At 52.6% G+C, this 57,671-nt stretch carries 55 protein-coding genes, 1 tRNA gene and 1 pseudogene (2 of these 57 running past the window's edge); 45 read left to right on the forward strand and 12 right to left on the reverse strand.

The annotated features are described in order from the left end of the window. The 3 genes in view from AC27KL_RS10270 to AC27KL_RS10280 are tightly spaced (at most 52 nt apart) and all read right to left on the reverse strand, a layout consistent with a single transcriptional unit that may run on beyond the window. A protein-coding gene (locus tag AC27KL_RS10270; protein ID WP_487169591.1) for a YtpI family protein crosses the window boundary here: on the reverse strand, positions 1–50 show its start. 259 nt of this gene lie to the left of the window's left edge; only the first 50 of its 309 coding nucleotides appear in the window; its start codon is at positions 48–50; the stop codon falls past the left edge of the window. Positions 51–102: 52 nt separating this feature from the next. Continuing rightward, entirely contained in the window at positions 103–597 is a 495-nt protein-coding gene (locus AC27KL_RS10275; protein ID WP_036707845.1) for a sporulation membrane protein YtrI, read from the reverse strand. 2 nt (positions 598–599) lie between these two features. After that, a complete protein-coding gene (locus AC27KL_RS10280) occupies positions 600–926 on the reverse strand; it encodes a YtrH family sporulation protein (RefSeq protein WP_339321827.1) in 327 nt (108 codons plus the stop codon). A 147-nt stretch (positions 927–1,073) separates the two neighbouring features. Between AC27KL_RS10280 and AC27KL_RS10285 the strand changes: the two genes are divergently transcribed. The 13 genes from AC27KL_RS10285 (at position 1,074) to AC27KL_RS10345 (ending at position 15,755) form a co-directional block, all read left to right on the forward strand. Further along, positions 1,074–4,673: a DNA polymerase III subunit alpha gene (locus tag AC27KL_RS10285; RefSeq protein ID WP_487169592.1), complete on the forward strand. Its 3,600-nt coding sequence runs from the start codon at positions 1,074–1,076 to the stop codon at positions 4,671–4,673. A gap of 226 nt (positions 4,674–4,899) precedes the next feature. Further along, entirely contained in the window at positions 4,900–5,403 is a 504-nt protein-coding gene (locus AC27KL_RS10290) for a phosphatidylglycerophosphatase A family protein (protein WP_339321825.1), read from the forward strand. Between the two features lie 130 nt (positions 5,404–5,533). After that, positions 5,534–5,722, forward strand: coding sequence for a glutamate decarboxylase (locus tag AC27KL_RS10295; RefSeq protein ID WP_487169593.1), 189 nt, complete (start codon positions 5,534–5,536; stop codon positions 5,720–5,722). A gap of 85 nt (positions 5,723–5,807) precedes the next feature. Next, complete coding sequence (gene accD / locus AC27KL_RS10300; RefSeq protein WP_339321824.1) at positions 5,808–6,701, forward strand: acetyl-CoA carboxylase, carboxyltransferase subunit beta; 894 nt, start codon at positions 5,808–5,810, stop codon at positions 6,699–6,701. Continuing rightward, positions 6,702–7,685, forward strand: coding sequence for an acetyl-CoA carboxylase carboxyltransferase subunit alpha (locus AC27KL_RS10305; RefSeq protein WP_339321823.1), 984 nt, complete (start codon positions 6,702–6,704; stop codon positions 7,683–7,685). Between the two features lie 126 nt (positions 7,686–7,811). After that, positions 7,812–9,236: a pyruvate kinase gene (gene pyk / locus AC27KL_RS10310; protein ID WP_339321822.1), complete on the forward strand. Its 1,425-nt coding sequence runs from the start codon at positions 7,812–7,814 to the stop codon at positions 9,234–9,236. Positions 9,237–9,477: 241 nt separating this feature from the next. After that, complete coding sequence (locus tag AC27KL_RS10315; RefSeq protein ID WP_339321821.1) at positions 9,478–9,990, forward strand: acyl-CoA thioesterase; 513 nt, start codon at positions 9,478–9,480, stop codon at positions 9,988–9,990. Then, positions 9,990–10,379, forward strand: a complete 390-nt coding sequence (locus AC27KL_RS10320) for an FxsA family protein (RefSeq protein WP_339321820.1) — start codon at positions 9,990–9,992, stop codon at positions 10,377–10,379. The genes AC27KL_RS10315 and AC27KL_RS10320 overlap by 1 nt, the downstream gene beginning before the upstream one ends. A 250-nt stretch (positions 10,380–10,629) precedes the next feature. Beyond that, complete coding sequence (gene citZ, locus AC27KL_RS10325) at positions 10,630–11,745, forward strand: citrate synthase (RefSeq protein ID WP_212951968.1); 1,116 nt, start codon at positions 10,630–10,632, stop codon at positions 11,743–11,745. 117 nt (positions 11,746–11,862) lie between these two features. Next, complete coding sequence (gene icd / locus AC27KL_RS10330) at positions 11,863–13,155, forward strand: NADP-dependent isocitrate dehydrogenase (protein WP_036707858.1); 1,293 nt, start codon at positions 11,863–11,865, stop codon at positions 13,153–13,155. An 11-nt stretch (positions 13,156–13,166) separates the two neighbouring features. After that, positions 13,167–14,108: a malate dehydrogenase gene (gene mdh / locus AC27KL_RS10335; protein WP_339321819.1), complete on the forward strand. Its 942-nt coding sequence runs from the start codon at positions 13,167–13,169 to the stop codon at positions 14,106–14,108. 140 nt (positions 14,109–14,248) lie between these two features. Continuing rightward, positions 14,249–14,674 (forward strand): hypothetical protein, encoded by a 426-nt coding sequence (locus tag AC27KL_RS10340; protein WP_212951956.1) that lies wholly within the window; start codon positions 14,249–14,251, stop codon positions 14,672–14,674. 211 nt (positions 14,675–14,885) lie between these two features. Next, positions 14,886–15,755 (forward strand): SDR family oxidoreductase, encoded by an 870-nt coding sequence (locus AC27KL_RS10345; protein WP_487169594.1) that lies wholly within the window; start codon positions 14,886–14,888, stop codon positions 15,753–15,755. Positions 15,756–15,856: 101 nt separating this feature from the next. Here the strand turns inward: AC27KL_RS10345 and yfbR are convergent, their stop codons facing one another. After that, on the reverse strand, positions 15,857–16,468 hold the full coding sequence (gene yfbR, locus AC27KL_RS10350; protein ID WP_339321818.1) for a 5'-deoxynucleotidase: 612 nt from the start codon (positions 16,466–16,468) through the stop codon (positions 15,857–15,859). A 169-nt stretch (positions 16,469–16,637) separates the two neighbouring features. Between yfbR and pnpS the strand changes: the two genes are divergently transcribed. The 10 genes from pnpS to AC27KL_RS10400 all read left to right on the forward strand — a co-directional run bounded on the left by pnpS (position 16,638) and on the right by AC27KL_RS10400 (position 28,113). After that, on the forward strand, positions 16,638–18,425 hold the full coding sequence (gene pnpS, locus AC27KL_RS10355; RefSeq protein ID WP_487169595.1) for a two-component system histidine kinase PnpS: 1,788 nt from the start codon (positions 16,638–16,640) through the stop codon (positions 18,423–18,425). A 128-nt stretch (positions 18,426–18,553) separates the two neighbouring features. Next, positions 18,554–19,282, forward strand: a complete 729-nt coding sequence (locus AC27KL_RS10360; RefSeq protein WP_339321816.1) for a response regulator transcription factor — start codon at positions 18,554–18,556, stop codon at positions 19,280–19,282. Between the two features lie 112 nt (positions 19,283–19,394). Further along, entirely contained in the window at positions 19,395–20,582 is a 1,188-nt protein-coding gene (locus AC27KL_RS10365) for a methyl-accepting chemotaxis protein (protein ID WP_339321815.1), read from the forward strand. Positions 20,583–20,751: 169 nt separating this feature from the next. Then, positions 20,752–21,507 carry a phosphate ABC transporter ATP-binding protein PstB gene (pstB, locus tag AC27KL_RS10370; protein ID WP_487169596.1) on the forward strand — a complete coding sequence of 252 codons (756 nt, stop codon included), beginning with the start codon at positions 20,752–20,754 and terminating at the stop codon, positions 21,505–21,507. Positions 21,508–21,556: 49 nt separating this feature from the next. Further along, entirely contained in the window at positions 21,557–22,216 is a 660-nt protein-coding gene (phoU, locus tag AC27KL_RS10375; RefSeq protein WP_339321812.1) for a phosphate signaling complex protein PhoU, read from the forward strand. A gap of 289 nt (positions 22,217–22,505) precedes the next feature. Beyond that, positions 22,506–25,172 carry a DNA polymerase I gene (gene polA, locus AC27KL_RS10380; protein ID WP_487169597.1) on the forward strand — a complete coding sequence of 889 codons (2,667 nt, stop codon included), beginning with the start codon at positions 22,506–22,508 and terminating at the stop codon, positions 25,170–25,172. 51 nt (positions 25,173–25,223) lie between these two features. Next, positions 25,224–26,054, forward strand: coding sequence for a DNA-formamidopyrimidine glycosylase (gene mutM, locus AC27KL_RS10385; RefSeq protein WP_487169598.1), 831 nt, complete (start codon positions 25,224–25,226; stop codon positions 26,052–26,054). 151 nt (positions 26,055–26,205) lie between these two features. Further along, positions 26,206–26,934: a manganese efflux pump gene (locus AC27KL_RS10390; protein ID WP_339321808.1), complete on the forward strand. Its 729-nt coding sequence runs from the start codon at positions 26,206–26,208 to the stop codon at positions 26,932–26,934. 13 nt (positions 26,935–26,947) lie between these two features. Beyond that, on the forward strand, positions 26,948–27,544 hold the full coding sequence (coaE, locus tag AC27KL_RS10395; RefSeq protein WP_487169599.1) for a dephospho-CoA kinase: 597 nt from the start codon (positions 26,948–26,950) through the stop codon (positions 27,542–27,544). Beyond that, entirely contained in the window at positions 27,541–28,113 is a 573-nt protein-coding gene (locus AC27KL_RS10400) for a lytic transglycosylase domain-containing protein (protein ID WP_339321806.1), read from the forward strand. Before coaE ends, AC27KL_RS10400 begins: the two co-directional genes overlap by 4 nt. Before the next feature lie 127 nt (positions 28,114–28,240). Here AC27KL_RS10400 and AC27KL_RS10405 read toward each other — a convergent pair whose 3' ends face one another. After that, complete coding sequence (locus AC27KL_RS10405) at positions 28,241–28,459, reverse strand: alpha/beta-type small acid-soluble spore protein (RefSeq protein ID WP_036707882.1); 219 nt, start codon at positions 28,457–28,459, stop codon at positions 28,241–28,243. Positions 28,460–28,604: 145 nt separating this feature from the next. Between AC27KL_RS10405 and nrdR the strand changes: the two genes are divergently transcribed. The 5 genes from nrdR to AC27KL_RS10430 all read left to right on the forward strand — a co-directional run bounded on the left by nrdR (position 28,605) and on the right by AC27KL_RS10430 (position 32,785). Beyond that, positions 28,605–29,081, forward strand: a complete 477-nt coding sequence (gene nrdR / locus AC27KL_RS10410; protein WP_036707885.1) for a transcriptional regulator NrdR — start codon at positions 28,605–28,607, stop codon at positions 29,079–29,081. 333 nt (positions 29,082–29,414) lie between these two features. Beyond that, positions 29,415–30,299, forward strand: a complete 885-nt coding sequence (locus AC27KL_RS10415; RefSeq protein ID WP_487169600.1) for a carbohydrate ABC transporter permease — start codon at positions 29,415–29,417, stop codon at positions 30,297–30,299. After that, complete coding sequence (locus AC27KL_RS10420) at positions 30,296–31,120, forward strand: carbohydrate ABC transporter permease (RefSeq protein WP_487169601.1); 825 nt, start codon at positions 30,296–30,298, stop codon at positions 31,118–31,120. The genes AC27KL_RS10415 and AC27KL_RS10420 overlap by 4 nt, the downstream gene beginning before the upstream one ends. Positions 31,121–31,201: 81 nt before the next feature. Beyond that, positions 31,202–32,578, forward strand: a complete 1,377-nt coding sequence (locus tag AC27KL_RS10425; protein ID WP_445164818.1) for an ABC transporter substrate-binding protein — start codon at positions 31,202–31,204, stop codon at positions 32,576–32,578. A 134-nt stretch (positions 32,579–32,712) separates the two neighbouring features. Beyond that, positions 32,713–32,785 (forward strand) — tRNA-Ala (locus AC27KL_RS10430). 222 nt (positions 32,786–33,007) lie between these two features. Here the strand turns inward: AC27KL_RS10430 and AC27KL_RS10435 are convergent. Continuing rightward, entirely contained in the window at positions 33,008–33,466 is a 459-nt protein-coding gene (locus AC27KL_RS10435) for a site-specific integrase (protein ID WP_487169683.1), read from the reverse strand. 249 nt (positions 33,467–33,715) lie between these two features. Between AC27KL_RS10435 and AC27KL_RS10440 the strand changes: the two genes are divergently transcribed. The 3 genes from AC27KL_RS10440 to AC27KL_RS10450 are packed head-to-tail and all read left to right on the forward strand — an operon-like array spanning position 33,716 to position 36,536. Beyond that, a complete protein-coding gene (locus tag AC27KL_RS10440) occupies positions 33,716–36,010 on the forward strand; it encodes a preprotein translocase subunit SecA (protein WP_487169602.1) in 2,295 nt (764 codons plus the stop codon). After that, positions 35,962–36,393 (forward strand): DDE-type integrase/transposase/recombinase, encoded by a 432-nt coding sequence (locus tag AC27KL_RS10445; protein ID WP_487169603.1) that lies wholly within the window; start codon positions 35,962–35,964, stop codon positions 36,391–36,393. The genes AC27KL_RS10440 and AC27KL_RS10445 overlap by 49 nt, the downstream gene beginning before the upstream one ends. Positions 36,394–36,404: 11 nt before the next feature. Next, positions 36,405–36,536: an IS3 family transposase gene (locus tag AC27KL_RS10450; RefSeq protein WP_487169604.1), complete on the forward strand. Its 132-nt coding sequence runs from the start codon at positions 36,405–36,407 to the stop codon at positions 36,534–36,536. A gap of 103 nt (positions 36,537–36,639) precedes the next feature. Here the strand turns inward: AC27KL_RS10450 and AC27KL_RS10455 are convergent. Next, positions 36,640–36,789: pseudogene (locus AC27KL_RS10455) on the reverse strand (helix-turn-helix domain-containing protein); the annotation flags it as partial. A 262-nt stretch (positions 36,790–37,051) separates the two neighbouring features. Between AC27KL_RS10455 and AC27KL_RS10460 the strand changes: the two are divergent. The 4 genes from AC27KL_RS10460 to AC27KL_RS10475 all read left to right on the forward strand — a co-directional run bounded on the left by AC27KL_RS10460 (position 37,052) and on the right by AC27KL_RS10475 (position 41,244). Then, positions 37,052–37,804, forward strand: a complete 753-nt coding sequence (locus AC27KL_RS10460) for a fibronectin type III-like domain-contianing protein (RefSeq protein WP_487169605.1) — start codon at positions 37,052–37,054, stop codon at positions 37,802–37,804. A gap of 450 nt (positions 37,805–38,254) precedes the next feature. Continuing rightward, positions 38,255–38,647: a hypothetical protein gene (locus AC27KL_RS10465; RefSeq protein ID WP_487169606.1), complete on the forward strand. Its 393-nt coding sequence runs from the start codon at positions 38,255–38,257 to the stop codon at positions 38,645–38,647. 433 nt (positions 38,648–39,080) lie between these two features. Further along, the gene (locus AC27KL_RS10470; protein WP_487169607.1) at positions 39,081–39,614 is read left to right on the forward strand and encodes an RNA polymerase sigma factor; all 534 of its coding nucleotides are present in this window, start codon (positions 39,081–39,083) and stop codon (positions 39,612–39,614) included. Further along, positions 39,601–41,244 carry a DUF4179 domain-containing protein gene (locus AC27KL_RS10475; protein WP_487169608.1) on the forward strand — a complete coding sequence of 548 codons (1,644 nt, stop codon included), beginning with the start codon at positions 39,601–39,603 and terminating at the stop codon, positions 41,242–41,244. Before AC27KL_RS10470 ends, AC27KL_RS10475 begins: the two co-directional genes overlap by 14 nt. 750 nt (positions 41,245–41,994) lie before the next feature. On the opposite strand, the gene AC27KL_RS10480 is transcribed toward AC27KL_RS10475, so the two are convergent. After that, positions 41,995–42,675, reverse strand: a complete 681-nt coding sequence (locus AC27KL_RS10480) for a transcriptional regulator (protein WP_487169609.1) — start codon at positions 42,673–42,675, stop codon at positions 41,995–41,997. 1,307 nt (positions 42,676–43,982) lie between these two features. Then, on the reverse strand, positions 43,983–44,738 hold the full coding sequence (locus tag AC27KL_RS10485; protein WP_339321759.1) for an alpha/beta hydrolase family protein: 756 nt from the start codon (positions 44,736–44,738) through the stop codon (positions 43,983–43,985). A gap of 500 nt (positions 44,739–45,238) precedes the next feature. Between AC27KL_RS10485 and AC27KL_RS10490 the strand changes: the two genes are divergently transcribed. The 3 genes from AC27KL_RS10490 to AC27KL_RS10500 all read left to right on the forward strand — a co-directional run bounded on the left by AC27KL_RS10490 (position 45,239) and on the right by AC27KL_RS10500 (position 49,234). Continuing rightward, positions 45,239–46,459, forward strand: a complete 1,221-nt coding sequence (locus AC27KL_RS10490) for a TcaA NTF2-like domain-containing protein (protein WP_339321758.1) — start codon at positions 45,239–45,241, stop codon at positions 46,457–46,459. 562 nt (positions 46,460–47,021) lie between these two features. Beyond that, complete coding sequence (locus AC27KL_RS10495) at positions 47,022–48,581, forward strand: FAD-dependent oxidoreductase (protein WP_487169610.1); 1,560 nt, start codon at positions 47,022–47,024, stop codon at positions 48,579–48,581. 155 nt (positions 48,582–48,736) lie between these two features. Beyond that, the gene (locus tag AC27KL_RS10500; RefSeq protein WP_339325210.1) at positions 48,737–49,234 is read left to right on the forward strand and encodes a DinB family protein; all 498 of its coding nucleotides are present in this window, start codon (positions 48,737–48,739) and stop codon (positions 49,232–49,234) included. A gap of 229 nt (positions 49,235–49,463) precedes the next feature. Here the strand turns inward: AC27KL_RS10500 and AC27KL_RS10505 are convergent, their stop codons facing one another. After that, positions 49,464–50,054 carry a hypothetical protein gene (locus AC27KL_RS10505; RefSeq protein WP_339321756.1) on the reverse strand — a complete coding sequence of 197 codons (591 nt, stop codon included), beginning with the start codon at positions 50,052–50,054 and terminating at the stop codon, positions 49,464–49,466. A gap of 213 nt (positions 50,055–50,267) precedes the next feature. Further along, on the reverse strand, positions 50,268–51,290 hold the full coding sequence (locus AC27KL_RS10510) for a hypothetical protein (protein ID WP_339321755.1): 1,023 nt from the start codon (positions 51,288–51,290) through the stop codon (positions 50,268–50,270). A gap of 249 nt (positions 51,291–51,539) precedes the next feature. On the opposite strand from AC27KL_RS10510, the gene AC27KL_RS10515 reads away from it, so the two are divergent. The 5 genes from AC27KL_RS10515 to AC27KL_RS10535 are packed head-to-tail and all read left to right on the forward strand — an operon-like array spanning position 51,540 to position 55,531. Beyond that, positions 51,540–51,725, forward strand: coding sequence for a hypothetical protein (locus AC27KL_RS10515; protein ID WP_339321754.1), 186 nt, complete (start codon positions 51,540–51,542; stop codon positions 51,723–51,725). An 8-nt stretch (positions 51,726–51,733) separates the two neighbouring features. Beyond that, positions 51,734–52,438 (forward strand): ATP-binding cassette domain-containing protein, encoded by a 705-nt coding sequence (locus tag AC27KL_RS10520; RefSeq protein WP_339321753.1) that lies wholly within the window; start codon positions 51,734–51,736, stop codon positions 52,436–52,438. Then, positions 52,431–53,561 (forward strand): hypothetical protein, encoded by a 1,131-nt coding sequence (locus AC27KL_RS10525; RefSeq protein ID WP_339321752.1) that lies wholly within the window; start codon positions 52,431–52,433, stop codon positions 53,559–53,561. The genes AC27KL_RS10520 and AC27KL_RS10525 overlap by 8 nt, the downstream gene beginning before the upstream one ends. 33 nt (positions 53,562–53,594) lie before the next feature. Then, positions 53,595–54,788, forward strand: a complete 1,194-nt coding sequence (locus AC27KL_RS10530) for a sensor histidine kinase (protein ID WP_339321751.1) — start codon at positions 53,595–53,597, stop codon at positions 54,786–54,788. Further along, positions 54,788–55,531, forward strand: a complete 744-nt coding sequence (locus AC27KL_RS10535) for a LytR/AlgR family response regulator transcription factor (RefSeq protein ID WP_339321750.1) — start codon at positions 54,788–54,790, stop codon at positions 55,529–55,531. The genes AC27KL_RS10530 and AC27KL_RS10535 overlap by 1 nt, the downstream gene beginning before the upstream one ends. A 199-nt stretch (positions 55,532–55,730) precedes the next feature. Here the strand turns inward: AC27KL_RS10535 and AC27KL_RS10540 are convergent, their stop codons facing one another. Further along, positions 55,731–56,189, reverse strand: a complete 459-nt coding sequence (locus AC27KL_RS10540; RefSeq protein ID WP_339321749.1) for an N-acetyltransferase — start codon at positions 56,187–56,189, stop codon at positions 55,731–55,733. A gap of 342 nt (positions 56,190–56,531) precedes the next feature. Here AC27KL_RS10540 and AC27KL_RS10545 point away from each other — a divergent pair, with 342 nt between their 5' ends. Both AC27KL_RS10545 and AC27KL_RS10550 read left to right on the forward strand, forming a co-directional pair. Continuing rightward, on the forward strand, positions 56,532–57,206 hold the full coding sequence (locus AC27KL_RS10545; protein ID WP_487169611.1) for a response regulator transcription factor: 675 nt from the start codon (positions 56,532–56,534) through the stop codon (positions 57,204–57,206). Next, positions 57,191–57,671, forward strand: the start of a protein-coding gene (locus tag AC27KL_RS10550; protein WP_487169612.1) for a HAMP domain-containing sensor histidine kinase. The gene runs 629 nt beyond the window's last position; 481 of the gene's 1,110 nt are visible here — the first part of the coding sequence; its start codon is at positions 57,191–57,193; the stop codon falls past the right edge of the window. The genes AC27KL_RS10545 and AC27KL_RS10550 overlap by 16 nt, the downstream gene beginning before the upstream one ends.

Raw genomic sequence — 57,671 nt, forward strand, 5'->3', positions numbered from 1 at the left:
CAGGAAACGACCAGCAGCGCAAAAAGCAAATAGCGGAGGAAAATAACCATCAGTCGCTTACATCCCCTTTTAAATCCTAATGAGGATCATTGTACCATGATTCTATGGATTTCGCACTTTGACCGGATGGATTTCCACCCAGATTTGCAGCATCCCTTCCATCAGCAGCAGCGTTTTGATTTCGACGGTATATTCCTTTTCACGGACAAGGTATATTTTTTTGTCGAGCAGCTTCCGGACGAATTTGCTGTACGTGTCGATTTCGAACACGTTCTGGCCGCGAAGCACGTCCAAATCGTCCCCGAGCTTCACGATGATGGCCTTTTCCACGACGGGATCGAGCGGGGGCTCCTGCTGCTCGCTGCGGATTTTGATCTCCCGGATGACCGTTTGCTGATGCCTGTACTTCTTTAACGTTTTAATATCGTCATCGTATTGTTGGAGCTGGCTCTCCAAGTCCTGATTCGACAGCCAGAGCAAATTGTAGCTGTTCTGAAAAATGGCGTTGTATACGACCGCGCCGACGACGGCGCCCAAAACGAAAACGGCGGCGATCTGCGAAATATGGCGGTAGCGGTTGAATGGGGGGATCCTCATGGCTACTCTTTACCGCCGCAGACCCATTTTACGAGCTCGCTACCCATGTGGGCCCCCAGAAAGGCCGACAACAGAAACAAAATCTGCTTGATCGCCGGGGACAGATTTCCTCCCAAAACGTTGCTTTCGATGACCCGCATCGGATCGATCGTGCCTCCAATGGCTGCGGCGAGAGCCCAAATCTTGATCCGGTCCGCCACGTCGAGCATTGTCTGGGTGGGGGGCTGAAGGGAAATGACCGCTCCGACGCCTCCCACCATCGCCCCCCCGATGACAATGCCGAAGGCGATGAAAAAATCGAGAATCGCTCTGGATAAAAAGGTACTCATTATATCCATTCCTTTCAGAGGGGTACGGGCATCCGCCTGTCCGATGGTCTCTATTCCATTCTATGGGCGGTGCCTCGGCGTTTATGATAAAATAATATAAAGGGATGGCGCTTTCCGCATCCCAAGCGGACCAAAAGGAGAAGTGTTATGAGTTCATTTGTGCATCTTCATGTGCATAGCGAATACAGCCTCCTGGATGGAGCGGCACGGATCTCGGACCTTGTCCGCGGGGCCGCCGAATACGGGATGAAGGCGCTGGCGCTGACCGACCACGGGGTCATGTACGGCGCCGTGCCTTTTTATAAAGCTTGCGTTGCGGCCGGCATCAAGCCGATCATCGGCTGCGAGGCTTATCTTACGGCCGGCTCGCGCAAGGAGCGGGGCAGCCGCAAAGACCAGCCGATTTACCATCTGATCCTTCTGGCGAAAAACGAGACCGGTTACCGGAACTTGATGAAATTGTGCTCGATCGGCCATTTGGAAGGATACCATTATAAACCGCGGATCGACATGGATGCCTTGAAGGCCCATCACGAGGGGATCGTCTGCCTTAGCGCCTGCCTCGGCGGCGAAGTGCCGCAGCATCTTCTGCATGGAAGGACGGAAGAAGCGCGCAAGGCGGCGATCCGTTACCGCGATATTTTCGGGGAAGATTTCTACCTGGAGCTTCAGGATCACGGGCTGCCCGAACAAAAGCGCGTCAACCCGCAGTTGATCGAGCTTGCGGAAGAGCTTGGCATCGAGCTGGCCGTAACCAACGACGTTCATTATTTGAAACGCGAGGACGCCGCCATGCAGGACGTGCTGATCTGCATCGGGACGGGCAAAACGATCGAGGATGATGGCCGGCTGCAAATCCAGACGGACCAATTGTACTTAAAAAGCGGGGAGGAAATGGCCCGCTTGTTCCCGCATGTGCCGCAGGCCGTCGCCAATACGGCCGCGATCGCGGACAAATGCAGCCTCGAGCTGGAATTCGGGCGGTCCATTCTCCCGGAATACCGGCCGCTGCCCGAAGGCATGGATTCGGCCGCGTATTTGCGCAGTCTATGCCGCGAGGGCCTGGCCAAACGCTATGAAAAAACGGAGCTGTGGACCTCGCCGGAAGGCCGGGAGGAGCTGGACAAACGCCTGGACTATGAGCTCGGCGTCATCGAAAGCATGGGCTTCAGCGATTATTTCCTGATCGTATGGGATTTTATCGCTTACGCCCACAGCCAAGGCATCGTGACGGGGCCCGGCAGGGGATCCTCGGCAGGCAGCCTCGTTGCGTACGTGCTTGAAATCACGAATGTCGATCCGATCAAATATCATCTTCTCTTTGAACGATTCCTGAATCCGGAACGCGTGACGATGCCGGATATCGATATCGATTTCAGCGACGAGCGGCGCGACGAGGTCATCCGCTACGTCGCAGACAAATACGGCCACGAGCATGTGGCCCAAATCATTACGTTCGGCACGATGGCGGCGCGGGCAGCGGTGCGCGACGTCGGCAGGGCGCTCAACGTGCCTTACGGGGAAGTGGACAAGGCGGCCAAGCTCATCCCGTCCGCGCACGGCATCAGCATCAAGCGGGCGCTCGAGATGAGCGGGGAACTGCAGGCTTACGCGCAGCAAAACGCGAAAATCCGCGAATTGCTCGACATGGCCATGAAGGTGGAAGGGATGCCCCGCCACGCTTCGACACATGCCGCGGGCGTCGTCATATCGCGCGATCCGCTCACCGATGCGGTGCCGTTGCAGGAAGGCAGCGAACAAGCGGCGCTGACGCAGTATTCGATGGAAAACCTGGAGAGCATCGGGCTGCTCAAAATGGATTTTCTCGGGCTCCGGACGTTGTCCATCATCGAACGCTGTATGAAATGGATTGGGGAAATGACGGGGGAAGTCCCGGATTTCCAAAGCATTCCCGACGACGACGAAAAAACGTACGACATGCTCGGAAGCGGGGAAACGACGGGGATCTTCCAGCTGGAATCGGCCGGCATCCGCAGGGTGTTGAAGGAGCTGAAGCCTTCCGTTTTCGAGGATATCATTTCGGTCGTGGCGCTGTACCGCCCGGGTCCGATGGAGTTCATTCCGAAGTTCATCCAGTCCAAGCATGGCTTGGTGGACGTCGATTATCCCCATGAGGACCTGAAGCCGATTTTGAGCGATACCTACGGCATCATCGTGTATCAGGAACAAATCATGAAAATCGCCTCGCTGATGGCGGGCTTTTCGCTTGGGGAGGCGGATTTGCTCCGCCGGGCCGTATCGAAGAAAAAACGCGAGGTGCTGGATCAGGAGCGAAGCCATTTCGTCGCCGGCAGCTTGAAGCAGGGATACAGCGAAGAGGACGCAAACCGCGTCTACGACATGATCGTGCGCTTCGCGGATTACGGCTTTCCGCGCGCCCACGCCGCGGCCTACGCGGTGCTCGCGTTCCAGACGGCATACCTGAAGGCCCATTACCCGGTGCAGTTCATGGCATCGATGCTGACGGCCGTCATGGGCAGCCACCGCAAAGTCGCGGAATACGTGCTCGAATGCCGCCGGATGAACATCGAGGTGCTGCCGCCGGACGTCAACGAAAGCGGCGTGCTTTTTACGCCGGTCGCGGACGAAGCGGGTTCGCAGCACGGCCCGGGCCATATCCGTTTCGGGCTGGGGGCCATCAAAAACGTCGGCACGCAGGCCGTCGAAAACATGATGCTCGTCAGGGAAGAAAAACCTTTCGAAAGCCTGCTGGATTTCTGCCGTCGGATCGACCTGCGGGTGTGCAACAAGCGGGTGATCGAATCGCTTATCCAGGCCGGTGCCTTCGATTCGCTGCCCGGCCATCGCGCCCAGCTGCTTGCCATGCTCGACGAAACGGTCGAAGCGGCGGTGAAATGGCGCAAGGAGCGCGAAGATTTGCAGATCCAGCTGTTTGATTTTGTCGAGACGCCGAACTGGGATATCGAATATCCCGACATCCCGCCGTTTTCGGCCGGACAGCAGCTGGAGCTCGAACGGGAGCTGCTCGGCCTGTATTTGTCCGGCCATCCGCTCGACGATTACGATGCGGCGCTGGACGTTCCCGGCGTCGACCGCCTGATGGATCTGGCGGAGGCGGCCGACGAATCGCAAACGATCGTCGCCGCCATGGTCATTTCGGTCAAAACCATTACGACCAAGCAGGGAAAAGCGATGGCCTTCATGGAAGTGGAGGACCAGATCGAGCGCTGCGAAGTGGTGCTGTTCCCGGAAGTGTGGAGGCGCTGCTCGCAGCATGTCGGCAAAGGGGAGCTGCTGGCGCTCCGCGCCAAGGTCCAGCAGCAGGACGAGGGCTTCAAGCTGCTGGCCGAGGACGTGCTGCCGCTGGACGAAGCGGCGCTCGCGCAGCTGGCGAGACGTTCCCGGGCCAAGTCCGCCCCGGCAAAGAGCTATTCCCGGCCGGAACGAAAACCGGCGCCCGCCCCCGAGGAGCCGCGGGCCGGCGGCGCCGCTCCGGCCAACCGGCCGGCTGCACCGGGGCAGGGGAAAACCGCTTCGCAGCGCGTATTCGTCAAAATTACGCCGCAGACGGAGCAGAATCCCGACCTGCTTGTCCGCTTGAAGGTGCTCCTGCAGGAGCATCCGGGCCCGGCACAGACCGTGCTGTTCTATGAGCAAAGCCAGAAGCTGCTAGCTTTAAGCGACGCTTACCGGATCGATCCCTCGTCCGGGCTCATTGTCGAGATCGAGCGGATGCTCGGCGAAGGGACGGTCCGGATCAAATAATTAAAAATTCGGTTAACGGGATCATAGGCCTTGCGCGACTTCCGATCAAGCACTGCCCGGGTCGGCCGATATCTCGCTTGCGCCGGCGTTTACCCCGATTTTACGAACGTTTCCGGACGTTTCCGCATACACTTAGAAACACCCTTTTGGGGACAACATTTTGAAGCGCCGGGAGCTTTTTTGCGAAAACCATAGGCCCCGGCGGCGTATGCGGGGGGAATGACGGATGTCGTATGAAGCAGCGGTAGCCATGCTGAACCGGCGTGGAGTCAAGGTCGAGGACATTGCTGAGATCGTGCTCCAGCTCCAGCTGGCTTACCACCCTCTTTTGACGGTGCAGGATTGCATCGAAAGCGTCAAAGCCGTGCTTGGGAAGCGGGAGGTGCAGTATACGCTTTTTACGGGGATCGCCCTCGACGAGCTGGCGGAGCAAAAGCTGCTGCCTCAGCCGCTTCAGGCCATCATGGAGGCGGATGAACCGCTGTATGGCGTCGACGAGACTTTGGCTGTCGGCATCACCAACGTGTATGGTATGATCGGATTGACGAGCTTTGGATATTTGGATAAAGAAAAAACCGGGATCATCGCGGAGCTGAACGATAAAAAGGGCGAAATCCACGTTTTTTTGGACGATCTGGTGGCAGGGCTTGCCGCGGCGGCGTCGGCCCGCATCGCCCACAGGCATGAAGGCGCCAAAACATATCCCGGCTCCGGCCTTTCCGGCTCCTGAACAATCCCGGGCCTTTCGACGCCCCTTGATCCGCCGAACCGTTCTTTCTTGCGGGAAAAAACAGAGTTATGTTATCATTGTTTCATTATGCGGGCTAAAGAAACATGAGATTAGGGGGCTGACGAAAGGCATGTGGACGGTCATCTATATCGCGCCAACCGCGAAGGTTGCGGAAATGATGCAGGCCAAGCTAACCGAAGAAGGATTTTTGGTGAAAAGCCGTCCGGTCAACTTATCCAAGCAGCAATTTGAAATTCTGGTTCCCTCCGGGGAGCTGGAGGAAGTCCAGGAAGTGCTGAATTCTATATTGCATCCTTAATCTCCCGGGATAAATGTAAACGGCGTTTCAGATTGGTTGAACGATTGATGCGGCTGAGTAAATAAACGGCTGGAGAGGTGTAGTTGTGTTTAAAGACTTGTTTCAGAAAAAAAGGAAGTACGCGACCATTCCTTCAGATCGTGTAGGAAGAGGCGGCGAGCCTGGCGAAAGCGAGAGACCCCGGCGGGAAGTTCCCGAAGGGCTCATGAATAAATGTCCGAAGTGCGGTACGATTCAATACAGCAAAGAGCTGGAGAAAAATTTGAAGGTTTGCCCGAGCTGCGGGTACCATATGCGCCTGAACGCCATGGAACGGATCCATATGCTTCTGGACGAAGGAAGCTTTCAGGAATTTGACGGCGGCATGGTATCGGTGGACGAGCTGGAATTCCCGGGGTATGCGACGAAGCTGGAGCAGCAGCGAATGAAGTCCGACCTGCGCGAGGCGGTCGTTACCGGACAAGGAACGATCGATGAACTGCCGGTTGTCGTGGCCGTCATGAGCTTCGATTTCTTTTCCGGCAGCATGGGCTCCGTCGTCGGCGAAAAAATTACGAGGGCCGTGGAAGTCGCGACGGAGAAAGAACTGCCGCTCATCATCTTTTCGACCTCAGGCGGGGCCCGCATGCAGGAGAGCATCCTCAGCCTGATGCAGATGGCGAAAACAAGCGCTGCCCTGGCGCGTTTTAACGAAAAGGGCGGTCTATACATTTCCGTGATCACGGATCCAACGTTTGGTGGTGTTTCCGCCAGTTTTGCGATGCTTGGCGACATCATCATTGCAGAACCGGGAGCACTATTTGGTTTTGCGGGACGGATCGTTATCGAACAGACCATCCGCCAGAAGCTGCCGGATGATTTTCAGACCGCGGAATTCAACATGGCCCACGGCCAGCTCGATCTGGTGGTCCATCGCAAAGAGCTTCGTTCCATGCTGTACAAGCTCCTTGAGATGCACAGCGTGAAAGGGGGGTACTAAATGGCGGGAGAATTGCCTTTTGAAAAACCCCTTGTCGAGATGCGGCAAAAAATCAACGAGCTGAAGCAGTTCGGACAGGACAAGGGGATCGACTTTTCCGACGAAATTTCAAGGCTGGAAGAACGCTATGCGGAGCTGGAACACGAAATTTATTCCAACATTTCTCCGAGTCAGAAAATGCATGTGGCCAGACATCAGCAGCGTCCGACCTCGCTTGACCTGATTCAGCTTATTTTTACCGATTTCATTGAGCTCCACGGCGACCGGCTGTTCGGCGACGATCTTGCCGTCGTTGGCGGTCTTGCCAAGCTGGACGGAAAACCGGTGACGGTCATCGGCCAGCAGCGGGGCAAGGATACCAAGGATAACATTGCCCGTTTCTTCGGCAGCGCGCATCCGGAAGGCTTCCGCAAAGCGCTGCGGCTGATGCAGCAGGCAGACAAATTCAAACGCCCGATCATTACGTTCGTCGATACCAAAGGCGCGTATCCGGGCAATACAGCAGAAGAGAGGGGACAATCCGAAGCGATCGCCCGCAATTTGCGGGATATGGCCGCGCTCGGCGTTCCCGTCATTTGTGTGATCATCGGCGAAGGTGGAAGCGGCGGTGCTCTTGCTTTGGCCGTAGGCAACCGTGTGCTGATGCTTGAGCATGCCATTTATTCGGCGATTTCGCCGAACGGAGCCGCGTCGATTTTGTGGAAGGATGCTTCGAAGGCCGATCAGGCCGCCGAGGCGATGAAAATTACGGCCAAGGATCTGCTTGGATTCGAAGTGATCGAAGAGATCGTTCCCGAGCCGGTCGGAGGCGCCCACAAAAACTACGAATGGACGGCTTCGGCGATCAAAGAGGCGCTGATCCGGCATTTGGAGGAACTGTCCGGCATGGACGGCGAAGCTCTGAAAGAAGACAGATACCGGAAATTCCGCAAAATCGGAAAATTCGCATTTGAGCAATCTTCGGCTGCCACAGCAATAGAATAGGCACTTCTTGTCAAAGATAGATATGACAAAGTTCCTATACAAAGCCTTAAATTTGTAGTAAATTAAGTTTTTGGTTATAGATGTTTAGGATAGAGAGATTTTTTATGAAAAACGGAGGAGACCCAAATGCGCAAAACTAAAATCGTATGTACCATCGGACCTTCGAGCGAATCGTTGGAAAACACGAAGAAACTGATTCTCGCAGGCATGAACGTCGCTCGTCTGAACTTCTCGCACGGCGATTTCGAGGAGCACGGCAACCGGATCAAAAACATCCGCCAGGCTGCCAAGGAGCTTAACAAAACCGTAGCGATCCTGCTGGACACGAAAGGTCCGGAAATTCGCACGGGCAAACTGGCCGTAGAGCCGATCGAGCTTGTTCAAGACGAATACATCACGCTGACGACGGAAGAAATTCTGGGAGACAAGGACCGCATCTCCATTACTTACAAAGACCTGCCTAACGACGTGGAGGTCGGTTCCACCATTTTGATCGACGACGGTCTGATCGGGCTGACGGTTGTCGGCGTCGAAGGCACCGAGATCAAATGCCGCATCGTCAACGGAGGCACAATCAAATCCAAGAAGGGCGTTAACGTGCCGGGCGTGGCGATTTCTTTGCCGGGAATCACGGAAAAAGACGCCAACGATATCGTGTTTGGGATCGAGCAGGACATCGATTTTATCGCAGCCTCCTTCGTCCGCAAAGCAAGCGACGTTCAAGAAATTCGCGATTTGCTGGCCAAGCATAACGCAAGCCATATCAAAATCATTTCCAAGATCGAGAACCAGCAAGGCGTGGACAACCTCGACGAAATTCTCGAAGCTTCCGACGGCTTGATGGTTGCCCGCGGCGACCTCGGCGTCGAAATTCCTGCGGAAGAAGTGCCTTTGGTGCAAAAACGCATGATCGAGAAATGTAACCTTGCAGGCAAGCCGGTCATTACCGCGACGCAAATGCTGGATTCGATGCAGCGCAACCCGCGTCCGACCCGCGCCGAAGCGAGCGACGTGGCCAACGCCATTTTTGACGGCACCGACGCCATCATGCTTTCCGGCGAAACGGCTGCAGGGAAATATCCGGTAGAATCCGTGCTGACGATGTCCCGCATCGCGGAAAAAGCGGAGTCCGCGCTGAATTACCGCGAAATTTTCTTGAAGCAAAGAATCGCGCAGGAAACGACCGTGACGGAAGCGATCAGCCAATCGGTGGCGATCTCCGCGCTCGATTTGAACGCAAAAGCGATCATTTCTTCCACGGAATCCGGCTTGACGGCCCGCGTCGTGTCCAAATACCGTCCGCAGGCTCCGATCATCGCCGTAACGACCAAAGAGCGTACGCTTCGCCAACTGGCTTTAACTTGGGGCGTAACGCCGATCCAAGGCAAAACGGCAAGCTCCACGGACGAAATGTTCGAATACTCCCTGAAGGGCGGATTGGAATCCGGCCTGGTAAAACCGGGAGATCTGGTTGTCATTACCGCAGGCGTTCCGCTTGGACAATCCGGTTCGACGAACCTGGTAAAAGTAAGCCAAATCCCGAACGAGTAAGCTGCCGGGGTTTTAGAAAATACCGTATGACCGTATGAAAAGCTGTGCAGGACGATTCCTGCGCAGCTTTTTTGTGGTTCCGGAAGGCCTGAGTTTTATTGAATAATATGGAGATGAAATGGAACAAAATACCTAACGGGCACTGTTATAGGGCGTCTTTTGCCGCAAATTCGAGAGTTGCGAAGCCCTATGTTATACTGGAAACAATGCATGAATTTTCAAAGAAGGGACTTTGGCAGACATGGGAAAAGACATGGGAGACAAGCTCAGCCGTTGGTACCGCACAACCATCCGGGTTCGCTATCAGGAAAGCGACCAGATGGGCGTCGTCTACCACGCCAATTATTTGAACTGGTTTGAGATCGGACGAACCGAAATGATCCGCGAGCTTGGCATTACATACCGAAGCATGGAGGAGCAGGGGGTGTTGCTGCCCGTCACGGACCTCGACATGAAATTCAGCCAGCCTGCCCGCTATGACGATGAAATTACGATTTTTACGCGGATGACCTCCTTTTCGAAATTAAGGATCAAATATGCATACGAGGTAAGAAGGCTTTCGGCCGAGGAACGCGGCGGATGGGACGCCATGGCCTGCGCAGAGGGGCTGGAGCTGCCCGGAGAGCTACTGGTGTCGGGTTCGACGAGCCACGTATGGGTAAGCCGCGAATGGCAGCCCGTCAGGCTGGACAAAAGCGCTCCGGAGCTTTATGCCGCACTGGAGAGGGCGCTCGCCGGGGGAGGCGTTTCGTAATGTGGAAATGGCCGCTTGCCGTATTGATCGTCGTGGCTGCCGAAATTTACGGCTTTGACCTGGTGGCCAGCCGGGTCGGAGCCGGCAACACGTTCCTGTTAACCATCGTAACCTCCGTCATCGGGATGGTCATGATGCGTTTCGAAGGGCGCAAGGTGCTGGAAGATTCGCGCGCCCGGATGAACGCCGGGCAGGTCCCGGGGAGAAACCTCGTCGACGGGTTATGCGTGTTTATCGGGGGTGTGCTGCTGGTCGTTCCGGGGTTCCTTACCGACATCGTGGGCTTTACGATGGTGTTCCCGCTGACCCGCCCGCTGTACCGTTTCCTGATCCTGAGATGGCTCGAGCGGAAAATGAAAGACGGAAAAATCACGATTTATCGCCGTTAAATGCAGCGTTTGGCTGCATGATAAAAATTATTTTATGTGTCTGATAAAACAATTTGATGCTCTTATCGGGGGCGCTTATGTTCACATATCCGACAAAATACTTTATGATAATAGTGATTCCATTACTTGGCGCCCTTCATTGTCAGGTAAAATGGCGGACGGCCGTCTTTTTTCTTTCGAATAAAATGTAAATGTTTTCACGGCTCGTTTGATCTGTTTTAAAATCCGTTTTACAAAGGAGAGATGTACGATGACAGCTACGAAAGGCCTTGAGGGAATTGTCGCCGCAGCTTCTTCCATCAGTTCGATCGTGGACGGTGTGCTCACATACCGCGGTTACAATATCGATGACCTTGCGCAGAACGCAAGTTTTGAAGAAGTAGCCTATCTGCTGTGGTTCGGAAAGCTGCCTAACGAGGCAGAACTGAAACAGCTCCAACAGGATTTAAGCAACGAAGCTACCATTCCGGATCAAGTCATCCAGCAAATGAAATCATATCCTAAAGATACAAACACGATGGCTGCTCTCCGTTCGGCGGTATCGGCACTTGCCTTGTACGACGCGGAAGCCGATGACATGAGCCGTGAGGCGAACGAACGCAAGGCGATCCGCCTTCAGGCGAAGCTGCCTACCGTCATCGCCGCGCTGGCCCGCATTCGCGACGGCAAGGAGCCGGTGGCGCCGCTGGCCGGGGCGTCCATTGCCGAAAACTTCCTGTACATGCTGAGAGGCGAAAAGCCGGAAGAGGTTTCGGTGAAAGCATTGGATCAGGCGCTTGTGCTGCATGCGGACCATGAGCTGAACGCATCTACGTTTGCAGCGCGCGTAACCGTGGCTACGCTTTCAGACATCTATTCCGGCGTGACTTCGGCGATCGGCGCTTTGAAGGGGCCGCTGCACGGCGGAGCCAACGAAGCCGTCATGAAAATGCTGAACGAAATCGGATCGATCGAAAACGTGGAGCCGTACATCATGAACAAGCTGGAAAACCGCGACAAGATCATGGGCTTCGGCCACCGCGTCTACAAAAACGGCGATCCGCGCGCGAAGCATTTGCAAAAAATGTCCCGCGAGCTCGGCGAAATGAAAGGCGATACGCGGCTGTATGAAATGTCCGTCAAGATCGACGACCTGGTCACGAGCCAAAAAGGTTTGCGTCCAAATGTGGATTTCTACTCCGCTTCTGTGTATACTCAGCTAGGGATCAATCACGAGTTGTTTACTCCGATTTTTGCCATCAGCCGCGTGTCCGGATGGACCGCGCACATTCTCGAGCAATACGAGAACAACCGGATCATCCGTCCGCGTGCCGAATACGTCGGTTTGACCGATCAGAAATACGTGCCGGTGGAACAACGCGCTTAACGGGCAAAAGATGATGCAGGGGACCGAAGCGCCGCATGCCGCGCGTTTTCGGAGCCCCTATGCGGCTGTCTATGGATCCAGAAATCATGTTTATAGAAACGAAGGAGGATGTTCATAATGAAATTGGAAAAGTTCGCACTTCCTACCGAGGGTGAAAAAATCGAAATCGTAAACGGCAAGCTCCAGGTGCCTAACAACCCGATCATTCCTTTTATCGAAGGGGACGGCACCGGCCGCGACATCTGGAAAGCATCGAAACGCGTTTTGGACGCTGCGGTGGACAAGGCTTACGGCGGCTCCAAAAAAATCGCGTGGTATGAAGTATTCGCCGGCGAAAAAGCTTTTAATACATACGGAGAATGGCTGCCGAACGATACGCTGGAAGCCATCCGTGAATATATCGTTGCGATCAAAGGACCTTTGACTACGCCGATCGGCGGCGGCATCCGTTCCCTGAACGTGGCGCTTCGCCAAGAGCTCGATCTGTACGTCTGCCTGCGTCCTGTTCGTTATTTCAATGGCGTGCCTTCGCCGGTTAAGCATCCTGAGCAAGTCGACATGGTTATTTTCCGTGAAAATACCGAAGATATTTATGCAGGGATCGAATACAAAGAAGGCTCCGAAGAAGTGAAAAAGGTCATCAAATTCCTTCAGGAAGAAATGGGCGTCAACAAAATCCGTTTCCCTGAAACTTCCGGTATCGGCATCAAGCCGGTTTCCTCCGAAGGCTCCAAGCGCCTCGTCCGCGCCGCGGTCGAATATGCCATCAAACACGGCCGCAAGAGCGTTACGCTCGTTCACAAAGGCAACATCATGAAATTCACCGAAGGCGCGTTCAAAAACTGGGGCTACGAAGTGGCCGAGCAGGAGTTCGGCGATAAAGTGTTCACTTGGGCCCAATACGACGCCATCAAAGAAAAAGACGGCGTAGACGCCGCGAATGCCGCTCAAAGCGCTGCGGAAGCCGAAGGCAAAATCATCGTGAAGGACGCGATTGCGGACATCGCCCTGCAGCAAGTGTTGACTCGTCCGACCGACTTCGACGTCATCGCGACGCTGAACCTGAACGGCGATTACCTGTCCGACGCATTGGCAGCCCAAATCGGCGGCATCGGCATCGCTCCGGGCGCGAACATCAACTATGTAACCGGCCATGCAATTTTCGAAGCTACGCACGGCACGGCTCCGAAATACGCCGACAAAGACGTGGTGAACCCTGGATCCGTTATCCTGTCCGGCGTTATGCTGCTTGAGCACCTCGGATGGCAGGAAGCGGCCGACCTGATCTACAAAGGCATGGAAACTTCGATCAACAACAAAACCGTTACTTACGACTTTGCCCGCCTGATGGACGGCGCAACCCAAGTGAAATGCTCCGAGTTTGCAGATGAAGTCATCAAAAACATGTAGGAGTGAGGTAAATGGCATTAACACGTAAAAAAATTACGGTTGTAGGCGCCGGGTTCACCGGCGCGACTACGGCTTTAATGCTGGCTCAAAAAGAACTAGGAAACGTGGTATTGCTGGATATCCCTCAACTGGAAAACCCGACGAAAGGCAAAGCGCTCGACATGCTCGAAGCGAGTCCGGTGCAGGGCTTCGACAGCCAAATTATCGGCACTTCGAACTACGACGACGCGGCCGGCTCCGACATCGTCATCATCACGGCCGGCGTAGCCCGCAAACCGGGCATGAGCCGCGACGATCTCGTGAACACGAATGCGGGCATCATGAGATCGGTTTGCGAAAACGTAAAAAAGGTCGCTCCGGAATCGATCGTCATCATCCTGAGCAATCCGGTGGACGCCATGACGTACGTCGCGTACCAAACGCTCGGTTTCCCTAAAAACCGCGTCATCGGCCAATCCGGGGTGCTGGATACCGCCCGTTACTGCACGTTTATCGCGCAGGAGCTGAACGTATCCGTGGAGGACGTTCGCGGCTTCGTGCTTGGCGGACACGGCGACGACATGGTCCCTCTCGTTCGTTATTCGAACGTCGGCGGTATCCCGATCGACAAGCTGATCCCTGCGGACCGCATCGAGGCGATCGTGCAGCGGACCCGCGTGGGCGGCGGCGAAATCGTCAACCTGCTCGGCAACGGCAGCGCATATTATGCGCCTGCGGCTTCCCTTGTCCAGATGGCCGAAGCCATCCTTAAGGACAAAAAACGGATCATTCCGGTCATCGCCTACCTCGAAGGCGAATACGGCTACAACGATTTGTTCCTCGGCGTTCCCGCGATTCTCGGCGGCGACGGCATCGAAAAGGTGTTCGAGCTGGAGCTGACGTCCGAAGAAAAAGCGGCGCTCGACAAATCGGCAGATTCCGTGCGCAGCGTCATCGCCGTGGTTAACGCGTAACGGACCGCTTGTAAAGCATGCATCATTTTAAGAAAACCTCTAATTTTGTTCACGATTTAGAGGTTTTCTTTTCTTTTGGTTGGTGTAAAATGATAATGAGTGTAATCTAAATCATAGACACTAGTGGAGGGATACTGTTCATGGCAATGGTAATGTTATTCATACATATTATTGGTGCCGCTGCTCTGGGATTTTATTTGATTTTGCCGTTCGTCGTTGGAAAAGTGACCAAATTGTCCCTGTCTGCCCAGGAAGGCAGCGCGACGGCCATCCGCGGATTAAACACGTACGCGCAAATCGCGCTGATCATTCAATTGCTTACCGGCGGATATTTGATGAGCCAAGGGGAATACTCCGTGCCTTGGATGATCGTTGTCGTTATTTTGTTCTTGGCGATCGGAGCCATCAGCGGCATGATGGGCAAACCGCTTCGTCTTGCCGTGGACGGGATTAAAAATAACCGCGACATTTCGGTCGAAACCGGAAAAATCCGCACGCTCAGCGCATTGCTGGCGATTTGCGTGCTTGTGATGCTGTTTTTCATGGTGTACAACCACATCATCTAACTTGAACTAACTTGCTGAAATAAAAGAAAAACATCCTTCCCATGGCGGGAAGGATGTTTTTTTTCGGTGTTTATTGATCCGGATAACAGGGTAAGTAAACATCGTCGGACGAATAAAGGGTTTGTTTTACTTGCATCCTAATATGGGAATGGTATCCTGTGTGCCAGAAATGGACCCAAAGCCAAGATCAGCACGGAAAGGAGCATGAATCATGTCAGGAAATCAGCAAAGCAAACAAACAATGCCTCCCCAGCACCAGAACCAACAGCCGGGGATCGAATCGGAAATGAATCCGCGGCCGAAATACGAGCCGAAAGATTACGTTGCCGCCGGAAAGCTGAAGAACAAAAAGGTCATTATCACCGGGGGCGACAGCGGGATCGGACGGGCCGTGGCCGTTGCGTTCGCGAAAGAAGGCGCGGATATCTCGATCGTATACCTGAACGAGCACGGGGACGCGGAGGAGACGAAACGGCAGATCGAGCAGGAAGGGCGCAAATGCCTGCTGATTCCGGGCGATATCGGCGACGAGGCGTTTTGCAAAAACGCCGTGAACCAGACGGTGCAGGAACTGGGCGGATTGGACGTTCTGGTCAACAACGCCGCCGAGCAGCATCCGCAGCAGAAAATCGAGGATATTACGAAGGAGCAGCTGGAGCGCACGTTCCGTACGAATATATTCGGCATGTTTTTTATGACGAAAATGGCAATGCCGTATTTGAAGAGCGGCAGCGCCATCGTCAACACGGCATCAGTGACGGCTTACAAAGGCAACCCGACGTTGATCGATTACTCCTCCACCAAGGGCGCAATCGTCAGCTTCACGCGCGCCTTGTCGATGAACGTGGCGCCGAAAGGCATCCGCGTCAATGCGGTGGCGCCCGGACCGATTTGGACGCCGCTCATCCCGTCCACGTTCGACGAGCAGCAGGTAAGCCAATTCGGGGGAGATACGCCGATGAAACGTCCGGGGCAGCCGGAAGAGCTTGGGCCTGCGTACGTCTATCTGGCGTCGGACGATTCTTCTTACGTGAGCGGCCAAGTTATCCACGTCAATGGCGGGGAGATCGTCAACGGTTAATCGCGTACTCGAAAAACCAAAAAAAGGTTGGGTGGATGTAAGATCCGCCCAACCTTTTTTTGCGTTCGGTTTCCGGTTTCCTTCGCTGCGTTGTTCGAAAGTCACTCCGAATCCGGCACAAGCTGCGACAGCTCATCGAGCGACATGTCGAAGCTCGGAGCCATATGCTCCAGGAAATAGTCGGCTTCGGGCAGCTGAAGCTGCTTGATTTTGGCCAAGGTCTGCTCTTTGGCTACGGCGAACTCGCGATTGCCGGAAGCGACCTCCAAGGCGCATTTGAGATAGGCGTCCAGACTGTCTGCGGCTTTGACATACCCCAGCAGCTCGCGCTGCTCCTCATCGCCCGAATCTTGGCGGAACAGGGCGGCGTATTCCCCTTGAAGCTCGGGAGGAGCCATCGCCGCCAGCCGCTGCGCCGCAATGCTCTCCATTTCTCGAAAGCTCGCCAGCAGCTGGGGATTGTTATGTTTAACCGGCGTCGCGATATCGCCGGTAAATACCTCGACGGCGTCATGGTACAACGCTAGGGTGGCCGCGCGGTCCGCGTTCAAATTCCTGCCGAAATACGTGTTCCCGATCAGGCACAGCAGATGGGTCAACAGCGATACGTGGAACGAATGCTCCGCGACGTTTTCGGTTCTTGTGTTTCGCATCAGGCTCCAGCGCCGGATGTATTGCAATCGGTACAAATAAGCAGTCATCGGAAAGTCCAAAGAAATACGCTCCTTAGGTAAAAATTTAATCCAGCCTTAACATTCGGTTATTATTATACTCTTATGCCCGGACGACGGGCTACCCGAAACGGCATGCTTTTCATTGGGAAGATTTCGGGATAGGATAAGAGAAGGAATTTATGCCAATCCATGAAAAGGAAGACATGACATGAGACCCTTTCGCATCAGGCTTACTTTGATTTTAATGGTCATGATCGGGATATCCATGGCCGGGGCGGGATTCACCATGGCCCGGGTATTCGAGAAATCCCATATATCGGCGCTGGAGGAAAACATGATCCGGGAAATCCAGCTGCTCAGCCGGACCTTTGATTTCCGCCCGACGCAAGGCGGGGACGCCATGGCTTATTATACCCGCGAAGCCAGGGAGCTGGCGGCTTTGACGGACTCCCGGGTCACTTTTATATCGAAAGACGGCACGGTCATCGGGGATTCGGAGAGCGATCCGCGGCAAATGGACAACCACAGCGGACGCGAAGAGATCGTCGATGCCGCCCGAAAGGGATCGGGGTATGCGATCAGACATAGCTCCACGTTGAAGGAAGATATGTTGTATGTTGCGGTCCCCGTCGTGGCCGGAGAAGATTATGACGGCTTCATTCGGCTGTCGGTCAGCCTGGCGTTCGTCGATCAGGGCGTGCGGAAAGGCTGGACGCTGATGGCGGGAGGTTTGGCCATTTTGTTCGTCGTGGCGGCGGTTGTCAGCTACCGCGTTGCGGCGGGACTGACGTCCCCCCTGGAAAAAATCACGAGAGTGGCGGGAAGGATTACGAAGCTGGATTACGACGCCAGGGTCAACATCACGCGAAAGGACGAAATCGGCGAGCTGGCGAAGGCGATCAACGGCATGGCCGACAGCCTGCAAAATCAGCTGCAAACGATCCGCGACAATGAGAACCTGCTGCAGAGCGTGCTGGATAACATGACCACCGGCATATTGCTGGTCAACCCCGAAGGTACGGTGGCTTTAATCAATCCGGCCGCAGAGCGTATGCTGCATCTGAAAGGCGGGCAGTTAACGGGCCGTTCCGTCACCGAAATGAAGCAGTATTACGAGCTGACGCGCCTCATTCAGGATGGGATCGGGCAGCGGGATTCCATTCATGAGGAACGGATCGTCTACCAGCCGGAGGAAACGATTCTTCGACTGGACGGCGTGCCGATGTTCGGAGAGGACGACCGTTTTAAAGGCATGTTGTTCCTGCTCCAGAACATTACGGCGATCCGCCGCCTCGAGAACATGAGAAGCGAATTCGTGGCGAACGTATCGCATGAGCTGAAGACGCCGGTGGCCGCGGTCAAAGGATTTGCCGAGACGCTGCTTGGCGGAGGGGTCAAGGACGAGGAAACCGCGAGGTCCTTCCTGCAGATCATTTACGACGAAAGCGAGCGGTTGAACCGTCTGATCAGCGACATTCTCGATTTGTCCAAAATCGAATCCAGGCGTTCTCCGATGGATTACGCGCCGGTTCATTTGGCTTCTTTTTGCGGATCGATCATGGATACGATGGCGACCGTGGCCGAGAAAAAAAGGATTGCGCTCCATGCCGATATTCCCGAGGAGCTGTTTATCGAAGCGGATGAAGACAAGCTGCGCCAAATTTTGCTGAATCTGCTGTCCAATGCCGTAAGCTATACGCAGGACGGCGGCAAGGTCGAGCTGAAGGTCCGCGAGCTGCAGGACGCCGAAGGAACGGAAAAGGTCGTGATCAAGGTGACCGACACCGGCATCGGCATCCCGAAAAAAGACCAGCCGCGCATTTTCGAGAGGTTCTACCGCGTGGATAAGGCGAGATCCCGAAGTTCGGGCGGAACCGGCTTAGGGCTGTCCATCGTGAAGCACCTGGTGGAGCTGCATCACGGCGATATTTCCGTGGACAGCGAACTGGGCATCGGAACCACCTTTACGGTTGAACTGCCGATGCTGCAGGAATAAAATGAATGTAAAACGGCTGCAAGCGTGGTCGTCTCTTTTTGCGTTTGTTTACACAGCGTTTACAATGAAATGATACAATGGACTTGCTAAAGCAGAAACCATTGTTTATGGAAGCGGGGGTACAATACATGTCACAGCGTTTGCTGGTTATCGAAGACGAACCGACGCTCGCCAGATTGCTGTCCTACAATCTGACGCAGGAAGGGTATGAAGTGACTACGTCGGATCATGGGACAACCGGCTTCGAGCGCGCGGTGCAGGAGCCGTTCGATTTGATCGTGCTGGATTTGATGCTGCCGGGAATGAACGGATTCGACATTCTGGGCAAGCTGCGCGGGAAAGGCATCACGACGCCGGTCATTATTTTAACTGCCAAAAATGCCGAAGAAGAAGTCGTCCAGGGCTTGAAGCTCGGCGCCGACGATTACATTACCAAGCCGTTCGGCGTGTCCGAGCTGCTAGCGAGAGTCGCCACGGTGCTGCGCCGCGTATCGGGAGTGAAAGAGGAAGCTGCGCCGCAAACCTCGGACTCGGCCATCCGTCTCGGCAAGCTGGAGATTTTCCCCGAGAAATACGAAGTGCTGCTGGGCGGGACCAGCATCAGTTTGCGGCCGAAGGAATTTGAGGTCCTGCTTTACTTGGCGCGCAAGCCGGGCGTCGTGTTGACCCGGGACGATTTGATGAATGCCGTTTGGGGCTTCGATTACATCGGCGGCCAGCGCACGGTGGACGTCCATGTCAGCTCGCTCCGCAAAAAGCTGGAGCTGGAACCCGAATCGGTGCACATCGACTCCATCCGCGGGGTCGGATATAAACTTGTCATCAACAAAGGAAGCGCTCATCATCAACCGCAATGATGGGGGCTTCTTTTTTTATGGAATTTACAATCCCCGAATCCTTCCTGCATTCTCCGTTAATCCTTCCGCGGTATGATGCAGCTAAAACAGCCATATTTAGGGGGAGTCGACTTTGAGCACGCTGCACATGGAGAACAAGACAGAAAACGATCTTCATCGGCGAGGTACCGGGAGCGCACGGAACGGCCGCGCCGCAACCGGCAAAACAGCAGCGTCCATCGAATCGAAAACAAAGGGACCCGGACGGTCCGCTGCCGGATATTTGCGAAACGTGCCGGGGGTCGACCCGGACATGACCTGCAGGGAAGCTTTCGACCTGCTGAAGGAGCAGCCGCATCTTCCGTGCATCGTGATCTGCGGGGAAGGGATGCGTCCGGAAGGACTGCTGATGAAGGAGGCGTTTTACCGGAGGCTGACCGGCCGTTTTGCCGCCGATTTGTATTTTCGCCGCCCGGTAAAGGATTTTGGCGAAAAAGAAATTCTCGCGCTGGACATCCATGACGATCCGGCCTTGATGATCCGAAGCGCTTTGGCAAGACCGGAGTCGCGATTTTACGATTGCGTTATCGTAACCGACAACGGCCGGTTCACGGGCGTGCTGACGGTACTCGACCTGATGAAAATGTCCGGGGAGCTGCAGGAGGAAGCGGAAGAGCGGCGAAAGCATACCGTCCTTGAAAATTACGGGCATGTAAGCGGAATGGAGCAATCCTTATCCGAGGTGGAAGAGGCCGCGAACCTGACGTTAACCGAATGCCTCCGGATGAAGGAATGGACGGCGGAAGGCCGGCGGAGGCTGAACGAAGCGGGCGAATCGTACACCGAGGCCGTAGCCCTCATGAACCGCAATCAGGAGCAGGCGGAGCGCCTCATCGAACATGCGGGGCAGATTTCCGCGCTGACGAAAGGCATCGCCGACCTGGCGGATCAAAGCGGCCTGCTCGCCATCAACGCGTCGATCGAAGCCGCCCATGCAGGCAGCCAGGGCCGGGGCTTCCAAATCGTGGCGGCGGAGGTCAGGTCGCTGGCTTCCCAAACCCGGAAGCTTGCCGCGGATATTTCGCAGCTGCTCGAATCCATCAGCGAGCTGGCCGGGGAAACCGGGACGCTGACCGCGTCGGGAGTGCGCCGGATCGAGTCCGGAGCGAAGCGGTTGGCCGAAGGCAGCCGGATATTCGGGGAACTCGAACAAGCCACGGATCAGGTCGAGAAGACGGGACAATCGGTATACCGGCTCGCCCAGGATACGGCCAAACAGGCATTCAGCGTAAAACAGGAATTGGAGCGGACATTAGACTGAAATAGCGGGAAAAACGGAATCTTTCGGTTTTACATTTTACACTGCGTTTACAATCGCGGCGCACAGCTTTTACATAACCGTTATACAATGAAATGGAGTTGCAGGTCCAACTGCCCCAAGCGGCTTATCGACAGGACATCCCATTGAACGAAGGAGACCTGAATTATACATGGAAAACATTATCGAAATCGAAGATTTGAATCTATATTACGAACAATTCCATGCTTTGAAAAATATAAATCTGGATATCCCGAAAAATACGGTCACCGCCTTGATCGGCCCGTCCGGCTGCGGGAAATCGACGCTGCTGCGCACGCTGAACCGGATGAACGACATGATTGCCGGCACGCGCATCGAAGGCTCCATCAAAATCGGCGGCGTCGGCATTTATGCCAAGGACGTCTACGTGGAAGAGCTGCGCAAGCGCGTCGGCATGGTATTCCAGCAGCCGAACCCGTTCCCGAAATCGATCTACGACAATGTGGCCTACGGCCCGCGCCTCCACGGCATCCGCAGCAAAAGCACGCTGGACGGCATCGTGGAAGAAAGCCTGCGCCAAGCGGCGTTGTGGGAAGAGGTCAAAGATTATTTGAAGCGTTCCGCGCTCAGCTTGTCCGGGGGGCAGCAGCAGCGTCTTTGCATCGCGCGTGCGCTGGCGGTTAACCCCGATATTTTGCTGATGGACGAAGCCACGTCCGCGCTCGATCCGATTTCCACGTTGAAAATCGAGGAGCTCGTGCAGGAGCTGAAAGAAAAATACACCATCGTCATGGTGACCCATAACATGCACCAGGCTGCCCGCGTATCCGGGCGGACCGTCTTTTTCCTGAACGGGGAAGTCGTCGAAGCGGATGAGACGAAAACGCTGTTCAGCAATCCGCGGGATGCAAGAACGGAAGATTATATCTCCGGGCGTTTCGGCTGATACAGAAGGAAACAACGTCAATAAAATTGTATAGGGGGAAACATCGGCCATGATTCGGAGAAAAGAATTGGATCACGACCTGGACCAGCTGCGTTCGCTGCTTGTTCGAATGGGGGAGCATGTCGTTGAGGCGCTCGACGGAGCGGTTCTCAGCCTCAAGACGCAGGATAGCGAAAAGGCGCAGGAAATCGTGCAGGCGGACGTGCTGCTCAATCAGATGGAAGAGGAAATTATGGATATCGGGTCGCGTCTGATCGTTACCCAGCAGCCGGTTGCCAAGGATTTGCGCAGAATTTTGGTTGCTTTTAAAATCTCCAGCGATCTTGAACGCATGGGCGACCTTGCCCTTGACGTGGCCAAAGTGACTTTGCGCCTGCAGGGCGAGCCGTTGATCAAGCCGCTGATCGACATTCCGCAAATGGCGGAAATCGTCAAAGTGATGATCGAGGAAGCGATCACGTCCTACTTGAACGAAAACACCGACCTTGCCTACAAAATGGCGCAGGACGACGACCAGGTCGATCTGTTGTACAGCCGCATTTTAACGGAATTATACGATCATATGAGAGTCCATCCGGATTCGCTGTCCCAAGCGTTGCTGCTCACGCTCGTCGGCCGTTATATCGAACGGATCGCGGACCACGCGACAAACATCGGGGAAAGCGCCGTGTATCTCGTGACGGGAAAACGCCCGGATTTGAACCGGTAAAACGCTATTTAACGCATAGAAGGCAGCAATTTGGCTTTCCACATTGAAATGGATGAAAACATCGGAAATTTTTCCGGTGTTTTTCTATTTATGCCCCCGATTTTTTTCTCGAATACAGGGTCATGTGTTAAGATATTAGAAGGCATGGCTTACAAGAAATCGAACGCTCGAACCGCTGAGAAATCAAGCAAGGGATCATTCCGCAACCAAGCGGTGCGTCTTCATTGAAATACATCCGACGGGTCATTTTCATTCGAAATAAGGAAGTTTAAAAAAGGGAAGGTGCTGTATGAGCAAACTGATTCTGATCGACGGAAACAGTATCATTTACCGGGCATTTTTTGCGATGCCCCCGCTGACGAACACCAAGGGACTGCACACGAACGCCGTGTACGGATTTACGAATATGCTGCTTCGCCTAATCGAGGACCATAAACCGACGCATATGATGGTGGCTTTCGACGCGGGCAAAGTGACGTTTCGCCACGAAGGATACCAGGAATATAAAGGCGGCCGCGAAAAGACGCCTCCGGAGCTGTCCGAACAGTTTCCGCTGCTGAAGGAGCTGCTGCAAGGATTCGGCATTTCGCAGTTTGAGCTTGAAGGTTACGAAGCGGACGATATCATCGGCACCGTATCGCGGATCGCGGAGGAAGCGGGACACGACATTCTCGTCGTCACCGGAGACAAGGATATGCTCCAGCTTGCATCGGACCAAGTCCAGGTGGGGCTTACCCGCAAGGGCGTAACGGAAATCGAGACGTATTCGCCTGAGCAGATCCAGGAAAGATACGGCCTGAAGCCGCTGCAGATCATTGATCTAAAAGGGCTGATGGGCGACGCTTCTGACAATATCCCCGGCATTCCGGGCGTCGGGGAAAAAACGGCGCTCAAACTCCTTCATCAATTCGGATCGGTCGAGGAAGTGCTCGCGAACACCGCTGAGCTGAAGGGCAAGATGAAGGAAAAAATCGAAACCCACGCGGAGGATGCCGTCCTCAGCAAAAAGCTGGCGACGATTTACCGCGAGGTGCCGCTGGACAAGTCGTTCGACGACATGATCTTTGATGGATTAAAGGAAGAAAGCGCAGGTCCTGCGCTAGCGAAGCTGGAATTCAAATCGCTGCTCGAACGTTTGTCGTTCAAGGGAGACGGCAGCGCCTCCGACCCATCCGGCCCGCAGCAGGCTCCGGCCAAGGAAGTGAACGTTGAGGTTTTGACCGAGGACCGGATCGCCGAATTGAACGACGCGCTTGGCGCCATCGAAGCGCTGCATGTGGAAACAAACGGGGAAAATCCCCATCATGCCGATGTGGTCGGCGTGGTTTTTTCCGGTCCGGAGAAGCATTTCTACGTACCGTTTGAGGTTTTGAAATCCGCAGCCGCGGAGCCTGTCCGAAAGTGGCTTGCGGATGCCGGGGTTCCAAAACGCGGATATGACCTGCACCGGACGGATCTGGCTTTGCACTGGAAAGGCATTGCGTTTGCCGGGGCATCGTTTGACGTGCAGCTGGCGGCTTACCTGCTCGACCCGACCGAATCCAATCAAAACCTCCATGCGCTTGCGGCCAAATACGGGCTGCAGACGCTGGCGTCCGACGAGGACGTCTTCGGCAAAGGCGCAAAATACAAAGTGCCCGAGACGGAGGTCCTGAGCAAACATCTTGCCGCCAAGGGAGCGGCCATTCTGGACCTGATTCCGCTGCAGGAAAAAGAGCTTGAGGGCAACGAAATGGCATCGCTGTTCCATGACCTCGAAATGCCGTTGTCGCGCATTTTGGCCGATATGGAAAAACAGGGGATTTCGGTGAACAAGGACGATCTGACGGAGCTGGGCAAAGAGTTCGAGGCGCAGATCGACGAGCTCGTCAAAAATATTTACGAGATCGCCGGCACCGAATTCAACTTGAATTCGCCGAAGCAGCTGGGCGAAATTTTGTTCGTGAAGCTCGGTCTTCCGGTCATCAAAAAAACGAAGACGGGTTATTCCACCGATGCCGAGGTGCTTGAAAAGCTTGCGCCATACCACGATATCGTGCGTCTCATTTTGCAATACCGGACGATCGCCAAGCTGCAATCGACCTACGTGGAGGGCCTCCTGAAGGAGATTTCGCCGGAAACGGGAAAAGTGCATACCTATTACCGCCAAACCATCGCGGCGACGGGCCGCCTCAGCAGCCAGTTTCCGAATTTGCAAAACATTCCGATCCGCCTCGAGGAAGGCCGGAAAATCCGCAAGGTGTTCGTGCCGTCGGAGCCGGGCTGGTATATCCTGGCAGCGGACTATTCGCAAATCGAGCTGCGCGTGCTTGCCCATATTTCCGACGATGAAGGCCTGAAAGAAGCGTTCCTGCACGACATGGACATCCATACGAAAACGGCGATGGACGTCTTTGGCGTCACCGCGGACGAAGTGGATGCCAATATGCGGCGTTCGGCCAAGGCGGTCAACTTCGGCATCGTCTACGGCATCAGCGATTACGGCCTGTCCCAAAACCTGAACATCACCCGGAAGGAAGCTGCGCGTTTCATCGACCAATATTTCGATGCGTTCAGCGGCGTCCGGCGCTATATGGACGAGATCGTACGCGATGCGAAACGGGACGGGTACGTGAAGACGCTGCTGGAGAGAAGGCGTTACCTGCCCGAAATCAACGCAAGCAATTTCAATCTGCGTTCGTTCGCGGAGCGTACGGCGATGAACACCCCGATTCAAGGAACCGCGGCGGACATCATCAAGCTGGCCATGGTGCATATGGATGCCGCTTTGGCGGAGCAAAAACTGAAAAGCCGCATGCTGCTGCAGGTGCATGACGAACTTGTATTCGAAGTGCCGGAAGACGAGCTGGAGCTGATGAAAAAACTCGTGCCGGAAACGATGGAAAACGCCCTGAAGCTGTCCGTGCCGTTAAAAGCGGAAGTCAGCTATGGCATGAATTGGTACGAAGCGAAATAATGCCCCATGACGGCCCCGCATCCGTTATAATGGGGATGAGGTGAAGACATCATGCCGGAATTGCCGGAGGTTGAAACAGTCAAAAGAACGTTGAATCAATTGGTCAAAGGCAAGGTCATTGACCGGGTTACCGTAAATTTGGCGCGGATTATCCAGCGCCCTGACGATATAGATCAGTTTGCTTTTATGCTGGCAGGACATCGGATCGAAGGCGTGGAGCGCCGCGGCAAATTTTTGCGGATTCTCCTGGACGGCCTGGTCCTGGTATCCCATCTCCGGATGGAGGGGCGATACGGCGTGTACGCCGGCTCCGATCCCGTGGAAAAACATACGCATGTCATTTTCCATTTTACCGACGGGACCGAACTTCGCTACAAGGACGTCCGCCAGTTCGGAACGATGCACTTATTCCAGCCGGGGGAAGAGTTTGCTTTGCCGCCGCTAAACAAGCTCGGCTTGGAGCCGCTGGATCCGGATTTTACCCCCGGGAAGTTTAAAGAAGCGCTAAAAGGAAAAACTTCGAAAATCAAGGCGGTTTTACTGAACCAAGCATATGTCGTCGGCATCGGGAATATTTATGTGGATGAGTCGCTGTTCCGCGCGGGCATTCACCCCGAGCAGCCGGCGAACACGCTGACGGACAAGCAGTTTGAAGCTTTGCACCAGGCAGTCGTGGCCACGCTGGCGGAGTCGGTTGAGGTTGGCGGCTCCTCCATCAAATCCTATGTCAACGGGCAAGGGGAGATGGGGATGTTCCAGCATCAGCTGAAAATTTACGGACGCCAAAACGAGCCTTGCGTCACCTGCGGAACGCCGATCGAAAAGACCGTGGTCGGCGGACGCGGTACGCATTATTGCCCGGTCTGCCAGACCCTGAATTAAATAAAAGCATGGGCGTGCACTCCTTGTTTGTCCCTCCCATATACTGAGACCGTAGTGGACTTCAGGGAAAACGGAAGCTTCAAGACCCCGGTTCTTTTTCAGAGCCGCGGGTTCGGGATCGGCCGTTTCGACAAGGGGAGGGAAACCAGGGGTGCTCAGTCATGTCTTTTCGCTGCTCCTGCTCGCGTTTGCTTTAAGTTTGGACAGTTTCGGGGTCGGGATTACATATGGGTTGAGGCAGATGAAGATTTCGTCGTTGTCCGTCGTCATCATCTCCATATGTTCCGGCGTCATCATTTATATATCGATGCAGGTCGGCGTGCTTTTGGCCCGCGTCGTATCACCGGACGCTGCTTCGGTTGTCGGGGCCGTCATTTTGATCATCATGGGGTCGTGGTCCTTGATCCAGTTGGTGATTCAGAAGGAAAAGGAACGGGACGACAAACATGACGATAAACATACGGCAAACATCAAAGCTTCGGACCAAAGCCGTGCAAGCGGGGCCGCGTTGTCGACGGCTTCCAGGGAAATGCCGGAGCAAACGGTATTTTCGCTCGAAATCCGCAAGCTGGGCCTCGTCATCCGCATTTTGCGGACGCCGTCTTCGGCGGATATCGATAAATCGGGCAGCATTTCGGGATTCGAGGCGATGTGGCTTGGCATTGCGTTATCGCTGGACGCTTTCGGGGCCGGACTCGGCGCTGCATTGCTGGGATTTTCGCCCGTTTGGACCGCGCTCGTCATCGCGCTGTTCAGCGGAACGTTTTTGGTGGTCGGCATGAAAACCGGCTTTAAATTCGCGGCAAGATCATGGATGCGGCATTTTACCGCGCTTCCGGCGTTGTTATTGATCGCCATGGGAATAATAAAGCTGTTATGAGGTGGTTTTGCACATGAATATCGGGTTAACCGGAGGTATTGCAACAGGAAAAAGCACCGTGTCAGCGCTCCTTGTCAACAAAGGGGCTCTGCTTGTCGATGCCGACGCGATCGCCCGGGAAGTCATGCTCCCGGGTCATCCCGTTTTGGCGGCGGTTGCCGGGCATTTTGGACAAGCCGTTATTCTTGAGGACGGCACCCTCGACCGGAAGAAGCTTGGGGATATCGTATTCCGCGACCCTTCCCAGCGCAAAGCTCTGAATGACATCACGCATCCTGCCATCCGGAAGGAGATCCGCGGGCGGATGGACGATTTGCAGCGGGAACATCCGGACAAGCTGGTGGTCGTGGACATTCCCCTTTTATACGAATCGGGACTTGAACATATGTTTGAACGTGTCATGGTGGTTTATGCCCCGGAGCACGTTCAGCTGGAGCGATTGATGCGGCGAAACCAATTGACGGCGGAGGAAGCGGCGGCAAGGATCCGGTCGCAAATGAATATTGAGGAAAAGAAGCGGAAGGCCGATATCGTGATCGACAACAGCGGGGACGCTGAGGAAACGGAGCGGCAAGTAGATCGGTTCTGGCTTCAAGCGGGATATGTATGAAGGCTTTTCGATTTTTGCGCAAAAAAAGAGTTCTGCTGCTGCTGTTCATCGGTTTTGTCGCGGTTTTGTTTTTCAGCACGAACTGGATGTCCTGGTTTTACCCGATCTATTACAAGGATAACATTCGCCAGCAGGCGGAGCGCTATGACGTTGACCCGTTTTTGGTCGCCTCGATCATCCGCGTGGAATCCAACTACAAGCTGGGCAAGGAATCGAAAAAAGGAGCGCTCGGCTTGATGCAGCTGATGCCCGACACAGCCCAGTGGGTCATGGAGCAGGCCAAGCTGCCGGAAGTGACGATGGACCATATCAAACATAAACCGGAGGCGAGTATTGCCATCGGAACCTGGTACCTGAGAAATTTGAGCAACCAGTTCAAAGGGAACCGCATCGCCGTCATCGCGGCCTATAATGCAGGACCGGGCAAGGTGGACGGGTGGCTCAAAAAGGGAGTTTGGGACGGAACGCTGGAATCGGTCAAAGATATTCCCATCGGCGAAACAAGGCACTATGTTCAGCGGGTGATTTATTATTATAATCAATATACGCGGATATACAACGAGTTTTGAATTTGGGGCGGACAAGCCATCCGAAGTGATTCCATGAGAGGGGTTACGCTCTGACGCTTCCCATCATGGCAAAAAAAGTATTGAAGCAGCCTCATCGGCTGCCCCAATACTTCTTTGGATGCATGTATTATTGGAATTGACCAGCCAGTTGTTGTTCAGCCAGGGTCACCAGACGTTTAGTGATGAGTCCCCCGATCGAACCGTTCTCATAGGAAGTCATGTTACCTTGGTATCCGTCTTGTGGGATGGAGATACCCAGTTCCTGAGCAACTTCGTATTTCAATTGGTTCAGGGCTGCAGTAGCTTTAGGTACTACCAGGTTGTTGGAGTTGTTGTTTTGAGCCATTGATGTTCACCTCCTTGCTGTTTGTAAAAGTAGTATGTCTCAAAGATTCAAACTTCATCACTTTTTTAGATGTTTTTCAGTTGGAAATTATAAGTAATTTTTGATATCATCCCATCCACCCTCAAGGTAAAGGAAGTGAGTATGCATGAAATGTCCCTACTGCGATTACGCAGGCACCAAGGTGCTCGACTCCCGTCCGGCCAACGACAACAAATCGATCCGCCGCAGACGCGAATGCGAAAAATGCAGCAGGCGTTTTACGACGTTCGAAATGGTGGAGGAAACTCCGCTGATCGTCATCAAAAAAGAAGGAAGCCGCGAGGAATTCAGCCGGGACAAAGTGCTGCGCGGCCTCATCCGCGCATGCGAGAAGCGCCCGGTATCGGTGGAACAGCTTGAAGCCATCGTGTCCGAGGTAGAAAAAGCGCTTCGCAACACCGCGGTAGCGGAAGTCGAAAGCCGCCACATCGGCGAGCTGGTCATGGAGCAGCTGTATCCGGTGGACGAGGTTGCTTATGTGCGTTTTGCCTCCGTATACCGGCAGTTCAAAGACATCAACATGTTCATGAAAGAACTGAAGGGGCTGCTTTCGAAGAATACGATGCCCGACTCGGTCGACTGACCGGATGTCCGAAGGCGCAAACGGCTAGGTGGAAGACATCAAGCCGCTTGCGTCTTTTTTATTTTCCGGGGTTAACCGGCAAAAACACGGCATTCGGCATTCTCGGTGCATTCTTTACTTATGTGCCGTTGTAAAGTTCTGAAATTTATTTTAATTTTGTCAAGGTTGTTCGAAAATAAATTGTGAAAATTCGTTGACAACGGCAAAATATCAAATGTAAGATAATAACATATATGGGCTGGTTATGACGAAAGTACATCGGGAGACATGGGAGGGGTCATCGGTTTGTCTAATTTTGAAAGCGTTTTAAATGTAAAAAAATCTAAAAGCAGGATGTCCAAACGGAACGTTTGGAAAGAGCATGTCTTGGCTTATGCTTTTCTGGCGCCTTCGATCATTTTATTTATCATGTTTTTGTTTTACCCGATGCTGAAATCCGTTTATTTGAGCATGACGATTACGGATCCTCGGGGACAGGTGGCCGAGTTCGTCTGGTTCGAAAATTTCGTCACCCTGTTCAAATCGCATCAGTTGTATTCGAACTTGAGCGTTACGTTGATGTTTATTTTGTATACGGTGCCGACTTCGCTGATCTGGTCTTTGTTTTTGGCGGCGATTACCCACAACAAGCTGCGGGGGATGAAGATTTTCCAATTCATATTTTCGCTGCCGATCGTCATTTCGGTTGGTACGGGCTCCATCATCTGGTTTCTGCTGTTCCATCCGACGGCGGGGATGTTGAACTATTTTCTCAGCCTCGTAAGCATTGGCCCGATTCCGTGGCTGACCGACCCGGCCTGGGCGCTCATTTCCATTTCCATCATGACGGTTTGGATGAACATGGGTTTTCTGTACATCGTGCTGTCCAGCGGGCTGCAAGGCATTCCGGAGGAGCTTTATGAAAGCGCTAAAATCGATGGTTCCGGACCTGTACGCACGTTTGTGCGGATCGTGATGCCGCTGTTGTCGCCGACGATTTTTTTCGCCTTGATCGTGTCGGTGATTGGAGCTTTCCAGGCTTTCGGCCAAATTCATATCCTGACCAAAGGCGGTCCGATCAACTCCACCAACGTCATCGTGTACTCCATATACCAGGACGCCTTCGTGAACTTCCGCTTCGGGATCGGCAGCGCGCAGGCGCTCATCCTGTTTTTGATTATTTTGGCGCTGACCGTGCTGCAGTTTAAAGTTCTGGAAAAGAGGGTGCACTATCAATGATTGCGAAACGAACGACTGCGCTGCTGCTGTACGTCCTGCTTGCCGCGTTGGCGCTGGTGGTGCTGTATCCGCTTATTTTTACGGTGTTTTCGTCGTTTATGACCGAAAAAGAGGTATCCAATTTTCCGCCGCCGTTGTTTCCGACCCGTTTCTATCTCGAGAACTTCAAGGAGGCCATTGCCGGATTTCCGATCGTCCGGTTCATATTAAACAGCTTTATCGTATCGGCCGCGGTCATGATCAGCCAGGTCGTGACGTCGAGCCTAGCGGCTTACGCTTTTTCGTTCCTGAATTTCAAAGGCAAAAACGCGCTGTTTGCGATGTTTCTGTCGACGATGATGATCCCTTGGGAAGTGACGATCATTCCGAACTATTTGCTGATCAAAAGTTGGGGCTGGATGGACAGCTACCAGGGGCTGATCGTTCCCTTCATGGCCGGCGCTTTCGGGGTGTTTCTGCTCCGCCAGTTTTTTCTGCAGCTGCCGCGCGAATTGTTCGACGCAGGAAAAATCGACGGATGCGGGCATTTGCGGCAATATTTTTCGATCGTGCTGCCGCTTTCCAGGCCGGCACTGGCCACGCTTTCGGTCTATGTGTTCTTGACGCATTGGAACCATTATCTTTGGCCTCTGCTCATTACGAACCGGGCGTCCATGCGGACCGTCCAAATCGGGGTGGCGATGCTGCAGCATGCCGAGGTCATGTCCTGGAATTTGATTTTGGCCGGGGTGACGCTGGTGCTGCTGCCGTCCTTCATCCTGCTGGCTTTTGGCGTCAAGCAGCTGGTGCGCGGCATCGCGGCGGGGGCGGTAAAGGGATAAACGCGGTGATCGGCCTTGGATTTGCTGCGGGGCTTGTCATACAAGGCAATAGGCAGGTTTTTTAATAAAAGGGGAGGAATGATGCAGACTATGGGGAAGAAGAGGCTTGTAAGTTTGATGCTGGCAGCGGTAATGCTGCTGATGGCAGCCTGCAGCGTGAACATGGGAGAAGAAGAGCCGAAAGCGGCGGATCCCGGCACGAAAGGCGCCGAAACGAAAAGCGGGGCGCAAAAGGTCGTGTTCTGGCATGCCATGGGCGGGGCGACGACGAAGGTCGTGGATCAACTGGTGGACAACTTCAATAAGTCGCAGGATAAAATCCAGGTGGAAGCGGTGTACCAGGGAACATATGACGATTTGCTGAGCAAGCTGAAGGCGTCGATGGGCACCAGCGAAGGGCCGACGGTCGTGCAGATGTACGAAATCGGCAGCCGGTTCATGGTCGATTCCAAGCTGATTACGCCGATGCAAAACTTTATCGATCAGGACGGGTGGGACGTCGGCCAGCTCGAACCGAACATCAGCGGCTATTATACGTTCGACGACAAGCTTTACTCGATGCCGTTTAACACGTCGAATCCGATTTTGTATTATAACAAGGATTTGTTTAAGGAAGCCGGACTTGATCCGGAAAACCCGCCGAAGACGTTTGAAGAGCTGAAGGCTGCCGCGGACAAAATTTCAAAAACGGGCAAAGCGGTCGGCGCGAACTTCGCGATTTACGGCTGGTTCATGGAGCAGTTTTTCGCAAACCAGGGAGCGGAATACGTCAACAACGGCAACGGCCGGGACGACCTGGCGACCGAATCGCTGGTGAACTCCGACGCAGGTGTGAAGGTGATGACGTGGTGGAAGGATCTGATCGACACGAAAGCAGCCAACAATCTCGGACGGAAAACCGATGACTCGAAAAAAGCGTTCTCCGCCGGCCAGGTGGCGATGATCCTCGACTCCACGGCGGCGCTCAAAGGATTGGTGGACGGCACGACAGGCAAATTCGAGGTCGGAACGGGCTTTTTGCCGAAACCGGCAGATGCGAAGGAAGGCGGCGTCATCGTCGGCGGCGCGAGCTTGTGGATGATGAACAACCGTCCCGACGAGGAGCAAAAGGCGGCCTGGGAATTCATCAAATTTCTGACCTCGCCGGAGCAGCAGGCATTTTGGCACATCAACACCGGATATTTCCCGATCACGACCAAAGCCTATGAACAGGACAGCGTGAAGGAAAATCTGAAGAAGTTCCCGCAATTCCAGACGGCGATCGACCAGCTGCATAATACCAAACTGAACCGGGCTACGCAGGGTGCCGTCATGGGCGTTTTTCCGGAAGCGAGACAAATCGTCGAAGGCGCCATCGAAGAGGTGCTCAACAACAAAAAGACGCCAAAGGCGGCGCTGGACGACGCGGCGAAAGAGATTACCGCCAAAATCCAGGAGTATAACCGGACGGTGAAATAAACTGCTGTGGAAGGAGATGCCCTTTTTGCCTCTAAGGCCGGGGCGTCTTCTTTTTTTTGAAAAAAAAGTATTGCACAACTCTATCCGCTATGATATATTATAGGAGTGCTCTTCAAAAGAGCGATACATACTACGGGGCCTTAGCTCAGCTGGGAGAGCGCATCGCTGGCAGCGATGAGGTCAGGGGTTCGATCCCCCTAGGCTCCATACGAAGAAAACCCTTGGGAATCAAGGGTTTTTTGTTTTTTTATTTTCCGTTTGGCTTAATTAATTTTGAGGTTGGGGACGAAATGGGGATGAAATTAAAAATACTTGTATAAGGTTGTATAAATGGATCAGTTTATCTAGCTACAATTGGGAAAAAGCACCATCAATAAGGGCTTCATTTTCAATACCAACGCACTTCAAATCCACTTAGAGGATAATGTATTAGGAATCAATATTTAATACATTTTCTGGATCTGAGAATAGGATTGAATTTAGTGTATTTGCAGCAAGTTGATCTGCTGATTGAAGTGCATGCCCATAAATATTCATTGTTGTTCTAATGTCTGCGTGTCCTAGTCGGTTTGAAATTGTTTTAGCATGAACACCTTTATTAATAAGTAAAGTTGCAGAAGTATGCCGTAGATCATGGAAGCGAATTGGTTTAAGCTTTTTTCGTTTAAGAAACCGCCGAAGCCATGTTCCATGAGATGTGTGGTAATAAGATTTTCCATTCCATGTTGAGAAGACAAAAAAGTGCTCATTACTTCCTTCCCACTTGTCTCCTGCTCGTTCCTTCATAAGATAAGCATGATCTTTGTAATCCTTTAAATCAATATTTACAGCATCACGGACGGATATACGGAATGGATGCCACCGAAAAATCCATGAGAGCTGCCAGATATGGCGTTGTTAGGTCAACTTGGCGAATACGATCTTACGATTTAAGCCGTTCCTTACGTGGATTATTCGATGTTCGGCATGTCGTGATGCTACAGTAAAGGTCGTCAGCGGCTAAGAGTGCAAGTGTACCGTTAATGAAACAAAGTGATTTTACTTTCATTCTAAATATTGCCATTTTTATAAAGTTTAATTATACTGTAGCTGCTACTATAGAATTGCGTATTTTTACCTAGGAGGGATCATATTCCGATGAATTTAGCGGTTAAGTTGATGCAAAAATTCAAAGGTCGCGATACCCAGAATAAGTTGAAAGTCTATCAGGACAAAGCTGAGCTCATTAGGAAACGGAATTTGGAAGCATGGGACGATGGGCAGCTTCAAGCGGAATCCCTCCGGCTGAAAAAGGAAGCAAAATCGGATGTGCCTTTAGACAGGTTACTTGTCGATGCCTATTCGCTAGTCTGCGAGACAGCGAAGAGAACGCTCGGATTACGGCCCTACGATGTCCAGATCATGGCTGGCATCGCTCTGCACGAGGGATTCTTGATCGAGCAGCATACCGGCGAAGGAAAAACGCTCTCTGCGGTAATGCCTGCTTATCTAAATGCGCTGACCGGCCAAGGCGTTCATGTACTAACCTTTAATGATTATTTGGCAAATCGAGATGCGGAGTGGATGGGGCCGATCTATCGTTTCCTTGGGTTGACGGTACAATCGGTGAAAGCGGGGATGAGCTTGTCCGAGAAACGGGAAGCGTACGCTGCGGATATCACTTATGTTACGGCCAAAGAGGCAGGGTTCGATTATTTGCGCGACACGATCGCGCTGAGTGAAGCCGATACCGTACATCGTCTATTCCACTACGTCATCGTCGACGAAGCGGATTCGCTTCTGCTCGACGAAGCACGGGTACCGCTAGTCATCGCGGGCGAGCCGGACTCTTCCGAAAGCGACAGCATTCGTTTCGCAGAAGTGGCTCGGCAGCTCAAGCAAGATGAGCATTACGACTTCGACGAGTTCAAGCGGAATGTTTATTTGAATGAAGCGGGCGCTGTGAAAGCGGAAGAGCTGCTGGGATGCGGCAATTTGTACGAAAGCCATAATAGTCATTTGTTATCGTCATTAAATTGCGCGCTGCAAGCGGAATCGTTATTGAAAAAAGACGTCGATTACATCGTTCGGGATGATAAGATCGAGCTGATTGACGAATACACCGGCCGCGTGGCGGAGAATAGGCATTTGCCGGACGGGCTGCAGGCAGCGCTTGCGGCCAAAGAAGGGCTCCAACCCTTAGCTGGCGGGAAAATTCTCGGTACGATCACTCTTCAACACTTCCTTAGCCTATATCCGAAGATTTGCGGCATGACGGCTACCGCGCAAGTTTCTGCAATGGAATTCGAAGCGATCTATGCGCTGCAGGTCGTGCAAATCCCGCCGAACCGGCCAAACATACGGATCGACCATCCGCACCGGATTTATACTCATAAAGAAGCCAAACTTAAGGCGCTTGTACAAGAGATCTTGTCAGTACATAGGACAGGGCGTCCGATTCTTATTGGCACATCAAGCGTTGAGGAGTCTGACGGGCTGGCGAAGGCGCTAGCGGCTGTCGGCGTACCGTGCCATGTTCTCAACGCGAAGAACGACGCAGAAGAAGCCGAGATCATCGCCAAAGCGGGAGAAATCGGTGCCGTGACGGTGTCTACGAACATGGCGGGGCGCGGCGTCGACATTCGGCTCGGCAGCGGTAATCCCACGCAAGCAGCAGTTGTCGCCATGCTGGGCGGTTTGTACGTCATTGGTACGCATGTGCACGAAAGCGTGCGAATCGACAACCAGCTGCGCGGGCGTGCTGGCCGCCAAGGCGACCCGGGCGCTTCTGTATTTTTCGTAAGCTTGGAAGACGACTTGATGCTTCGGTTCGGCATCGATAAAGTGATTCCGAATGCCTATCGCGGTCTCAGGCAGGATGAGGCTCTCGAAGAGTCGGTGCTCATTAGCAAAATCACGCATATTCAGCGCGTTATGATGGGCCAAAGCTTCCATATCCGCCAGGAACTGAACCATTACTCGGATATGGTGGAGGAACAACGGCGGATTCTATACGAGCAGCGGCTTGGCATTTTGAAAGGCGAGAGGCTGATGAGCCCTTCGGAGCAGCGGGTACGGCTTTATTATATCGACAAGTTCTGGGCTGACCATCTAGAATACGTATCTTACATTCGCGAAAGCATCCATTTAACTGGCCTTGTTAACCGCAATCCGATCGACGAGTTTCATACGCAAATCATCCAAGCCTATGAACAAATTCCGGCAAAAATAAACAGTGCGTCGGCAAATATGCTCGAAAAGCTCAAGGGTTCAAATGATCCGACGATATGGGAAAAGTTCGGGCTGAAGAACCCTACTTCCACTCGGACTTATATCATCAATGATCAATACTTGGAATACTTGCAGAATCGCAGTTCATGGACCGCAGGGACGATCATAGCTTATTGGATACGCAAGATGTTGAGGCCGATCTTCGGATGGGCAAAGTTTTGATCGGGACGAATATGAGCGAATGCTCGGGTTTATCCTGCGCTGAAAATGTAGAAGTGAAGTTGACTCCGGGTGATTTCACAGCTGAAAGACCAAACCAGAAATGGTTGACGGATGTGACACAATATCGGGTGGGCGAACGCTGGCTGTATCTTTCGGCAGTGAAAAACCTGTTCAATAACGAGATTGTGGCCTACCACCTTAGCGAACGGAACGACAATGAGCTGGTTCTCCAGACGTTTGCCAAAGCCTTCGCCAAACAAAAAGACGTGACCGGATTGGTCGTTCCAGCGACCAGGGGTTCCAGTACACGTCTCATGCTTACCACGACATGCTGCCAAAGGTTAGCGCCCGAATCAGCATGTCTCGCCGGGGCAATTGCCTAGACAACGCCTCCATGGAGAGTTTCTTCTCGCATCTCAAAACGGAAGGACTCTATCCTTATGATCTACGAAATCTGGAAGTAGCACAAAGGCGAATTGAGAAATACATACGTTTTTACAACCAAAGACGACCACAACGTAAATAGTGACCCACTTCTGATTCGGACGGTCCGCATGGAACTCTCTGTTCAACAAATTATCGGATACTACGTAAGCCTCCTTTTTACCATAAAACCTTTTCTTCTTTCGGATTTGTGCTTGTATGCCCATCTGTTTCATTAAGCGATAAACCCTTTTATGGTTTACATGTAATCCGTACGTTTTATTTTGCCATATTTGCATCCTTGGGTAGCCTAGTATGCCTCTGAGGCGCTGATGGCCCTCTAAAATCTTCTCCTTTAGAGTTTGATCCTCTAGTTGTTTAGGTAAGAACGTATGACGTCTTCGTCGCCATTTGTACTATCCACTCCTAGAAACTTGAGCGATTCTACAAAGCATTGAGATCCTGTATCCCGCAATTGCCAACTGCTCTATGACGACATACTCAGCGATTCTACTTACAGTTTGCTTCGCCCCCTTTGTAGTGAGGTTCGGGCACACGAACCCTTCAGGCAAGCTGTCGGAGACCTTCCCGGTCAAGCTGTCGGATAACCCGTCGCATATGCGGATTCAGGGTGAAAACGGCAAGCTGTATTATCGTGAAGGACTGTTTATCGGCTATCGTTACTACGACCGGAAGGAAATGGCTCCGCAGTTTCCGTTCGGACATGGTTTGTCGTACACGACATTTAAGTACACGGATCTTCAAGCGGCACAGCATGAGAAGGGAGTTACCGTTTCCCTCCAAGTAGAAAATACCGGAAAGCGCACCGGAAAGGAAACCGTTCAATTGTATGTCCATGATGAGGAATGCAAATGGGTGCGTCCCGAAAAGGAGCTTAAAGCTTTTGCAAAAATCGAGCTCGCGCCGGGCGAGAAGCGGAAGATCGTTTTTGAGCTTGAAGAAAGAGATTTTGCCTATTACAACACGAAATACAATCGCTGGGTAGCAGAAAGCGGATATTTCCAACTCTGCGCAGGCAGCTCGTCCCGCGATATCCGAGTGACAAACCGGCTGTTCTGCGACTTCGGCAAGGAAGAAATCACGTTCCATAAATTCAGCTTGCTTAATGAATGGGTGAGCGACCCGATCGCAAAGGATGTATTGGAAGAGTGCATCGATGAAATGAACAAGCACGTGAAGGACAAAGTATCTCTCCAGGATGAGTTCCTGGGATTTTGGGAGGACTTCCCGGTCATTAAAATCTTCCAGATGTTCGGGCAAAACTGGATGATGGAGCGGTCTCCGGATGAGGTCGTCAGCGAGCTGATCGAACGTGTGAACGAGAAACGGCTCGAGGCGCAGCAAGTCTAAATCTTATTTAACTTAATCATGTCGACAAACATTATATAGGTCCGTTCGTTTAAGGAGGATGTCATTCCATGGCATCCTTCTCTTTTATTGGGGGAGTCGGACGGGCTGCTGAGTGAGTTTAACCAAACATGGAAAGCAGAAAAAGGGGGGACTGTAATGCGGACCGGGATTCAAGTACAGATTACAATAATCTTGGACCCGGAGCATGATAATGTCCAACGCTTGATTTTTACCAATAAAATAGAGAAAATACAGGTATCATCCTTTTTTTCTTATTCCCTACATAAAGCAACTGTAATTACTGCGATTATTTCGTTATTAATGGGAACGACAAGTGCTTTTGCTTCCCGCAATTATCCCCATGTGTATATTAATTAGACATTTATACGAGCGTAACGCATCAATAGCTTTGACAATCGAATGGTCTCGATGCCAAGGGGGAGTACATGAATGAAGATCGGATATGGCCAGCTTTTGGCGAAGGTTCAAAATCCGGAACGGCGGCTCGTTAAATTTCGGGAATTTGGAATATCATGTTTTCTGATTTTTATTTTATGTGTTACTGGTTGTTCCCCAAAAGATGAACCTTTTAATCATTCAAGCCTAAATCAAGACTTTCCAGTCCCGAAAACAGCCGAACTTCAGGAGAAACAGGAATACTCGGAAGAGTACGCCTTCAAAGACGTTAAAGAAGAAAACGGACTGCCGGACTATTATCGCAAAGAAATAGAGAGACGAGGCTGGATAGAAGCAGATCGATTGGGCTCAAAATATACCTTTCAGAACGAGGACAAGAAAATCCATTTAATAGTATTAACGGAAAAAATAATAATCCAGCTCTAGAGCTAATTAAAGCCCCTCTTTGGCGTCATTTTAATGAAATGGGGGACAAAAGGGCTGTTTTGGAAAAAATGCCCGACTTGTATATGACGAACTGCGATGCACGCATCTAATCGGTTCCCCGATAGGTGCGTTTTTTATTGTTTGAAGTGGATTATAATGGGAAACGCCTTGTGAACACGCTACTGCCCGGCATACGTAATCCGGAAAGGGAAATGGTGTTCCTTGTGCTGCGGCTCCCTTTAGTAAGTTACTCGAAACACTTGATCGTAAAAATCTACTGCTCTTGATGTTGAGCTTTATGACTTGAATATGCCGTCAGTTGAAGTCGAATCCGCTGCTCCACAGCCTTTGTTGCCGGACTCCGAAAAAAAAGTGAGCCGGATTCTACGCTGACTTGTCTATAATATATCCCAACAAGAAAGGAGAGCCGGGCGTGACCGAGCATGAACTGTTTCATACGTACAACAAAGACGTCTACCGTACATGTCTGTATATGCTCAAAAACAGCCAGGATGCCGAGGATGTATGCCACGACGTATTCGTTACGGTGTTCCGCCAGGACTGGAGCAGCGTGACGAATTTGAAGGCCTGGATTATGCGTATTACGATGAACCATTGCCTCAACGTGATCCGCAAAAACAAAACGAAGCACGAGAAGCAAGGACAACTGCAATGGCTTCATGATCAAGCAAGCCGGGCCGTAAGTCCGGTTGACAGCATCGTCGTAAACAAGCTTTCTTACGATGAACTGGAGCTTCAACTGCTTCAGCTGCCGGAGAAACTGCTTAGCGTCGTTACGCTGCGATATATCGGCGATCTGTCCATTAAAGAAATTGCAGATACGCTCCGCATTCCCCAGAATACCGTCCGGTCCAGGTTGTACAAAGCGCTCAAGCTGATCCGCAAAAAACTGGAGCGCCAGGAACAATATATCATGAGGGGAGAGAATCGTTTTGGAATCTATTGAGCTCAACGTTAGAAATCACATGAAGCGTACGGAACCGGTGCAGTATCCCGACTTTGATCAAATGCTGAGCAGCATTGAAAAAAATGAACTGAGGATCGTAGACGAAACATATCACAGACCGCAGCGGCGCAAAGCGAGTGTGGCGATCATTGCGGGTGTGTCTGTGGCCGTTCTCGCAACGCCTGTTTATGCAGCCGTTCAATACGATTGGAGCAGTATTTTGTCCAAGAAACCAGGCATTGAAGCAGCCCTTAAGGCCGGTTATGGTCAGAAGGTGGAGCAGAGTGTAACGGATCATGGCGTCACTTTGACGGTGCATACCGCTTTTACCGATGAGAACCGGACGGTCCTCCTGTACACGTTAAAACCGGAAGAAGCCACCCGAGGACAAGAGATCCGATACGACCGGATCGTCCTCAAGGACAGCAGCGGCGCCCCCATTGAAGGGCATTATGTTCAGAAGTGGAACGCGGAGCAGGGCGTGTATCAGGGATATTTTGAGACGAATTGGGTGATGAAAGAGGACCTGTCCAAGCTTCAATTTTCCGTAACGAATGTCCGGTATCTCGAGGATCTGGAGCAGGAGATCCATTGGAATCCAAACGATCCGGGCACTCAGCAATTCACCATTCAAAAGGACGGCATCCAAACGGTGAAAATACAGGCCTTGGCATCCTCTCCGGGTCAAATCCTGCTTAACTCCTCCGTAACCTTTACAGACGCTGCGGTTCAGGAGCAGACTTGGGCCAGAATCGCCGCGTACGACAGCCTCGGTAACACAATCAGGGAAACGGAATCCCCTGCCTATGGTACAAGCGGTGCGACCGGGGAGTATACAAGCCAACAGAAGTTTAGCGAGCAGCTGCTGAAGAAAAAAGGGAACCGTTTCGCTTTGGTATATACCCATGAGAAGGGGCGGACTGACGGCACGTGGAACGTGAATCTCTCTTTGTCCCGGAAGCAGATGGAGAGCGGCTCGTTCAGAAAAAGTATGGATATTCCGCTGCATACCTTGTCCGAAGAGGCGAGCATCCGTGAACTGGTTGTCACACCGACCCAAATTAGGCTCGTTCTGAATCATCAGGACCGCCGATTCCGAATGCCTTACCAAACCTTGCAATTGGATGTTGGCGGCCGGGTATTTGAAGGGGAAGTTGGACTGGAGGAGGGGGATTCCCATGCCGGTAAGACCGTTCTCCGATTTGAGCCTACGGACTCCATTACCGTGGATATCGCTTCTCTAGAGAACACACCAATCACGCTGATCGGCAAGGAACGGGTGGATGTTCATAAGGGCAGCGATGTTCCCGTCCGTCTGACCGATATTTCCTCACAGCCGCAGACGATACGGACGAGCTACGAAGGATATCCGGTCCATTGGACCTATTATATCAAGGACAATAACCTGTACGTCGAATCCGAAAGCGCGGCTGCAAGCTTTGGCGGCATCAATCAAACCTATTTCTTTGAGGGGAAAGAATCGATGTACCTGATTCCGCAGTTTTATTTTGGTTCGGGCAACAAGCATACCGATATGTACAAAAACTTCAACGGTACCGATCTGGACCTGTACGTATGGAACTACACCACCAAAAATCCGGATGACGAGCTTCGAGTAAAACTAAACTAAAGAACGCACAGCTTTATCAAAACTTGCGAAGCAGCTGCCTGCCGGGCGGCTGTCTTTTTCATTATGCGCAGAGATTTGCGCCAACCTGCTATGAGTTTGCTGCGTTTTATTTATAACTATAAAAAGGGAATATGATTTCAACACTCACTTTGAAGAAGTTCAACGTCCTCTGACTGTCTGCGGAGGCACAATCAAGGTATAAGTTCGCTACTAGCGCGTAAGCTGGTTCTCAAATTCTAACGGTTGTGACATCGCTTATGTAGCTTAAAATGGTTCTCTGTACGTTCTAACGGTTACTAATGAGCTTATTTGCAAGAGTACCGTAAGAAGTTCCGTCATAATGCCCAAATAACGTCAACCAGAACCGTTAAAGCTTCAAAACTTCCATTTTATCGGGATTAACCGCTGTGGCAACCGTTAGAAATTTATTTCCCACTTTGACTCGTCCGCTCACTTTGACTACATCTTCTCGCGTTCAATTGTTTCCTCAACCTTTTCCCATCATCCCCCAGGCGCTTATTTGTCTCATCGATCGCTTCACTTCATCCCCTTGCGTTCAAATTTTCTTTTCAGGTTCACCCAATCTCTTCCGTTCACTTACCTTTCCCGTCATTTATCTCCTTGCGTTCAATTTTCTTCTTCCGTTCACTTCATTTGCTCATTGGTTTAACGAGCGTGCTGCTTCACTATGGACAAAGGGCGTTAACAACGTCTTCATCGCGGGATTTTCCTTGCCGGGATGTCCTTGAACTAGCGGTGCGGATCAATCGGACTTTCGACATGATCCCCGGGTAGCCGGTAAGTACGATATCGTTGTTTTCCGCTGGCCACCTCCAGCAGTTTTTTCTCCAAAAGGGCGCGAAGGATAACTCGTGTGCGATGTTCAGAAAGCTGCAAATGGCTTGACAGCTCCATCGGCGTAAAGGGCCGCAGCAGTCGATGAGCATACCTCAGGGTTTCGGCCTCTGCCCAATGGAGTCCGGAAGGTACGGCGCTGCCTAGAAACTTTCCAACGAAGGACAGAACGAGCTGCTTGCATACCCCGGGATCATCCCGGATGGATAAGTAGGCAATCGTAAGGATTAGCCAGTCATCCAAAACCAGCAGGGACTGCTTCATGCATAAATCTTTGAATCGGCTGACTTCAATATCCCTGGCATGGCTTCGGTAATCCTGAATTTCGATACATCCTTTGACGTTCCCGGGCATGTACGCAAGGTCCAGATAGCGATACCCGTTATTAAAATCCCTCACTTCGTATTCAGGGTACAAATGATCCAGATTGCCTATGGCCGGAAACCAGACCAAGCGCAAAAAATCAAGCGATCCGCGGCTTAATCCTTTCCGGAGTATCTCCCGTCTTCTTGGGCTTTTCTCTTCGGCAATCTGTTGCTCCATCCAACTTTGATAGATTTCATCAAACCTGCTCATTTCATTTCACATCCGATCCGAAAAATAAAAAAAACCGCCCCGATACATCCATGCTCGCATGAACATGACGTAACAAAGCGGTATGTGCTTCACACCTTATAATTGCATACAATGTACCATTAAAAGGGAAAATATTCAAGCTTAACTGCTCCATTGGAGCATTGAAACCGACCCAATCTTGGGCAAAAGAAGTCAGGTTAAGCTATAGTCTTCATAAAATTTGAGGACGCCTGGTCGGGCATGTTTGGTTCTCACAGGGATCGTGCCGCTGCATTGAAATGGCAGAATGCCGCGATTCATTCATGAACGTACTCTCTAGAATCCATAACACCAAAAAGACATCCATTGGGGGCCCTTTTTGAGGGGAAGAGCACTTGCTCCAGGGGAGGAGTCCCGCACTGATGACCGAGTTCAAATTCTAACGGTTGTGACAGCGTCTATGTAGCTCAAAATAGCTATCTGCAAATTCTAACGGTTACCAGCGAGCTTATTGACGAGATTATCCCCTGATGTTCCTCCATATTGCCTAAATAACGTCAATCAGAACCGTTAAAATTCCAAAAGCAACAATTTCTTGGCATTAAGCGCAGTGGCAACCGTTAGAACCGTGTTAACTCCGCGTTCATCAACATTTCTTCACCATCTGCATGTGCCTTGCGAGCGCCTAACACTTCACCATCAGCATGACACCCCGCGCCGGCCTAACACTTCACCATCAGCATGACACCCCGCGCCGGCCTAACACTTCACCATCAGCATGACACCCCGCGCCGGCCTAACACTTCACCTTGAGCATGACACCCCGCGTCATCCTAACACTTCACCTTCAGCATAACTCCCCCGCGTCCGCCTAACACTTCACCTTGAGCACGTCACCCCGCGTCGTCCTAACACTTCACCTTGAGCACGTCACCCCGCGTCCGCCTAACATCTCACCATCAGCATGACCCCCCGCGTCGTCCTAACGCTTCACCATCAGCATGACACCCCGCGAGCGCCTAACACTTCACCATCAGCATAACTCCTCGCGTCCGCCTTACTCTCCACGATCACCGTTGTCTTCTCACGATCGCAAACTCCCCGCGCAACCCGCCACTTTCAAAGTAGCTTCATTCCCGCAAGGGCGGTTACACCGCCAACGCCGAAATCGGAGCCAGCCGCAACCATTGCTTTCCTTTTCGCTAGCGGACATCAGCCATTTTCCCCAACGCAACTGCCAACACAACAGGGCGCGACGAACAATTCGGGTCCGATGCAGCAATTTATCGCCAATCCATTTACGGCAACCGTTCAAATACGGAAACCGTTCAAATATTCGCCTTCACAAATTCATACGTCATTTCGGCTACGCGCCGATTTCCCGCCTCCGTAAAACCATGGCCCTCGCCTGGAAATATCTCGATCCTCCCACGAGGATATAATTGTGAAGCTTTTTTGCCATACTCAAGCGCCACGATCGCATCTTGATCGCCATGAAATACCAGAACATTTTTGTTATATCTGCCTACATGTTCGAATACGTCGTACCCGTGAATCGTCTCGAAAAACGCCCGGCCGAGCGTCATTCCCCACAGCTCTTGCGTGTCCGGAATGCTTTCAAGCGTAGGAAATCTTTCGTTCCATTGGTCCGGGATGCAGAATGCCGGATATAATAACAGAACGCCTTTCACGTCATCCATACGCTCCTCGGCGGTCAACGCCGTGACCAACCCCCCTTGGCTGCCTCCAAACAGAAAAATATGGTCCGCATCGATGTTTTCCCATGTTTTCACATGATCCAGTACGGCGCATAAATCTTCTTTCTCCGTAAACAAGGTCATTTCCGTCGTCTTAAGATCGCTTTTTGAATTCACGGAACCGCCGCAGAAATCAAAACAATACGCCCCCACGCCACGGGACGCCATATATTCGGCATGCATCGTAAAATCGGCATTTGTTCCGTTGTAGCCATGACTGAAAATAACGACGGGACACTTTTTTTCATGCTTTGGCATATAGGAAATGCCGAAAATGTCCCTGCCGCGATGTGCGATTTTTACTGCGTTTGTTATGTAATCGTTCATGCTGGAACCCCCGTTCTTTGAATTTTGCTTACATAGGGATACCCGTGGTTGCTTCTCCAAGCAATACATTGCCGCATTCCAAACAACCAGAGCTTACCTACCAAATTATACTGTATTTGAGCATCTTAGGAATGACTTGTGGTATTTTTTTGGCTTCCGGAGCGGAAAGTTCATTTTGCAGAAAATGGACCGGCCGGGCGGATCTTCCTGCGATGGGGAAACATCGGCATAATCGGAAAACAGAGTGCAGACGTCGAAACTTGCGCAAAAAGTATTGATACTACGAACGGGTTGCCTGTAAAATAGGAAAATATGACCAGTATGGAGGTATAGGTAAAATGGACGAGCTGACGGTCGCCCCCCCTAAAAAACGCAAGTTATGGATATGGATCCCGATATCCGCTCTTTGCATATGCGTGCTGGGCGCAATAGGCCTATTTAGCTATGAGAAATATGAAAGTTATAGCGCAGCACGAGATTACGAGAAACAATTTTCCGCATTGCAGCAAAAGGCAAAGACGTTTGCCGACAAAATCAACTCGACGCCGGATGAATCCTTGAGTTTCCCGGAGCTGGTGGATTACTACCAGAAACTGAAGAAGGAAAACACGTTCGAAGACCAGCTTAAAGATTTAAACAACAATCCCAAATACGCAAGCGTCAAAAACAAAATGTCGGCCGATGCCTTAATGATGACAAAAGCTTCGAATGAGCTGAATCAAATTTTGGGCGACATCGACAATATCCAAGTCTTATTGCAGAAAAATGCCGTCCTGGACGACGACATCCTAGTGCTGGAGACCTCCACGACCACGACCATCGGCGACTACGATTCCAAAGTATCCGACTTGATCGGTCAAAACAACCAAATCCGCGACGAGCTGGCGGGAACGCTGGTCCACAATTATTTGAAGCATGCGCATAATCGGTTTCTGGAGGCCATTACATACCGTGGAAAATATTTGACGGAGAGCAGGGCGGCCAACGATGCTTATGTGGCGGCGATCGAAGCCGGGGAAGAATCCGAGAGGCAAAGCCGATTGGCTCAACAATACATCAAGGAGGGCAACAACAGCTTTTATTTTAGCAGCGCATACTATAATTTATCCGACGAGGCCTATCAAAACGCATCCGACAATAACGAGATCGTCAAAGAAAAGCTTCAGCAGCAGGAAAGCCATCGGCGGGAAGCGGCTCGCATGCTCGAAAAGTACCAGCAACTGATCAATCTGACGGGCAATCCGCAAAGCGAAGTGCTGGTAAACGGAGCAACCAACCCGAATCAACCTAATTCCGCCGTATCCGCTGCCAAGAAAGACGTTCAGGTTAGCGGAGAACACCCTGCGGAACACATTCCGGACATTACCATCAAAGCGGCCATGGTCGGTTATTTGAACAGCGCGGTTCGGGCGACCTCCAACTATGATTTCAGCGTCATGGAGCCGTATCTGAATCCGTCGGGCAAGGCATACAAGGAGGCCAAGGACTATTTGGGTTACTTGCAGAAAAAAGGCATCTATGAGGAGCTTATTTCTTCCGAGGTGACTTCGATTCAGCGGTTGTCCGAGGAGCGGTTTAAAGCGTATACCCGGGAAACGTACAACATTTATTACAACGACGGATCCATGAAAACCAAATCGTTCAAATCCCAATTTATTTTGGTCCGTACGGATCAAGGGGTTCAAGTCGATGAATTGTTGCGTACCGATCAAATCAAATAAAGCGGCGCACAAACTTTAAAAATAGGAAAGGGGAGCAGCTGCATTGGCCGATGCTGGATGTTTTGAAGGCTCATGAGCTTTTGGCCAGGGACATTATTGACGGCACTTTTGCGTCGCCCGATTTTCATGATGCGGTTCAACTGCATAAGCTGCTGGAGTCCGTCCGAACCGCTGCCGCTACCGGCTGCAAAATAGCGCCTTGTTCAATAAGGTGAATCGTTGCTTTCCGATCAACACCCGGCTATCGATGCGATGGTCGGGTGTTTTTTAGCTTAAGAAAGTCACAAACCATTGTACCGTTTTTTCCATCGGAATCTGCTGGCGAAAATCATTCAACAGGTCATGCTATTCGTGGATGAGCATATGGATGAAAATATGACCCGAGAAGATGCTGAAAATGGAGCGGGCCATCCGTCGGCTGCAAGTCGAGCGGGTAATGGTCCATGAGGTGGCGGATCTGGATTAGCAATATGGATCCTTAGTTTTTTGCGAGGGTGTTCAAGAAGCACGCGGGCAAAAGCCCGCCGGACTTCCAATAAAGCAGGAAAAAGGAGGCGGCAACATGAAGGAACAAACAGCGGATATCGTGATCATCGGCGGCAGCGTTGGCGGCGTGGCCGCGGCGCTGGCGGCTTGCAGGCTTGGGAAAAAGGTGATTCTGACCGAGGAATGCGCCTGGATCGGCGGACAGCTGACGAATCAGGCGGTACCGCCGGATGAGCATCAATGGATCGAGCAGTTCGGGGCGACGCGCAGCTATCGCGATTACCGGGAGCAGGTTCGCCGGTATTACCGGACGTTTTTTCCGCTGACCGCGGACGCTGCTGTCCAGCCGCTGCTCAATCCGGGCAATGCCCTGGTCAGCCGAATCAGCCACGACCCGAGGGTTGCCCATGCCGTGCTGCAGGCAATGCTTGCCCCGTACGAACATAGCGGCCGATTGCGTATTTTTACCGGTTGGAAGGCTACCGGCTGCGAAGCGGACAACGGTCAGGTCAGAGCGGTCACGGTTACGCAGCTGGGCAGCGGCGACGAAATGGCCTTGTCCGGCCGTTTCGTGCTGGACGCGACGGAATGCGGCGACTTGCTCCCGCTTGCCGGCATCGACTACGTCACGGGGGCCGAATCCCGGCTTGAAACCGGGGAACCGCATGCCTTGGAGGGAGCCGCCGACCCGATGGACATGCAGGCGGTGACGCACTGCTTTGCGGTGGACTACCTGGAAGGCGAAGACCATACGATCGATAAACCGAAAGATTACGAGTTTTGGCGGCAATATCAGGCGGATTTTTGGCCGGAACGCCAGCTGAGCTGGTTTTCGCCGCAGCCGCGGACGCTGAAAAAGGTCGAATACGCGCTGTTTCCGCGGGACGGACTTTTTTCGTTGTGGAATTACCGGAGGATCATCGACAAGAAGCTTTTCCGCGAAGGCGCTTTTGCCAGCGACATCACGATCGTGAACTGGCCGCAAAACGACTATTGGCTGGGCCCGGTCATTGACGTGCCGGAGGAGGAGCGGCTCCGCCATTTGGAGGGCGCCCGCCAGCTCAGCCTTTCGCTGCTGTATTGGATGCAGACCGAAGCGCCAAGGCCGGACGGCAAGCAGGGATACCCGGGACTTCGGCTGCGAGCGGACGTGTGCGGGACGGACGACGGGCTGGCCCAACAGGTCTATATTCGGGAATCGCGGCGAATCCGCGCGCGGTTTACAGTCAAGGAGCAGCACGTCAATCCGGACTGTACGGGCACGAAGCTGGCCGCGCCGTTTCGCGACTCCGTCGGCATCGGCTTCTATCACATCGACCTGCATCCGAGCACGGCGGGACGAAATTACATCGACGTGGAAAGCGTTCCGTTCCAGATTCCTTTGGGAAGCCTGATTCCGGAGCACGGCGGCAATCTTCTGCCGGCCTGCAAAAATATCGGGACGACCCACATTACGAACGGCTGCTACCGCCTGCACCCGGTGGAATGGAATATCGGCGAGGCGGCGGGTTTGCTGGCTGCATTTTGCCTGAATCGCGGGTCAATGCCCTCGGATGTTCATGAGCAAGGCTCCCTGCTGGAGGATTTTCAGCGCTTGCTTCAGGACCAGGGCATTGAACTGTCTTGGCCGCTTTAGCGGGAAACTTTGGCCACAAGGGGATCATTCCGAATCGCTAATAAAAATGATGATTATGACAGACCCTGTCACTATTAGCGGTTATGATGAAAATGTACCGACCGATGCTGATCAGGCGGCGGCGGCAAGCTCATTCAAGAAAGGATGAATCCATGATGTATGTGACGGTTTCGGATTTGATCAAGGAATGGAACAAGGAAGCTGCATTAACCCAAAACATTTTGAACGCCTTGACCGATGAATCATTAAAGCAGCAGGTGTATCCCGGAGGGCGTACGCTGGGAAGGATTGCGTGGCATTTCGTCTCGAACATCCCGGATTACTTGACCGAATTCGGGGTTGCGACCGAGCGGGTGCCCAATCCGGATGATGTGCCTTCCGCCCAAGAAATCGCCGAGACTTTTAAAAAGATAAGCGAGCGTGCAGCCCAAGCGGTTGAAAAACAATGGACGGACGACGATTTGAAGCAGGTGCAGAACGCTTTTGGCAGACAGGAAACGAATGCGTCCATCTTTATGGGATTGATCAAACATATCGTCCATCACCGGGGACAGGTTACCGTGCTTATGCGTCAGGCGGGATTAAATATCCCTGCGGTGTATGGGCCCTCCAAGGAAGGTTGGATACAAATGGGGGTTACGCCGCCGGTTTAAAAGAGCTGAAGGCAAAAAGCAATGTTGGGGTTAAGAGCTAATATCATGCAAGGAAGAGGCTATCCCGCGGACGCGAAGTCCGAGGGGTAGCTTTTTTATGCTTTTTCCACCCTTTCCACAGCAAAAAGCAGCCCTTCCGGGCCGCTCCTCAGGCGCGCATGGCCGGTTTTAGCGTCCGCCGCTTTGGTTTTTCCGGTCCTGCGGCTGCTCCCTTTTGAATCACGGGTTGTTACGAACGGGGTTTGCTTTTCAGCCATTCCTCGAACTGATGCAGCGTCCTGACGTGATCGTCCAGCACGGCGGTATAAATGTCGAAGCTTTTCACTTCTTTTCCGTATTCGGGGCGCGATGCCCATGCCTGTTTGATCGTCAGGATGGATTCGCGCAGCTCGGGGGTGAGCCGCTTGGGCAACGTTTCGATATGCTTCAGGTCCGGCTGCTTGTCCGGCTCGTCCACGAACCATATATCCAGTTTCCAATCCATGCCGCTTTGAGCCCGGTATTTTAATCCGATGTAAAACCCGTCGGGGTAGTTGATATCTGTATTCCAGATCCCCGTATCGTTCAGGAAGCGAAGCTCCCTGATGCCCTGCTTGACCATCAGCATCGTGGCGATTTCCGCCACTTGATCCATGTCGAGTTTGGGGCAGACCACGGTTATGTCCAGATCCCTCCATGCCATTAATCCGAGAGCTGCGCTGCCGACCCGTACCGGATTGCCGGCTAATGACAGCAGGTCGTCCATGTCCAGCTCTTCCGCTACCCTGCTTGCTTCGGCCTGCAGCTGATCCTGGCGCCTCAATAATTCATTTTCGCACATGTTGATTCACGCTCCATTCCATAGAAAACGATTTGAACCTTGCAATGCCTGCCTCTTTTTAAGGGCCTAACGCTGCAAAAGCGTCGCAGCCCCTGCAAACTTTCGGCAAGGGCATGCGACGCGCAAAGTCCAAGACACCCGGGCCGCTGCATCTCTTCTTGGCCCGGGTGTCTTTCACCGCAAAGAACTTTGTTTTTATTTCCTCCGGCGGGATCAGTTGCGAACGCCGTTCGCCGGCGTTACCTTAAGGGCGTAGAACGCTCCTTTTTTGTTGATTTTTCCGCTGATGGTCGGAGCGCCTTTTTTGGTGAAGGTGTATTCGTTTTTCTTGATCTGTACCGAATAACCGTTCATTTGAAGTCCGAAGATGGATTTGACTTTCGGTTTGGCCGCGGCAAGGGCCTGGTTTTTGCTGAGCACGGGTTTGGCGAACGATTTGGCGAAATCCTGGTCGTTAGCCCAATCCTGGCCATGCAGATTTTCCACTTCCCACACTTTGCCGGTTTTGACGCCGATCGCTACATGGTTGACATTTTCGTTGTCCTGGAAGTTCCAGACGAATTCCTTGTCCCCCTTTTTCTCGCGCGAAGCAAATTGGAGAGGCTTGATCACGTGGCTGCCGAGCGATTTAAGGGAACGGTTCGCCTTGTTGACCAGGGCAGCCTGCATGTTCTTCAAAGGATACGTGATGCTGGCCGTGATCTGGTTGCCTTGATCCAAATCGATGTACAGGCTCTGGCTGTTCCCCCAGAGAACCCAGTAGTTCCGCGGAACGTTATCCTGATAAGGGGAGTACACCCGCCAGATGGCTTCCGTTTTGAATTTGCGGTCGGTATCGAAGGTTTTCAGGAACGAGGCCGTTTTGTTGGCGAGCGTCGCCCCCAGCACAGCGTTCGTATTGGAAGTTTTGTAAATGATGCTGGTCGACTCGACCCGTTTTTTGGCCGGATTGTACAGCTGCTCGAATTCCGCCTTCACGGCCCCGTTGACGTAGCCGCTGATGATCCAGGTGGCTCCGGCGGTATCCGCTTGCGTGAAATCGATCTTGCCTTTTCCGGCGAGCTTATTCAAAACTTTCGTCAATTCGTTCAGCGTTGCCTGATCCAGCCCGGCAGGGGCGGATTGAGCGATTTGCACATCGGCCTGGCTTGTCTGAGGCGCAGCATAGATGGGAGCGGCCGACAACAGCAGCGACAGGGCCGCGGCGGATAAAGTGATGGATTTGAATTTTTTCATTTTGTTTCCCTCCTGTGTCTTGATCCACAGATGTGTTCGTGGTTTACAGATATTAGACGAAGGAAATCAGGGATATGTTTCATTTTTAGGCAAGCTTATCCTGAACGTGCTCGATTTTGTCCTGAACGTCATGCCGGAACTCTTCGGAAGCACTGTCGGAGCGAATGAGCCGCCGGAGAAGACAAAACGGCAGGCGAGTACCGTTCAAGATGTTACAATGGCGGCATCAACGTCGAAGGAGGAGCTGCGATGCTGCTGAATTCCAAAAAGAAAAAAATGTTATTTTATGGCATCATGGTCGCCGTATGGGGAGGCGCAGGCATCATATATGCGGTCAAAAGCAACCCGCTGTTCTCCATCGCGGCATTTGTGGTTGCGCTCGCCATGGCGGCCAAACTTTACGGCGCGGTCAAAAGCCCGGACCGGGAAGGTTAGGTGCGGACATGATCCTTGAAACCAGGCATGTAACGGGCTGGTATACGAAACATGCGCCGGTGATCCGGCAGGTGAATCTGAAAATCGAGCCGGGAAAAGTATATGCGCTGCTGGGCGCCAACGGCGCGGGAAAAACGACGCTGCTGAACGTCCTGGCTTCGATTCACGGCCAATACAGCGGGGAGGTCCGTTATTGCGGCGAGAAGCTGACGGGCAAAAACGACAAGCGGGTGAAGCGTTATCGGTATTTCATACCGGATCATCCCGCCTTGTTCGACGAAATGTCGCCGCTTGCTTTTATGGATTTCGTGCACCGCTTATACGGAAAAACGGTGGATTCGCCACGGTTGGCGGCGTTATGCGAGACCTTCGGCTTCGAGACGTTCCTTCACCGGAAGATCGGCGCCTTGTCGCTGGGCAACAGGCAGAAGACGGCACTGATCAACGGGCTGCTGCTGGAATGTCCGCTGCTGATTCTGGACGAACCGCTGGTCGGCCTGGACGCCGTCGCGATCGAACGGATTTACGGGGAACTGCGCGCTTATGCGAAGCGGGGGAATGCCGTGCTGCTGTCCACGCATTTATTCCCCATCGTTAGCCGGATCTGCGATGAGGCTTTGATTTTGCACCAGGGAACGATACGGGAAACTGTCGCCGTAAATGGGGAAGAGCAGGTCAAAGCGGCGTTTTTTCGGGTGATCGGCCATGAATGACGTTCGCGCCTTGTTTCGCGTGCTGCTGCTGGACGAAATCAAGGGGAGGCGGCCGCTGAAGGAATTGGCGGCGATCCTCGTGCTCATCGTCGTCCTGTTTTGCGTCGTTCCTTCGGAATATACGGCTGTTCAAGCCCGATCCCTCGGCGTTCTCTTGAAAGGAACGGCGGCCGCCGCCCTGTATTTGTCCTTGCTTTCCGGCTTATCCAAGCTCAAGGACCGGAAATACAAGCTGCTGCTCGCCATGCCGGTGGGGAAAACGACGCTGATGTTGCTGTATGCCGCCGTCGTATGGGTCAAACATATCGGGTTCCGGGTGATGCCCTTTGTGTTGGCCATTCTTGCCTCAAACGTTTCATACAGAAACATTACGTTGCTGGAGGGCGCAGGCACGTGGCTGATGTGCGCGGCCGCCGGGCTGGCAGCGTGCTGGTGCGGCATAAGCGCGGTCTTCTTTTTGGACGACCGGGGGTTTTTGCGGTCTAGGCCCGAAAGATCGGCGATGAAGTTTGGCTGGATCAGAAGAGAGTTCGTGCGTTTTGCGGGCGAAAAGGTGCTTTTCCTGAACCATATCGGATATTCGCTGTTTCTGGTTTTTTTCTTGTACATGTCCACCGCGGTCTCCCGCGCCGGCGTAGAGTTGATCCTGTTTTTGCTGGTGCTGCTGTCGACATGCTCGACTCCCGGGGTGCTGTTTTCTTGGGAGAAACCGTACCGCCAGCTGCTTCTGTCGCTGCCCGTCTCCCGCGGCGGCCTATTCGCCGGCAAATATATATTCGCCTTGGCGATCATGTTTCCCTTATATGCCGCTGCCTACGGCATCGTTTGCGCATTTGGGCCCGGCCTGGATCGCTGGGGGCTGCTTGCGATGATGGCGATATCCCTCGGATTAACGACGCTCGTCAAGCTGTATTACGATATGAAGCGGCCGAATTTCGATTGGAGCCATCCCCGCCAAATGTTCGAACATAAACGGAAGTATATGCTGTGGCTGATCTCGGTCACCGTCTCGGCTCCCTTGATGGTATACTCTTATATGTCGATCTGGTTTGCAGGGGCCTTGCAGATGGTTTTTGCAGGGTGCCTTCTGTATGCAATCCGAAAAGGGAGGACCCAAAGGTAATGGAATTTGGTGTGCGGAAGCCGGTGGCTCGGCATGGATTTTAGTACGGCATGGATTGTCCTGTTGTTTTTTGTGCTGTTTTTTTTGAAAACGAAAGACGCGGCGGCAGCGGCCTTGTTCGGCGTGCTTAATTTCGTGAATTGCCTGTTCGCCATGCAAATCAGCCGGATCGTTATGGACGAGATGCTGAAGGTCCGGGACCCGGCCGCGGAACAACTTTTTCTGTTTGCGTTCATCGGGGTCGTCGCGTATCTGGCCGGCAGGTTATTTCGGGGCGGCGGGAGCCGGAGCGGCTTTGGGGCGCAGCATCTGTTCTCTTTGCGCCAGCGTATATGGATCACGTTCGGCAATATGTGCATGATGATGGGCGGCGTCTATCTTTCGCTCTTTTTTTTCGCCAATGCCGGCGGGGGACAGGACATGGTGCTGCACACCCTGCTGCTGACCGTCTATATGGCGGTCATCGTTTCAAGCCACCGGCTATATACATACACGTTCAAAAAGGAAATGGAGAAGCGGCAGTTGAAGCAGGAACTGGGGCAGCTTGAAAAATACGCGGATTCCCTGGAGGACGTGCTGCATGACATGCGGATATTCAAACATGATTATGCCAACATTTTGTCCACTCTGCAGGGGTTCATCGAGGAAGAAAAATACGAGGAACTGAAAACCTATTTCTATCGGGACGTATGCGCTTATTCGGACAAGCTGCTGCAGATGAACACGAGGTTGTCCCTGCTTGGGCGCATCAAGATCACGCCGCTCAAGGGCATGATTTCCTCGAAAATGTTGAAGGCTCTCGCGGAGCAAATCGACGTGTTTGTCGACATCGAGGAAGACATCCATGAGGTGGACATTTCCGCGCTTGATTTGTGCCGGATCATGGGAATCCTGCTGGACAACGCCATCGAAGCCGCCCGGGAAACGACGGAACCGATCATCAGGCTGGGGATCGTATCCCGTAAGGACAAGGTTTTGTTTATCGTCCAAAACAGCTGCCCGGTACGGACGCCCCCAATCTATAAAATGTTTGAAGCGGGATTTTCCACGAAAGGGGAGAACCGGGGCATCGGTTTGCCCGCCGTGCGCGAATTGCTCGACCGCAAATATCCCGAAGCCATCCTGGACACGGAAATCGATCCCGAATCGATGATATTGACGCAGCGGCTCGTGGTCCGAACAGCCGTCCGCGAACAAACGAATCCGAAAGCAGAGGAGATGACGTGATGCTTAACGTTTATATATGCGAGGATAACGAGCGGCAGCGCGAACAAATCGAACGGCTCGTGACGCATTCGATCATCAAGCACAAGCTGGATATGGAGGTGGCCTGCTCGACGGGGGATTACCGCGAATTGCTCGAACAGTCCGGGAAAGACGGCCATCCGTCCTTGTTTTTGCTGGACATCGATCTGAAAGCCGACATCAACGGCATTCAGCTTGGGGGGATGCTGCGCGACCGGAACCCCGATTGCCTGATCGCGTTTATCACCACCCATTCGGAGCTGAGTTATTTGACCTTCCAATACAAAGTGGAGGCGTTTGATTTTATGATCAAGGATGACCCCGGCCAATTCGCCTTGAGGCTGGAGGACTGCCTTCGCAAGGCGTATGAGCGGCATTTGAAAAAGGGCGGCGATCCGCGCCGGATGACGATCGAAACCGAAGAATCCATCATCAACGTCAAATATGAGGACGTGCTTTTTTTCGAAACGTCGTTTTCGCCCCACAAAATCAAGCTGCATGAGCGAAACAGGCAGATCGAATTTTACGGAACGTTGAAGGAGCTCGAAACACAGCTGGACGACCGGTTTTACCGCTGCCACAAGGCATACATCGTCAATCTGGACAATATACGCGAAATTGACAAGCGGAAACGGATCATCCTGATGGCCAACGGCGAAACCTGTTACGTATCCTTCCGGTATTACGGCGGGCTGGTTCAGGCGATGAAGGAGAGGACGGGGTGACCGTTCGCAGCAAGGTTGGGGGCGATGAGCCGGCGACTTGGCAAAAGCAAAAACAAGCCGATTTCGGTCCAGAACCGATCGTCGGCTTGTTTTTTTGCTATAAGGGAGGCGCAAAAATTTTACGCTAAATCCTGGCGGCCGAAAAGCCTGCTCATCTGCTCGACTACCCCTTTTTTAAGAAGAGGTTGCGGCGAGGGGGCTATGAACAGGAAGAAGCCTGCCATCCCATGACGAATTCCGCTTGTCCCGTCTCCTCGTCCACGGTTTCCTCCAAGACGGTAAAGCCTTGACGTTCATAAAAAAGAATCGCATTTTCGTTGTCCTTGTATACTTTGAGCTCGAGTTTCGGAACGCGTTCCTTGGCGTATTCCATCAGAGCCCGGCCGTAACCTTTGCCCTGATGGTCCGGGTGCACGAACAAAGCGGCGAGCAGATGCTGAACGACCGAAATAAATCCTGCGATTTCCCCTTCGTTCTCCAGCACGTAGCTTTCGGCCATCGGCAGGTAAACGCTGCGCATGTCCTCCTGCTTGGAATGCCAATAGGCGCCATCGATGAAATGGTGCGCTTGTTCGGATGCGGCCAGCCATATGCTGATGACGGCGTCCATATCCTCTTCGTTCATGAGGCGGATTTGCATCGTTTCGACTCCTTTCATTGCTTCTGTAATCCAGACCCGAGTGTAAAAGTTTTCCTGATCGGTGTCAATACATCGATAGAATAGAATCCAATCAAGGTCCCGCGGGTACGGCCCGTTTCATTATTTTGGAGAGTCTGTCACATGGGCGCGGGTTCCGTTCGTAGTATATAGATATAAAGGGGGAAGAAACGCATGAGCTTAAGGAGCGACCAAGAGCTGAAAGAGCTCATTCTGCAAACGGAACCGCCGGAAGCTGACCTTTTGGCATTTGTTACGGACAAGCGAATCTATATGATTATAATAAAAGAATAACATTTCAGATTTAGGCACTCATTTCGAGTCGTGGATCAGGGAGGAACGATGAACCATATTTTGATCGTCGATGACGAAGAAGACCTGCGCAAGCTGCTGTCGGACTATTTTGAGGTCAACGGATACGCCGTCATGACGGCAAAGGACGGGAACGAGGCGCTGCGGAAGCTTGATAAACAGCCGGATATCGTGCTGCTCGATATCAATATGCCCGAAATGAACGGGCTGGACTTATGCCGGAAGATCCGGAGCTTCGTGTCCTGCCCGATTTTATTTCTGACGGCGAGATTGGAGGATGCCGATAAAATATCCGGTTTTCAGGCCGGCGGGGACGATTATATCCAAAAGCCGTTCAGCATCCATGAGCTTGGCGCCAGGGTGGAAGCGCACCTGCGCCGGGAAATGAGGAATCGGCAAAAATCTTCGGTCAGGTTCAGCGAAGAGCTGGCCATCGATTATTCGGAGCGGGCGCTGTACGGTTACGGCCGGCAAATTCCGCTGGCAAAAAAAGAGTTCGACATCGTCGAGCTTCTGTCCGCGCATCCCGGCATGGTTTTTGATAAAGAGCGTATTTACGAACGGGTTTGGGGACCGGACGAAGAAGGCGAAAGCTCCGTGGTCGCGGAGCATGTCCGGCGCATCCGGAACAAGCTGAAGGAGCATGGCTGCGAGGGCTGGATCGAAACCGTCTGGGGGGTGGGATACAAATGGCGAAAATCCTGAGCCGGTTTCGATTGAAAAATATGAGCATGCTGCAAACGTTTATCCTGTTTCATTGCCTCTACTTGGCCGCCGTTCTAACTGCCATCGTGTTCGAGTTCGATTGGGCCGCCCGCCTACAGCTGCGTTTTGCCGGCCACCCTTACGGGAACGATTGGGTTTTGCCGGCTCAGATCGCGGCCATGCTGCTGACGGTCGGCATCGGCCTCGTCATCATGGGCAGCCTTTTTTATCGGCTGAAATTAAAAAAACCTTTGGACGTGCTTATGAGCGCATCGGAGAAAATATCGGCGAACGATCTCGGGTTTCATGTGGTTTATGACGGCAGGGACGAGATGGGCGAGCTGTGCCGGGCGTTTGAAAAGATGCGCAGCCAGATGGAGAACAATTTTAAAGCCCTATGGCGTTCGGTAGAGGAACGCAATCAACTGAATGCGATCTTTGCCCACGATCTGAGGACGCCGCTTT

The organism is Paenibacillus sp. YAE3 (genome assembly GCF_057546105.1).

Excerpts from the sequence above, each read along its gene's own strand:
- AC27KL_RS10275 (WP_036707845.1), bottom strand. The coding sequence starts at position 597 with ATGAGGATCCCCCCATTCAACCGCTACCGCCATATTTCGCAGATCGCC.
- AC27KL_RS10280 (WP_339321827.1), bottom strand. The coding sequence starts at position 926 with ATGAGTACCTTTTTATCCAGAGCGATTCTCGATTTTTTCATCGCCTTC.
- AC27KL_RS10285 (WP_487169592.1), top strand. The coding sequence starts at position 1,074 with ATGAGTTCATTTGTGCATCTTCATGTGCATAGCGAATACAGCCTCCTG.
- AC27KL_RS10290 (WP_339321825.1), top strand. The coding sequence starts at position 4,900 with ATGTCGTATGAAGCAGCGGTAGCCATGCTGAACCGGCGTGGAGTCAAG.
- AC27KL_RS10295 (WP_487169593.1), top strand. The coding sequence starts at position 5,534 with ATGTGGACGGTCATCTATATCGCGCCAACCGCGAAGGTTGCGGAAATG.
- AC27KL_RS10305 (WP_339321823.1), top strand. The coding sequence starts at position 6,702 with ATGGCGGGAGAATTGCCTTTTGAAAAACCCCTTGTCGAGATGCGGCAA.
- pyk (WP_339321822.1), top strand. The coding sequence starts at position 7,812 with ATGCGCAAAACTAAAATCGTATGTACCATCGGACCTTCGAGCGAATCG.
- AC27KL_RS10315 (WP_339321821.1), top strand. The coding sequence starts at position 9,478 with ATGGGAAAAGACATGGGAGACAAGCTCAGCCGTTGGTACCGCACAACC.
- AC27KL_RS10320 (WP_339321820.1), top strand. The coding sequence starts at position 9,990 with ATGTGGAAATGGCCGCTTGCCGTATTGATCGTCGTGGCTGCCGAAATT.
- citZ (WP_212951968.1), top strand. The coding sequence starts at position 10,630 with ATGACAGCTACGAAAGGCCTTGAGGGAATTGTCGCCGCAGCTTCTTCC.
- icd (WP_036707858.1), top strand. The coding sequence starts at position 11,863 with ATGAAATTGGAAAAGTTCGCACTTCCTACCGAGGGTGAAAAAATCGAA.
- mdh (WP_339321819.1), top strand. The coding sequence starts at position 13,167 with ATGGCATTAACACGTAAAAAAATTACGGTTGTAGGCGCCGGGTTCACC.
- AC27KL_RS10340 (WP_212951956.1), top strand. The coding sequence starts at position 14,249 with ATGGCAATGGTAATGTTATTCATACATATTATTGGTGCCGCTGCTCTG.
- AC27KL_RS10345 (WP_487169594.1), top strand. The coding sequence starts at position 14,886 with ATGTCAGGAAATCAGCAAAGCAAACAAACAATGCCTCCCCAGCACCAG.
- pnpS (WP_487169595.1), top strand. The coding sequence starts at position 16,638 with ATGAGACCCTTTCGCATCAGGCTTACTTTGATTTTAATGGTCATGATC.
- AC27KL_RS10360 (WP_339321816.1), top strand. The coding sequence starts at position 18,554 with ATGTCACAGCGTTTGCTGGTTATCGAAGACGAACCGACGCTCGCCAGA.
- pstB (WP_487169596.1), top strand. The coding sequence starts at position 20,752 with ATGGAAAACATTATCGAAATCGAAGATTTGAATCTATATTACGAACAA.
- phoU (WP_339321812.1), top strand. The coding sequence starts at position 21,557 with ATGATTCGGAGAAAAGAATTGGATCACGACCTGGACCAGCTGCGTTCG.
- polA (WP_487169597.1), top strand. The coding sequence starts at position 22,506 with ATGAGCAAACTGATTCTGATCGACGGAAACAGTATCATTTACCGGGCA.
- mutM (WP_487169598.1), top strand. The coding sequence starts at position 25,224 with ATGCCGGAATTGCCGGAGGTTGAAACAGTCAAAAGAACGTTGAATCAA.
- coaE (WP_487169599.1), top strand. The coding sequence starts at position 26,948 with ATGAATATCGGGTTAACCGGAGGTATTGCAACAGGAAAAAGCACCGTG.
- AC27KL_RS10400 (WP_339321806.1), top strand. The coding sequence starts at position 27,541 with ATGAAGGCTTTTCGATTTTTGCGCAAAAAAAGAGTTCTGCTGCTGCTG.
- AC27KL_RS10405 (WP_036707882.1), bottom strand. The coding sequence starts at position 28,459 with ATGGCTCAAAACAACAACTCCAACAACCTGGTAGTACCTAAAGCTACT.
- nrdR (WP_036707885.1), top strand. The coding sequence starts at position 28,605 with ATGAAATGTCCCTACTGCGATTACGCAGGCACCAAGGTGCTCGACTCC.
- AC27KL_RS10415 (WP_487169600.1), top strand. The coding sequence starts at position 29,415 with ATGTCCAAACGGAACGTTTGGAAAGAGCATGTCTTGGCTTATGCTTTT.
- AC27KL_RS10420 (WP_487169601.1), top strand. The coding sequence starts at position 30,296 with ATGATTGCGAAACGAACGACTGCGCTGCTGCTGTACGTCCTGCTTGCC.
- AC27KL_RS10425 (WP_445164818.1), top strand. The coding sequence starts at position 31,202 with ATGCAGACTATGGGGAAGAAGAGGCTTGTAAGTTTGATGCTGGCAGCG.
- AC27KL_RS10440 (WP_487169602.1), top strand. The coding sequence starts at position 33,716 with ATGAATTTAGCGGTTAAGTTGATGCAAAAATTCAAAGGTCGCGATACC.
- AC27KL_RS10450 (WP_487169604.1), top strand. The coding sequence starts at position 36,405 with ATGGAGAGTTTCTTCTCGCATCTCAAAACGGAAGGACTCTATCCTTAT.
- AC27KL_RS10460 (WP_487169605.1), top strand. The coding sequence starts at position 37,052 with ATGCGGATTCAGGGTGAAAACGGCAAGCTGTATTATCGTGAAGGACTG.
- AC27KL_RS10465 (WP_487169606.1), top strand. The coding sequence starts at position 38,255 with ATGAAGATCGGATATGGCCAGCTTTTGGCGAAGGTTCAAAATCCGGAA.
- AC27KL_RS10480 (WP_487169609.1), bottom strand. The coding sequence starts at position 42,675 with ATGAGCAGGTTTGATGAAATCTATCAAAGTTGGATGGAGCAACAGATT.
- AC27KL_RS10485 (WP_339321759.1), bottom strand. The coding sequence starts at position 44,738 with ATGAACGATTACATAACAAACGCAGTAAAAATCGCACATCGCGGCAGG.
- AC27KL_RS10495 (WP_487169610.1), top strand. The coding sequence starts at position 47,022 with ATGAAGGAACAAACAGCGGATATCGTGATCATCGGCGGCAGCGTTGGC.
- AC27KL_RS10500 (WP_339325210.1), top strand. The coding sequence starts at position 48,737 with ATGTATGTGACGGTTTCGGATTTGATCAAGGAATGGAACAAGGAAGCT.
- AC27KL_RS10505 (WP_339321756.1), bottom strand. The coding sequence starts at position 50,054 with ATGTGCGAAAATGAATTATTGAGGCGCCAGGATCAGCTGCAGGCCGAA.
- AC27KL_RS10510 (WP_339321755.1), bottom strand. The coding sequence starts at position 51,290 with ATGAAAAAATTCAAATCCATCACTTTATCCGCCGCGGCCCTGTCGCTG.
- AC27KL_RS10515 (WP_339321754.1), top strand. The coding sequence starts at position 51,540 with ATGCTGCTGAATTCCAAAAAGAAAAAAATGTTATTTTATGGCATCATG.
- AC27KL_RS10520 (WP_339321753.1), top strand. The coding sequence starts at position 51,734 with ATGATCCTTGAAACCAGGCATGTAACGGGCTGGTATACGAAACATGCG.
- AC27KL_RS10525 (WP_339321752.1), top strand. The coding sequence starts at position 52,431 with ATGAATGACGTTCGCGCCTTGTTTCGCGTGCTGCTGCTGGACGAAATC.
- AC27KL_RS10530 (WP_339321751.1), top strand. The coding sequence starts at position 53,595 with ATGGATTTTAGTACGGCATGGATTGTCCTGTTGTTTTTTGTGCTGTTT.
- AC27KL_RS10535 (WP_339321750.1), top strand. The coding sequence starts at position 54,788 with ATGCTTAACGTTTATATATGCGAGGATAACGAGCGGCAGCGCGAACAA.
- AC27KL_RS10540 (WP_339321749.1), bottom strand. The coding sequence starts at position 56,189 with ATGAAAGGAGTCGAAACGATGCAAATCCGCCTCATGAACGAAGAGGAT.
- AC27KL_RS10545 (WP_487169611.1), top strand. The coding sequence starts at position 56,532 with ATGAACCATATTTTGATCGTCGATGACGAAGAAGACCTGCGCAAGCTG.